At 71.2% G+C, this 57671-nt stretch carries 46 protein-coding genes and 1 tRNA gene (2 of these 47 running past the window's edge); 28 read left to right on the top strand and 19 right to left on the bottom strand.

The window, feature by feature from the left end:
- Positions 1-672, top strand: partial view of an MBL fold metallo-hydrolase gene (locus OEIGOIKO_RS18740; protein ID WP_125055030.1) — the 3' portion only. The gene continues 165 nt to the left of window position 1, outside the view; the window shows 672 of its 837 coding nt (coding positions 166-837); its start codon lies off the left edge, out of view; the stop codon is at positions 670-672.
- Between the two features lie 126 nt (positions 673-798).
- Here OEIGOIKO_RS18740 and OEIGOIKO_RS18735 read toward each other — a convergent pair whose 3' ends face one another.
- Positions 799-1392, bottom strand: a complete 594-nt coding sequence (locus OEIGOIKO_RS18735; protein WP_125055029.1) for a TetR/AcrR family transcriptional regulator — start codon at positions 1390-1392, stop codon at positions 799-801.
- Positions 1393-1553: 161 nt separating this feature from the next.
- Here OEIGOIKO_RS18735 and OEIGOIKO_RS18730 point away from each other — a divergent pair, with 161 nt between their 5' ends.
- Positions 1554-2750: an agmatine deiminase family protein gene (locus tag OEIGOIKO_RS18730; protein WP_125055028.1), complete on the top strand. Its 1197-nt coding sequence runs from the start codon at positions 1554-1556 to the stop codon at positions 2748-2750.
- Positions 2751-2830: 80 nt separating this feature from the next.
- Here the strand turns inward: OEIGOIKO_RS18730 and OEIGOIKO_RS18725 are convergent, their stop codons facing one another.
- Positions 2831-3505 (bottom strand): Crp/Fnr family transcriptional regulator, encoded by a 675-nt coding sequence (locus OEIGOIKO_RS18725; RefSeq protein WP_003981529.1) that lies wholly within the window; start codon positions 3503-3505, stop codon positions 2831-2833.
- Positions 3506-3732: 227 nt separating this feature from the next.
- On the opposite strand from OEIGOIKO_RS18725, the gene nth reads away from it, so the two are divergent.
- From nth to OEIGOIKO_RS18705, 3 genes are all read left to right on the top strand, one after another.
- A complete protein-coding gene (gene nth, locus OEIGOIKO_RS18715; RefSeq protein ID WP_371858938.1) occupies positions 3733-4902 on the top strand; it encodes an endonuclease III in 1170 nt (389 codons plus the stop codon).
- Between the two features lie 182 nt (positions 4903-5084).
- Positions 5085-5816 (top strand): NUDIX hydrolase, encoded by a 732-nt coding sequence (locus OEIGOIKO_RS18710; protein ID WP_125055027.1) that lies wholly within the window; start codon positions 5085-5087, stop codon positions 5814-5816.
- 13 nt (positions 5817-5829) lie between these two features.
- Complete coding sequence (locus OEIGOIKO_RS18705) at positions 5830-7029, top strand: MarP family serine protease (RefSeq protein WP_125055026.1); 1200 nt, start codon at positions 5830-5832, stop codon at positions 7027-7029.
- 67 nt (positions 7030-7096) lie between these two features.
- Here the strand turns inward: OEIGOIKO_RS18705 and OEIGOIKO_RS18700 are convergent, their stop codons facing one another.
- From OEIGOIKO_RS18700 to OEIGOIKO_RS18675, 6 genes are all read right to left on the bottom strand, one after another.
- On the bottom strand, positions 7097-7294 hold the full coding sequence (locus OEIGOIKO_RS18700) for a hypothetical protein (RefSeq protein ID WP_125055025.1): 198 nt from the start codon (positions 7292-7294) through the stop codon (positions 7097-7099).
- Between the two features lie 211 nt (positions 7295-7505).
- Positions 7506-8432 (bottom strand): alpha/beta fold hydrolase, encoded by a 927-nt coding sequence (locus tag OEIGOIKO_RS18695; protein WP_125055024.1) that lies wholly within the window; start codon positions 8430-8432, stop codon positions 7506-7508.
- Positions 8429-8887, bottom strand: a complete 459-nt coding sequence (locus OEIGOIKO_RS18690; protein WP_125055023.1) for a phage holin family protein — start codon at positions 8885-8887, stop codon at positions 8429-8431. The genes OEIGOIKO_RS18695 and OEIGOIKO_RS18690 overlap by 4 nt, the downstream gene beginning before the upstream one ends.
- Positions 8888-8931: 44 nt before the next feature.
- Positions 8932-10284, bottom strand: coding sequence for a Na+/H+ antiporter NhaA (gene nhaA, locus OEIGOIKO_RS18685; protein WP_371859025.1), 1353 nt, complete (start codon positions 10282-10284; stop codon positions 8932-8934).
- Between the two features lie 346 nt (positions 10285-10630).
- Entirely contained in the window at positions 10631-12595 is a 1965-nt protein-coding gene (gene acs, locus OEIGOIKO_RS18680) for an acetate--CoA ligase (RefSeq protein WP_125055021.1), read from the bottom strand.
- A gap of 242 nt (positions 12596-12837) precedes the next feature.
- Positions 12838-15171 carry a SulP family inorganic anion transporter gene (locus OEIGOIKO_RS18675; RefSeq protein WP_125055020.1) on the bottom strand — a complete coding sequence of 778 codons (2334 nt, stop codon included), beginning with the start codon at positions 15169-15171 and terminating at the stop codon, positions 12838-12840.
- Between the two features lie 328 nt (positions 15172-15499).
- On the opposite strand from OEIGOIKO_RS18675, the gene OEIGOIKO_RS18670 reads away from it, so the two are divergent.
- Complete coding sequence (locus tag OEIGOIKO_RS18670; RefSeq protein ID WP_125055019.1) at positions 15500-16780, top strand: polysaccharide deacetylase family protein; 1281 nt, start codon at positions 15500-15502, stop codon at positions 16778-16780.
- Between the two features lie 137 nt (positions 16781-16917).
- On the opposite strand, the gene OEIGOIKO_RS18665 is transcribed toward OEIGOIKO_RS18670, so the two are convergent.
- Positions 16918-17904 carry an ATP-binding protein gene (locus tag OEIGOIKO_RS18665; protein WP_125055018.1) on the bottom strand — a complete coding sequence of 329 codons (987 nt, stop codon included), beginning with the start codon at positions 17902-17904 and terminating at the stop codon, positions 16918-16920.
- 110 nt (positions 17905-18014) lie between these two features.
- Here OEIGOIKO_RS18665 and OEIGOIKO_RS18660 point away from each other — a divergent pair, with 110 nt between their 5' ends.
- Positions 18015-18836 carry a Fic family protein gene (locus OEIGOIKO_RS18660; protein ID WP_125055017.1) on the top strand — a complete coding sequence of 274 codons (822 nt, stop codon included), beginning with the start codon at positions 18015-18017 and terminating at the stop codon, positions 18834-18836.
- Positions 18837-19190: 354 nt separating this feature from the next.
- On the opposite strand, the gene OEIGOIKO_RS18655 is transcribed toward OEIGOIKO_RS18660, so the two are convergent.
- Positions 19191-20075 (bottom strand): HAD family hydrolase, encoded by an 885-nt coding sequence (locus OEIGOIKO_RS18655; RefSeq protein ID WP_125055016.1) that lies wholly within the window; start codon positions 20073-20075, stop codon positions 19191-19193.
- 437 nt (positions 20076-20512) lie between these two features.
- On the opposite strand from OEIGOIKO_RS18655, the gene ssd reads away from it, so the two are divergent.
- From ssd to OEIGOIKO_RS18615, 8 genes are all read left to right on the top strand, one after another.
- Positions 20513-21817 (top strand): septum site-determining protein Ssd, encoded by a 1305-nt coding sequence (gene ssd, locus OEIGOIKO_RS18650; RefSeq protein WP_125055015.1) that lies wholly within the window; start codon positions 20513-20515, stop codon positions 21815-21817.
- A 154-nt stretch (positions 21818-21971) separates the two neighbouring features.
- Positions 21972-23129, top strand: a complete 1158-nt coding sequence (locus tag OEIGOIKO_RS18645; RefSeq protein WP_125058777.1) for a TadA family conjugal transfer-associated ATPase — start codon at positions 21972-21974, stop codon at positions 23127-23129.
- Positions 23126-24139, top strand: a complete 1014-nt coding sequence (locus OEIGOIKO_RS18640) for a type II secretion system F family protein (protein ID WP_246177409.1) — start codon at positions 23126-23128, stop codon at positions 24137-24139. Before OEIGOIKO_RS18645 ends, OEIGOIKO_RS18640 begins: the two co-directional genes overlap by 4 nt.
- Positions 24129-24968 carry a type II secretion system F family protein gene (locus tag OEIGOIKO_RS18635; protein WP_125055014.1) on the top strand — a complete coding sequence of 280 codons (840 nt, stop codon included), beginning with the start codon at positions 24129-24131 and terminating at the stop codon, positions 24966-24968. The genes OEIGOIKO_RS18640 and OEIGOIKO_RS18635 overlap by 11 nt, the downstream gene beginning before the upstream one ends.
- Positions 24969-25033: 65 nt before the next feature.
- The gene (locus tag OEIGOIKO_RS18630; RefSeq protein WP_125055013.1) at positions 25034-25240 is read left to right on the top strand and encodes a DUF4244 domain-containing protein; all 207 of its coding nucleotides are present in this window, start codon (positions 25034-25036) and stop codon (positions 25238-25240) included.
- A gap of 70 nt (positions 25241-25310) precedes the next feature.
- Entirely contained in the window at positions 25311-25634 is a 324-nt protein-coding gene (locus OEIGOIKO_RS18625) for a TadE family type IV pilus minor pilin (RefSeq protein WP_246177408.1), read from the top strand.
- Entirely contained in the window at positions 25609-26004 is a 396-nt protein-coding gene (locus OEIGOIKO_RS18620; RefSeq protein WP_125055011.1) for an Rv3654c family TadE-like protein, read from the top strand. The genes OEIGOIKO_RS18625 and OEIGOIKO_RS18620 overlap by 26 nt, the downstream gene beginning before the upstream one ends.
- A 151-nt stretch (positions 26005-26155) precedes the next feature.
- On the top strand, positions 26156-26452 hold the full coding sequence (locus tag OEIGOIKO_RS18615) for a cupin domain-containing protein (RefSeq protein ID WP_125055010.1): 297 nt from the start codon (positions 26156-26158) through the stop codon (positions 26450-26452).
- Positions 26453-26629: 177 nt separating this feature from the next.
- On the opposite strand, the gene OEIGOIKO_RS18610 is transcribed toward OEIGOIKO_RS18615, so the two are convergent.
- Both OEIGOIKO_RS18610 and OEIGOIKO_RS18605 read right to left on the bottom strand, forming a co-directional pair.
- On the bottom strand, positions 26630-27163 hold the full coding sequence (locus tag OEIGOIKO_RS18610) for a hypothetical protein (RefSeq protein WP_125055009.1): 534 nt from the start codon (positions 27161-27163) through the stop codon (positions 26630-26632).
- A 19-nt stretch (positions 27164-27182) separates the two neighbouring features.
- The gene (locus OEIGOIKO_RS18605) at positions 27183-29630 is read right to left on the bottom strand and encodes a DEAD/DEAH box helicase (RefSeq protein WP_125055008.1); all 2448 of its coding nucleotides are present in this window, start codon (positions 29628-29630) and stop codon (positions 27183-27185) included.
- Between the two features lie 55 nt (positions 29631-29685).
- On the opposite strand from OEIGOIKO_RS18605, the gene bldG reads away from it, so the two are divergent.
- The 7 genes from bldG (at position 29686) to OEIGOIKO_RS18570 (ending at position 37903) form a co-directional block, all read left to right on the top strand.
- The gene (gene bldG, locus OEIGOIKO_RS18600; RefSeq protein WP_004571875.1) at positions 29686-30027 is read left to right on the top strand and encodes an anti-sigma factor antagonist BldG; all 342 of its coding nucleotides are present in this window, start codon (positions 29686-29688) and stop codon (positions 30025-30027) included.
- 108 nt (positions 30028-30135) lie between these two features.
- Entirely contained in the window at positions 30136-30609 is a 474-nt protein-coding gene (locus OEIGOIKO_RS18595; protein ID WP_031012600.1) for an ATP-binding protein, read from the top strand.
- Positions 30610-31590: 981 nt separating this feature from the next.
- The gene (locus OEIGOIKO_RS18590; protein WP_125055007.1) at positions 31591-33987 is read left to right on the top strand and encodes a sodium-translocating pyrophosphatase; all 2397 of its coding nucleotides are present in this window, start codon (positions 31591-31593) and stop codon (positions 33985-33987) included.
- 204 nt (positions 33988-34191) lie between these two features.
- A complete protein-coding gene (locus OEIGOIKO_RS18585; protein ID WP_032928534.1) occupies positions 34192-34773 on the top strand; it encodes a hypothetical protein in 582 nt (193 codons plus the stop codon).
- A gap of 455 nt (positions 34774-35228) precedes the next feature.
- Positions 35229-36779 (top strand): DUF7059 domain-containing protein, encoded by a 1551-nt coding sequence (locus OEIGOIKO_RS18580; protein ID WP_125055006.1) that lies wholly within the window; start codon positions 35229-35231, stop codon positions 36777-36779.
- Positions 36780-37040: 261 nt separating this feature from the next.
- Entirely contained in the window at positions 37041-37232 is a 192-nt protein-coding gene (locus OEIGOIKO_RS18575) for a hypothetical protein (RefSeq protein ID WP_125045784.1), read from the top strand.
- Positions 37233-37501: 269 nt separating this feature from the next.
- The gene (locus OEIGOIKO_RS18570; protein ID WP_125055005.1) at positions 37502-37903 is read left to right on the top strand and encodes a hypothetical protein; all 402 of its coding nucleotides are present in this window, start codon (positions 37502-37504) and stop codon (positions 37901-37903) included.
- Between the two features lie 114 nt (positions 37904-38017).
- Here OEIGOIKO_RS18570 and OEIGOIKO_RS18565 read toward each other — a convergent pair whose 3' ends face one another.
- Positions 38018-38428, bottom strand: coding sequence for a DUF2752 domain-containing protein (locus OEIGOIKO_RS18565; RefSeq protein ID WP_125055004.1), 411 nt, complete (start codon positions 38426-38428; stop codon positions 38018-38020).
- Positions 38429-39017: 589 nt separating this feature from the next.
- Here OEIGOIKO_RS18565 and topA point away from each other — a divergent pair.
- The 6 genes from topA (at position 39018) to OEIGOIKO_RS18535 (ending at position 49037) form a co-directional block, all read left to right on the top strand.
- Positions 39018-41888 (top strand): type I DNA topoisomerase, encoded by a 2871-nt coding sequence (gene topA / locus OEIGOIKO_RS18560; RefSeq protein WP_125055003.1) that lies wholly within the window; start codon positions 39018-39020, stop codon positions 41886-41888.
- A gap of 10 nt (positions 41889-41898) precedes the next feature.
- On the top strand, positions 41899-42159 hold the full coding sequence (locus OEIGOIKO_RS18555; RefSeq protein ID WP_125055002.1) for a hypothetical protein: 261 nt from the start codon (positions 41899-41901) through the stop codon (positions 42157-42159).
- A 63-nt stretch (positions 42160-42222) separates the two neighbouring features.
- Positions 42223-45588 carry a dTMP kinase gene (gene tmk, locus OEIGOIKO_RS18550; RefSeq protein ID WP_125055001.1) on the top strand — a complete coding sequence of 1122 codons (3366 nt, stop codon included), beginning with the start codon at positions 42223-42225 and terminating at the stop codon, positions 45586-45588.
- A 284-nt stretch (positions 45589-45872) separates the two neighbouring features.
- Positions 45873-47111 (top strand): DNA polymerase III subunit delta', encoded by a 1239-nt coding sequence (locus OEIGOIKO_RS18545; RefSeq protein WP_125055000.1) that lies wholly within the window; start codon positions 45873-45875, stop codon positions 47109-47111.
- 201 nt (positions 47112-47312) lie between these two features.
- Entirely contained in the window at positions 47313-48914 is a 1602-nt protein-coding gene (locus OEIGOIKO_RS18540) for an alpha/beta hydrolase (RefSeq protein WP_125054999.1), read from the top strand.
- A gap of 49 nt (positions 48915-48963) precedes the next feature.
- A tRNA-Thr gene (locus OEIGOIKO_RS18535) sits at positions 48964-49037 on the top strand.
- Between the two features lie 816 nt (positions 49038-49853).
- Here the strand turns inward: OEIGOIKO_RS18535 and OEIGOIKO_RS18530 are convergent.
- The 6 genes from OEIGOIKO_RS18530 to OEIGOIKO_RS18505 form a co-directional block, all read right to left on the bottom strand.
- A complete protein-coding gene (locus tag OEIGOIKO_RS18530) occupies positions 49854-51155 on the bottom strand; it encodes a DNA sulfur modification protein DndB (protein WP_125054998.1) in 1302 nt (433 codons plus the stop codon).
- Positions 51156-51182: 27 nt separating this feature from the next.
- Positions 51183-51788: a GIY-YIG nuclease family protein gene (locus OEIGOIKO_RS18525; RefSeq protein ID WP_125054997.1), complete on the bottom strand. Its 606-nt coding sequence runs from the start codon at positions 51786-51788 to the stop codon at positions 51183-51185.
- 143 nt (positions 51789-51931) lie between these two features.
- Positions 51932-52765: a phosphoadenosine phosphosulfate reductase family protein gene (locus OEIGOIKO_RS18520; protein WP_125054996.1), complete on the bottom strand. Its 834-nt coding sequence runs from the start codon at positions 52763-52765 to the stop codon at positions 51932-51934.
- 2 nt (positions 52766-52767) lie between these two features.
- Positions 52768-56337 (bottom strand): ATP-binding protein, encoded by a 3570-nt coding sequence (locus tag OEIGOIKO_RS18515; RefSeq protein ID WP_125054995.1) that lies wholly within the window; start codon positions 56335-56337, stop codon positions 52768-52770.
- Positions 56334-57431: a DUF4007 family protein gene (locus OEIGOIKO_RS18510; RefSeq protein ID WP_125054994.1), complete on the bottom strand. Its 1098-nt coding sequence runs from the start codon at positions 57429-57431 to the stop codon at positions 56334-56336. Before OEIGOIKO_RS18510 ends, OEIGOIKO_RS18515 begins: the two co-directional genes overlap by 4 nt.
- Before the next feature lie 58 nt (positions 57432-57489).
- Positions 57490-57671 carry the end of a cysteine desulfurase family protein gene (locus OEIGOIKO_RS18505; RefSeq protein WP_125054993.1) on the bottom strand. 988 nt of this gene lie beyond the right edge of the window, so 182 of the gene's 1170 nt are visible here — the last part of the coding sequence; its start codon lies beyond the right edge, outside the window; it ends in the stop codon at positions 57490-57492.

Genomic DNA, 57671 nt, shown 5'->3' with positions numbered 1-57671 from the left:
ATCGACCCCGGGCCGCTGGACGAGACCCACCTCAAGGCGGTCGTGGACGCCGCGGAGCAGGCCGGGAAGCGGGTCGCCCTCACCCTGCTGACGCACGGTCACCCGGACCACGCCGAGGGCGCGGAGCGCTTCGCCGAGCTGACCGGCTCCCCGGTGCGGGCCCTGGACCCGGCGCTGCGCCTGGGCGACGAGGGGCTGGCCGCCGGGGACGTGATCACCACCGGTGGCCTGGAGCTGCGGGTCGTACCGACCCCCGGGCACACCGCCGACTCGCTCTGCTTCCACCTCCCGGCCGACGCGGCCGTGCTGACCGGCGACACGATCCTGGGCCGCGGGACCACCGTCGTCGCGCACCCGGACGGCCGGCTGGGCGACTACCTGGACTCGCTGCGGCGGCTGCGGTCCCTGGCCGTCGACGACGGCGTCACGACCGTCCTGCCCGGCCACGGGCCCGTACTGGGCGACGCCCGGGGCGCGATCGAGTTCTACCTCGCGCACCGCGCCAACCGGCTGGCCCAGGTCGAGACGGCGGTCGAGGCGGGGTACCGCACGCCCTCGGAGGTCGTCGCGAGCGTGTACGCGGACGTGGACCGCATGCTGTGGCCCGCGGCCGAGCTGTCCGTACGGGCGCAGCTGGACTATCTCGGGGAGCACGGGCTGATCGAGGGTTGATTCAGGGGAACCCGGTTCAGAGGGGGCACGGGCCAGGGGAGTCCGGCAGAGGGAGTACGGGCCAGGGGAGCCCGAGCCAGGGGGACGGGCCGGGGGCCGGTGCCCTGCCCTCGGGCCGCTGCCGCCTCAGTCCGCTTCCGCCGCCGGGCCCAGTTCGCGTTCGATGCCCCCGCGCAGCAGCTCGCGGGCGCGCTCCAAGGGGACCGAGCCGCTGAGCCAGCGTGTGCTGAGCCCTTCCACCAGCGCGGTCAGCCGCTCGGCGGCGTCGGCCACCGGGGCGTTCCGGTCCGCCGTGCCGGCGGCCTGAGCCTCCCGTACGAGGTCGGCCACGTCGTCCGTCCACTGCCGGGTCGCCTCGCGCAGCTGCTCCCGCAGCCCGGTGTCGAAGACGGCGCTGGACTGGAACTCGCCCCAGGCGGTGCTGTTCTCCACCAGCTCCGGGGTGTCCTGGAGTTCGCGCAGCAGCATCTCCTCCAACTGCGCGCGGGGGCCTGCCGTGCGGACGGTCTCCGGGTCGGGCGCCGTGCAGCGTTCGGCGCGTTCGCCGATGAAGTCCAGGGTGCGGCGGAGCAGCTCGGCCCGGCCGCCGAAGTGGTAGTAGATCAGCCCGGTGGAGACGCCGGCCGCGGCCGCGATCTCCTCCACCCGCAGGCCGCGTACGCCGCTTCGCGCGATGGTGCGGGTCGCGGCTTCCAGGATCTGCAGTCGGCGCTCGGACACAGTCGCCCACCGTACTCGGTACCCGGCCGGCGCTGACCGGTCGCCGTCGGGTTCTCGGCGGTGCTACGTTCGACGGGAGGACTGACTGAAAATTCAGTCAGTACCTGGAGGCGGCTCGCCTCCGGCGTCGGCGGGCGGGCCGGAAGGGAGAACAGCCGGTCATGAACCGACCTCGACGTCTTTTGACGCGCCGCGGGCTGCTCGGGCTCGGCGGTCTGGGAGCGCTCGCCGGTACGGGCTTCGCGTACGCCGCGTGGGGGCCCCGGCCACCCGGGTCCTCCCGGCCCTCCGGCGCATCCGGGCCCTCTGGGCACGCCACACCGGCCACCGCGGCCGTCCCGGCCCGGATGCCCGCCGAGTGGCGGCCCCATGCCGCTACGTACCTCGCCTGGCCGCCGGCCGACTCCCTCTGGAAGGACCAGGCCCCCGCCGCGCAGCGCGACATCGCGCGGCTGGCGCGCACCCTCGCCGAATACGAGCCGGTGGCGTTGCTGGCCGGTCCGGAGGAGGAGGAACGGGCCCGCCGGGCGTGCGGTACGGCGATCGAGATCGTGCCGGTGCCGGTCGACGACCTGTGGATACGCGACACCGGCCCGGTCTTCGTCATCCGGCCGGGTGCGTCACCGGGGCCCGGCCTGGCGGGCGTGGACCTCCACTTCAACGGGTGGGGCGGCAAGCAGCGTCACCCGCGCGACGCCCAGGTGGCCGGCAGGCTGCTGGGCCACGGGGAGACCACCCGTATCGATGCCGGGATCGTCGCCGAGGGCGGTTCCGTGGAGGTCGACGGCGAAGGAACCCTGCTGGCCACCGAGAGCTCGCTGGTCAACACCAACCGCAACCCGGGCAGGACGCGGACCGGCATCGAACGGGAACTGAAGCGGGTGCTGGGCGTGACGCGGGTGATTTGGCTCGCGGGCGTGCGCGGCGCGGACATCACCGACTGCCATGTCGACACCGTCGCGCGCTTCGTGGAGCCGGGCATCGTCGCCCTGAACCGGCCCTGGCACGGGGACGGCCCGGACGTCTGGACGCGGGTGTACGAACAGGCCCGTGGCGTCCTCGCACAGGCCCGCGACGCCCGGGGCAGGCGGCTGGAGATCGTCGAGATCGTGGAGCCCGACCCGTACGCGATCGGCGACCGGGGGGAGGAGTTCCTGTCCTCGTACCTGAACTACTACGTGGCGAACGGTGTGGTGGTCCTGCCCCGCTTCGGCGACCGCCGGGCCGACGACCGGGCCGCCGGGGTGCTGCGCGACCTGCACCCGGGCCGCGACATCCGGCAGATCCCGATCGACGCGGTCGGCGAGGGCGGGGGCGGCATCCACTGCGCCACGCAGCAGCTGCCGAGGGTGCCGTAGGGCCGGGTGGCCGGTTTCACGCGAAAGGGTCCCGCCCCTTCGGGGAGCAGGACCCTATCGGTGCCGTGCGGCGGCGGGCGTCAGCGCGAGCGCTTCGCCAGACGTTCCACGTCCAGCAGGATCACCGCGCGCGCCTCCAGGCGCAGCCAGCCGCGGCCCGCGAAGTCCGCGAGGGCCTTGTTGACCGTCTCGCGCGAGGCGCCGACCAGCTGGGCCAGCTCCTCCTGCGTGAGGTCGTGCACGACGTGGATGCCCTCCTCGGACTGCACGCCGAAGCGGCGCGACAGGTCCAGGAGCGCCCGGGCAACCCGGCCCGGAACGTCGGAGAAGACCAGGTCGGACATCTGGTCGTTGGTCTTGCGCAGGCGGCGCGCGACGGCGCGCAGCAGCGCCGTGGCGACCTCCGGGCGGGCGTTGAGCCAGGGCTGCAGGTCGCCGTGGCCCAGGCCCAGCAGCTTGACCTCGGTCAGTGCGGTGGCGGTGGCGGTACGCGGGCCCGGGTCGAACAGGGAGAGCTCGCCGATCAGCTCACCGGGGCCGAGCACCGCGAGCATGTTCTCCCGTCCGTCCGGGGAGGTGCGGTGCAGCTTCACCTTGCCCTCGGTGACCACGTACAGGCGGTCGCCCGGGTCCCCTTCGTGGAACAGGGCGTCGCCGCGGGCGAGCGTGACCTCTCCCATCGAGGCGCGCAGCTCGGCCGCCTGCTCATCGTCGAGCGCCGCGAAGAGCGGTGCGCGCCGCAGAACGTCGTCCACGAGATCTCTCCTTGTCGACATGCTCAAAGGGACCTTGGTCCCCATCATGCCGGAATGCAAAACAGTGCGATCAATCACAAGGATGCCGGACCCGTGGCGCAAGCCATACGGCAGGGGGCCGATTGGACCCACCGGCACTGGTGATCGGACCGGATGTCGGTGGGTGGCCTTAGTCTGGCCGAGTGTCCAATACGCCGGTGAGAGCACAGGACAAGGGGGCTGAGCGAGTGAGCGCGGGCCGTGATTCCGCTGTGGGCGAACAGGCGCCCGCCGAAGCCGCGAAAGCGGTGAAATCCGGGGAAAAGGTGCACAAGGCAACGACACGGAAGAAGTCCGCCGCCACGGCCGCAACCGGGACCTCTGCCGCGAAGAAGACCACGGGGAAGACGGCCGCCGCGAAGACGGCCGCCGCGAAGACGGCCGCTGCGAAGAAGACCGCCGCGAAGAAGACCGCCGCGGCGAAGTCCGCTGCGAAGAAGACCACGGCCAAGAAGGTCACGGCCGGGGGCACCGCGGCGAAGAAGACCGCCGCGTCGAAGACCCCCGCCAAGAAATCGGCCGCCAAGGTCCCCGCCAAGACGGCCGGAGCCGCTCCCGCCAAGGCAACCGCCGCCCCCACCCGCGCCCTCAAGGACGAGTCCCGCACCGCCATGGTCCGCCGCGCCCGTCGCATGAACCGCGAGCTGGCCGAGGTGTATCCGTACGCCCACCCCGAGCTGGATTTCCGTAACTCCTTCGAGCTGCTCTGCGCCACGGTGCTGTCCGCGCAGACCACCGACCTGCGGGTCAACCAGACCACCCCGGCCCTGTTCGCCGCCTACCCCACCCCGGAGGACATGGCCGCCGCCGATCCGGAGCGGCTGGAGGAGCTGATCCGGCCGACCGGCTTCTTCCGGGCCAAGGCGAAGTCGCTGCTGGGCCTCTCGACGGCGCTGCGGGACCGTTTCGACGGCGAGGTGCCCGGCCGCCTGGAGGACCTGGTGACGCTGCCGGGCGTCGGCCGCAAGACCGCCAACGTCGTCCTGGGCAACGCGTTCGGCGTGCCGGGCATCACGGTCGACACCCACTTCGGCCGGCTGGTCCGGCGCTTCGGCTGGACGGAGCAGACGGACCCGGAGAAGGTCGAGGCGGAGATCGCCGAGATCTTCCCCAAGAGCGAGTGGACGATGCTCTCGCACCGCGTCGTCTTCCACGGCCGCCGCGTCTGCCACTCCCGCAAGCCCGCCTGCGGCGCCTGCCCCATCACGCACGACTGCCCTTCGTACGGTGAGGGCGAGCTGGACCCGGAGAAGGCGAAGAAGCTGCTCAAGTACGAGATGGGCGGTCAGCCGGGCCAGCGGCTGCGGCCCCCGGCCGACTATCCGGGACAGCCCGCGCCGCCGCTGGCGGGCCGTTGAACGCCGCCCGCGTCCGGCGCCCGCGGCCCCGGCGCGCCGGGGCCCGTTCCGCCCCGCGCGGGACGAAAGCGTCACATCCCGGTGGGGAACCGGACCGGCCGCTGCCGGACTCACCCCCAAGAGGACCGGCCACGGCCGCATGACCATCGATCCCACCGATCCAAGGGCCTGAGGGGGCGCGTATGACGAGCGCACGGGAGCAGTACGGCAAGACAGCGGCGTACGGGGCGGACGGCGCGTACGGCGCGTACGCCGCGGATGTCAGCTCCGACGGCCTGCCGGACTGGCTGGCGCCGGTCGCGCGCGCCGCCGCCACGATCGAGCCCCACCAGCTCAGCAGGTTCCTGCCGCCCGAGAGCGGCGGCCGGCAGTCCGCCGTCCTGGTCCTCTTCGGGCACGGCGACCGCGGCCCGGAACTGCTGCTCATGGAGCGCGCGGGCACCCTGCGCTCGCACGCCGGCCAGCCCTCGTTCCCCGGCGGCGCCCTCGACCCGGAGGACGGTGATCCGGAGGGGGAGGGCCCGGTGCGCGCCGCGCTGCGCGAGGCGTGGGAGGAGACCGGGCTGGACCCGTCGGGTGTCCAGGTCTTCGGTGTGCTGCCGCGGCTGTACATCCCCGTGAGCGGCTTCGTCGTCACGCCCGTCCTGGGCTGGTGGCGGGAGCCGAGCCCGGTGGGTCCGGTGGACGCGGCGGAGACCGCCCGGGTCTTCACGGTTCCCGTGGCGGATCTCACGGACCCCGCGCACCGGGTGACGGCCCGCCACCCCAGCGGTCACGTGGGCCCCGCCTTCCTCGTCGAGGACGCGCTGGTCTGGGGTTTCACGGCCGGGGTGATCGACCGGATCCTGCACTACGCGGGGTGGGAGCGGCCGTGGGACCGTACGAAGCAGGTCCCGCTCGACCGGCGCGCGTGAGACGGTGGCGGGCGTGAACGTGCTGGACATCGTGTTGCTGCTCGCGGCCGTGTGGTTCGCCGTGGTCGGCTACCGCCAAGGCTTCGTCGTCGGCATTCTGTCCGTGATCGGCTTCCTCGGAGGCGGCCTGGTCGCGGTCTATCTGCTGCCCGTGATCTGGGACCAGGTCACCGACGACGCCACCCCGGGCACCTTCGCGGTGATCGCCGCGGTGGCCATAGTGGTCGTCTGTGCCTCCGTGGGACAGGCGCTGACCACCCATCTGGGCAACAAGCTGCGGCGCTACATCACCTGGTCACCGGCGCGCGCCCTGGACGCCACCGGGGGCGCGCTGGTCAACGTCCTGGCGATGCTGCTGGTCGCCTGGCTCCTGGGCTCCATGCTGGCCCGGACCTCGATACCGACGGTCGGCAAGGAGGTCCGCAGCTCCAAGGTGCTGCTCGGCGTCACCCAGGTGATGCCGGAAGAGGCGACCAACTGGTTCCAGGACTTCCAGTCGGTGCTCAAGCAGAACGGCTTCCCGCAGGTCTTCACACCCTTCTCGAACGAGCCGATCCGCGCGGTGCCGGCCCCGGACCCCAAGCTGGCCGGCAGCCCGGTGGCTGCCCAGGCGCGCAAGAGCATCGTCAAGGTCGTCGGTACGGCCCCGAGCTGCGGCAAGGTCCTCGAAGGCAGCGGCTTCGTCTTCGCGCCGCACCGGGTCATGACCAACGCGCACGTGGTGGGCGGCGTCAAGGAGCCGACCGTCCAGATAGGCGGCGAGGGCCGTACGTACGACGCGAAGGTCGTCCTGTACGACTGGGAGCGCGACATCGCGGTGCTCGACGTGCCGTCGCTGCCCGCGCCCGCGCTGCGCTTCGCGGCGGACGACGCGAGCACCGGCAAGGGCGCCATCGTCGCCGGCTTCCCGGAGAACGGCGGCTACGACGTCCGCGCGGCCCGTATCCGCAGCCGCATCCAGGCCAACGGCCCGGACATCTACCACCGCGGCACGGTCGACCGTGACGTGTACTCCCTGTACGCCACGGTCCGGCAGGGCAACTCCGGCGGCCCGCTGCTCACGCCGAGCGGCGAGGTGTACGGAGTGGTCTTCGCCAAGTCCCTGGACGACGCCCACACCGGCTACGCGCTGACCGCCGACGAGATCCGCGAGGACATCACCAAGGGGCGTACGGCCGAGCGGGCGGTCGACAGTCAGGGGTGCGCGATGTGACGGGACGCCGGACCGGGCCGGGCCGGGCGGGAGCGGAGGCCGCCCCCGCCCGGGGCCCCGGCGGAGGTCAGGTCCGTGGATGCTTGAGGCGCGCGGTCACCCAGCGCGCCCGGCGGCGCAGGATGTGCGGAATGCCCAGCGGGTGGGCGAGCTCGGGAGACTCACCGGACACAAGGTCCGAGGAACCCCTCTCCTGAGTGCCCACTGCAGCGGCGCTGCTGCGGCGGTTGCGTGCCACGTCACGGTAGTCGTGCGTCCAGCCCATACCCACGACTCTGCCCGGGCCCCGGGCTCCGTAACCGCCCGGCGGCCCGTCAATTGGCCTATGCGGGCGGCAATTGGCTGTTCGTCATACGCACGTTCGGATCCGGTCGGCGTGTCGCCCCGTCCGGCCCCCGCGTGGCACCCCGCCGGCCCCCGCCGAAGCGGCCCGCCGGCCCCTGCCGGTCCGGCCCCTCGGCCCTCGCCGACCCGGTCTACCGGTCCGGCTCCGGGTCCTTCAGCCAGTTGATCAGCTCGGCGGAGAACGCCACCGGGTCCTCCTCGTGCGGGAAGTGCCCGAGCCCGTCGAAGAGCCGCCAGCGGTACGGGGCCTCCACGTACTCGCCGGAACCGGCCGCGCTGCGGGTGCGCATCACGGGGTCGAGCGAGCCGTGCAGATGCAGCGTCGGCACCCGTACGGGCCACTTCATGCGCCGGTTGAACTGGATGCCGTCCGGCCGGGCCATCGACCGGACCATCCAGCGGTACGGCTCGATCGCGCAGTGCGCCGTCGAGGGGATGCTCATCGCCCGCCGGTAGACCTCGACGTCCTCGTCCTCGGGCAGCCGCGGCCCGGACCAGTCCCGGATCAGGCGCCCCACCAGGGCGGCGTCGTCGGCCATCAGCTTGCGCTCGGGCAGCCACGGCCGCTGGAAGTTCCATACGTAGGAGCTCTGCCGGCTCTGCTTGAAGTCGGCCAGCATGGCCGCGCGCCAGCGGCGGGGGTGCGGCATCGAGGACACCGCCAGCCGCCGTACCAGCTTCGGCCGCATCACGGCCGCGGTCCACGCCAGGTAGCCGCCGAGGTCGTGGCCGACGATCGCGGCGTCCGGCTCGCCCAGGGACCGTACGACCCCGGTGATGTCCAGGGCCAGGTTGGCCGGATCGTAGCCGCGGGGCGTGCGGTCGCTGCCGCCCACGCCCCGCAGGTCCATCGCCACCGCACGGAAACCCGCTCCGGCGAGCGCCGGGAGCTGGTGGCGCCAGGTCCACCAGAACTGCGGGAAGCCGTGCAGCAACAGCACCAGCGGGCCGTCACCCATCTCGGTGATGTGGAAACGCGCACCGTTGGCCGCCACGTCCCGGTGGGTCCAGGGACCTTCGGGACGTACGACCGAGTCGGAACTGTCGGTAGCCGTCATACGGAGGAGCGTGTCACAGACTCCAGCACCGGGTGGTCCTCGGGGACCGCCCGCGGATGCGGCTTGACGTTCCCCAGTACGGCCGCCGTCTCCTTGGCCGAACTGATGGTCTTCTCCGGCTTCTTGATCTTCTTGAGCTTGCTGACCGCGATCAGGACCAGCAGCAGGGCGACGATCAGGAAGGCGCCGCCCACGATAAGGAAGGACCAGGCGAGGCCGAGGCCGAGGTTGTGGATGCCGTAGGCGGCGGCGAAGCTCAGGACCGGCAGCGCGAACAGTGCCAGCGCGCCGGCCACCAGGAACGCGGCGCTGCCGATGCCGGCCCGCTTGGCGTCCTGCCGCAGCTCGGCCTTGGCCAGTGCGATTTCGTCGTGCACCAGTGCGGACATCTCGGCGGTGGCCGTGGCCACCAGCTGCCCGAGGCTGCGGTCCGCGCCGTCGTCGGCTGTGCTCATCGACGTCTCCCTCTTGTCTTCTCCCGGATGCAAAGCCTCTCAGATCATGCCGGACCATCGTCCCCGGCGTTCGCGCCGGAGGCCACTTCGGCAAGGCGGCGGTGTTCCGCGGCCTTCGCTTCGAGGAGTTTCGCCATCCGCAGGTGGTACTCCGGGTTGCCCAGTTCGTACACGTCCGGAATGCCGTCCTGGTCCTCGTCGCGGTCCTCGTCCTCGCACAGCTTCTTGTACTTGGCGTTACGTATCTTCAGCAGGATTCCGGACAGCACCGCGGCGATCAGCGAGCCCGTCAGCACGGCGGCCTTGATCTCGTCGGTCAGCAGCGGGTCGTCGGTGAAGGCCAGCTCGCCGATGAGCAGCGAGACCGTGAAGCCGATGCCGGCGAGGGAGGCGACGGCGAAGAGGTCCGGCCATCTCAGGTCGGGGTTCAGCTCCGCTCTGGTGAAGCGGGCCGCGCACCAGGTGCCGCCGAAGATGCCGAGGGCCTTGCCGACGACCAGGCCGAGCACGACGCCGAGCGTCTCCGGCTTGGTGAACACGTCGTGCAGCGCGCTGCCGGAGATCGACACGCCCGCCGAGAAGAGGGCGAACAGCGGCACCGCGAGACCGGCCGAGACGGGCCGCACCAGGTGTTCGATGTGCTCGCCGGGCGACTGCTCCTCGCCGTCGCGGCGGTGGCAGCGCAGCATCAGGCCCATGGCGACGCCCGCGATGGTGGCGTGGATGCCGCTGTTGTACATCAGGCCCCAGATGACCAGGGCGAGCGGTACGTAGATGTACCAGCCGCGGACGCCCTTGCGCAGCAGCAGGTAGAAGACGGCGAGGCCGGCGACGGCGAAGCCGAGCGCCAGGAAGTTGAGCTGCGAGGTGAAGAAGACCGCGATGATCAGGATCGCGAAGAGGTCGTCGACGACGGCGAGGGTGAGCAGGAAGGCGCGCAGCGCGGACGGCAGGGACGTGCCGATGACGGCGAGCACGGCCAGCGCGAAGGCGATGTCGGTGGCGGTGGGCACCGCCCAGCCGTCCATCGAGCCGCCGCCGACGGTGTTGACCACGAAGTAGACGAGGGCGGGCATCGCCATGCCGCACAGCGCGGCGACCACCGGGAGCGCGGCTTTCTTGGGTTCGCGCAGGTCACCCGCGACCAGCTCGCGCTTGAGCTCGATGCCGGCGACGAAGAAGAAGACGGCGAGCAGGCCGTCGGCGGCCCAGTGCTGGAGGGAGAGGTCCAGTCCGATGGAACCGATGCCGAGGTGGAAACCCCGTACCGACTCGTAGCTGTCCCCGAGAATGTTGGCCCAGAGGAGGGCCACGACGGCGGCGACGAGCAGCAGGACGCCGCCCACGGTCTCGGCGCGCAGGGCGTCCGCGATGAAGTTCCGCTCGGGCAGGGACATCCGCCCGAGGAATATGGATCGGCGGTTGTGGGGCGCGCTCACGCGAGGACCTCCGGTGTTTCGGCAGCTGGATACGGCTGTTGCAGTTGCCGACCAGACTTCCCGGCGCACCTTTGGTATTTGTCGCGTTCTTGACGCGATCCCTACTGTACCCGGGCTGCGAGGGGAACATTCCGGCGATCTTCACCTTACGGGCAAATGGTGCGATCGGCCGCCCGGCGAGGGGTACGGGGCGCCCGGAACAGGCGAGGGGCACCCGGCCGGTCTGCGGACGGGTGCCCCTCGGAGTGGCGGTCACTCATCGGCACACGCGTTCGGACGCGCGGTGCCGGGCGCGACCGCCCGGTCAGTCCTCGCTGGCCGCGCCGGGCAGCTTCGCCTGGATCAGGTCCATCACGCCGGAGTCGGTGAGCGTCGAGACGTCGCCCAGGTCGCGGTTCTCGGCGACATCGCGCAGCAGCCGGCGCATGATCTTGCCGGAACGGGTCTTCGGCAGCTCGGCCACCGGCAGGACGCGCTTGGGCTTGGCGATCGGGCCCAGCTGCTTGCCGACGTGTGCCCGCAGCTCCTCCACCAGTCCCTCGTCCTCCGCCGTGGTGCCGCGCAGGATCACGAAGGCGCAGATCGACTGGGTCGTCTGCGGGTCGGTCGCGCCGACGACGGCGGCCTCGGCGACCTTCGGGTGCGAGACCAGCGCGGACTCGACCTCGGTGGTGGAGATGTTGTGGCCGGACACCAGCATCACGTCGTCCACCCGGCCGAGCAGCCAGATGTCGCCGTCCTCGTCCTTCTTCGCGCCGTCACCCGCGAAGTACTTGCCCTCGAAGCGCGACCAGTAGGTGTCCAGGTAGCGCTGGTCGTCGCCCCAGATGGTGCGGAGCATGGACGGCCACGGTTCGGTCAGGACCAGGTAGCCGCCGCCCCCGTCCGGCACCTCGCGGGCCTCGTCGTCCACGACGGTGGCCGCGATGCCGGGCAGCGGGCGCTGCGCCGAGCCGGGCTTGGTCTCCGTGACGCCGGGCAGCGGGCTGAGCATCATGCCGCCGGTCTCCGTCTGCCACCAGGTGTCGACGATGGGGGCCTGGTCGGCGCCGATGTGCTTGCGGTACCACATCCACGCCTCGGGGTTGATGGGCTCGCCCACCGAACCGAGGACCCGCAGCGAGGACAGGTCGTACTTCGCGGGGATGTCGTCGCCCCACTTCATGCAGGCGCGGATCGCGGTCGGCGCGGTGTACAGGACCGTGACGCCGTACTTCTGCACGATCTCCCACCAGCGGCCCTGGTGCGGGGTGTCGGGCGTGCCCTCGTAGAGCACCTCGGTCGCGCCGTTGGCCAGCGGCCCGTAGGTGATGTAGGAGTGGCCGGTCACCCAGCCGACGTCGGCGGTGCACCAGTAGACGTCGGTCTCCGGCTTGAGGTCGAAGACGGCGTGGTGGGTGTAGGCCACCTGGGTGAGGTAGCCGCCGGTGGTGTGCAGGATGCCCTTGGGCTTACCGGTGGTGCCGGAGGTGTAGAGGATGAACAGGGGGTGCTCGGCGTCGAACGCCTCCGGGGTGTGGGTCTCGCTCTGCCGCCCGACGACATCGTGCCACCACACGTCGCGGCCCTCGGTCCAGGCCACGTCCTCCTGGCCCGTACGGCGTACGACCAGCACGCTGCGCACGTTCTCCGTACCGGGCTTGGTCAGTGCCTCGTCGACGGCGGGCTTGAGGGCGGACGGCTTGCCGCGGCGGTAACCGCCGTCGGCGGTGATCACGACGCGGGCGTCGGCGTCGTTGATACGGGTCGCCAGCGCGTCGGCGGAGAAGCCGCCGAAGACGACCGAGTGCGGCGCGCCCAGGCGGGCGCAGGCCAGCATGGCGATGACGGCCTCGGGGATCATCGGCAGGTAGATCGCGACCCGGTCGCCGGCCGTGACGCCCAGCTCGGTCAGCGCGTTGGCGGCCTGGGAGACCTCGCGCTGCAGCTGCGCGTAGGTGATCGAGCGGGTGTCGCCGGGCTCGCCCTCGAAGTGGATGGCGACGCGGTCGCCGAGCCCGTTCTCCACATGCCGGTCCACGCAGTTGTACGCGACGTTGAGCTTGCCGTCGGCGAACCACTTGGCGAACGGGGGATTGGACCAGTCGAGGGTCTCGGTGGGCTCGGTCGCCCAGGTCAGACGCTTGGCCTGGGTGGCCCAGAAGCCCAGCCGGTCCGCCGCGGCCCGTTCGTACGCCTCGGCGGTGACGTTGGCGTTCGCGGCCAGTTCGGCGGGCGGCGCGAACCGCCGCTCCTCCTTGAGAAGATTGGCCAGGCTTTCGTTGCTCACGTCATCTCCCATTCAGGGCGTGCGATGTCTCTCCCGGCCATAGCTCATCAGCCCACCACCCGCCCTGACAAGGGTTGCCGCCAAAAATTGGTGTAGACCTTTATTGATGCGCAGGTCAAGTGGTGTTTACGGGTGGGTTTATGGGGCCCGGGGAAGGGGTGAAGGGCGGACCCTGGGCTGACGGCGGGCATGGCGCGGCGAGGCCGGGTGCAGGCACCCGGCCGGAGCCGCGCCACAGGCTCCTAGGCCCCGGCCACCCGCACACTCCGCCCGCCCGCCGCCGCTTCCGGCCGCACCGCGCGGAACCGGCCCGTGCCGCGGTCGAGGACGTACGCCTGGGCCTCGGCGACGTGGAAGTACATGCCGTGCAGGGTGAGCGCGCCCTCGGCGACGCGGTGGGCGACGCACGGGTACGACATCAGGTGGTCGAGCTGCTGGACGACGTTGACCAGCGCGAGCCGCTCCACGTCGTCGGCGACCGGGCGTTCGGCGAGCGCGACTTCACCGCGTCCCAGCCGGCCGATCCGCTGCATCCGCGCCAGGCTCGGGCGGCCGTGCCGCAGCCAGCGCGCGAGCGGGGTCCGCGCGCCCGGCTCGTGGTCCGCGCCGAGCAGCGCCTGCATCGCGCCGCACCCCGAATGCCCGCAGACGGTCAGCGAACCGACCTTCAGCACCTCGACCGCGTACTCGATGGCCGCGCCCACCGAGTCGCACGCGGCGTCCGTACCGGGCGGCGGCATCAGATTGCCGACATTGCGGACGGTGAACAGGTCACCCGGGCCGCTGGAGGTGATCATGCTGGTGACCAGCCGGGAGTCGGCGCACGTCAGGAAGAGCTGGGTGGGCCGCTGCCCCTCGTGCGCCAGCCGGGCCAGCTCGTCCCGTACCAGCGGGGCCGTGTGGCGCTGGAACGTGCTGACCCCGACGAGCAGTTGGTCGCCGCTGGTCCGCGGGGCGGCCGTGGTCTCTTCGGGCGGGCGGGTGCAGTGGTGGTTGCGCCACGGCGTCCACGGGCGGCAGTGGTGGGCGCTCGCGGGCTCCGCGATCGGGCTCCCGGCGCGGCCGCCGAGGGTCACCCAGCCGCCGCCCGCGCGATGCCCGTCGGACCAGGCCCGCAGGGCCTCGTACGCGGCGTGGTCCATGAACGAGCCTCCCAGTTCGACGACGGTGTCCGCGCCGGCGGGCACCTGGGCGAGCGCCCGGGTCAGCCTCGGTACCGCGAGAAAGGTCAACTGCCCGTTGACCCGGACCCGGTGGCGGCCGCCCTCGGCGCCGACCGTGACCCGGGTGTGGGTCAGCCGCCGCAGCGACAGGAAGACGGCGACCCCGACGCCCAGCACCACCCCCTGGAGGACGCCGAACAGCACCACACCGCCCAGGGTGACCGCGTAGACCGGGAACTCCCGGTGCCGCTGCACATGTTTGATGTGCGCAAAGCTCACCATCCGTACGCCCATGACCATCACCAGCGCGGCGAGGGCGGCCAGCGGGATCAGCTCCAGCGCCGTGGCGAGCAGGCCGGCGCAGAGCACCACCCAGGCGCCGTGCAGCACGGTGGCGCGCCGGCTGACGGCGCCCGCCCGCACGCTCGCCGAGCCGCGCATCGCGCCACCGGCCACCGGGAGCCCGCCCAGCAGTCCGGACACCACGTTGGCGACGCCCTGGCCCGTCAGTTCGCGGTTCAGGTCCGTACCGGACGTGGCGACGCCGCGGTCGGCGGCGAGGCGGTCCACCGCGACCGCCGACAGCAGGGACTCCATGCTGGCGACCAGGGTGACGGTCAGGACGGCGGCGACGATCCCCAGGACCGGCCCGTCCGGGAGGGCGGGCAGGGCCTGCAGCGACCACTCGGGCAGGGCGACGCGCGGCACCGGCACCGGCACGGCCGCGCTCACGGTCGTCGCGGCGGCCACCGCCGCCAGCGGGGCCGGGACCGACCGCAGCGCCCGGCCGGCCCGCCCGGGCAGCCGCGGCCAGCCGGCGAGCACCGCGACCGTGACGGCACCGATGAGCAGGGCGGCGGTGTGCGGGTGCGCCAACTGGCCGGGCAGCGCGGCGACGTTGTCGACGGCCGAGCTGTCGGGGCTGCCGCCGAGCACCACGTGGAGCTGCCCGACGGCGATCGTGACGCCGATGCCCGCGAGCATGGCGTGCACGATCGCGGGGCTGATCGCGAGCGCTCCCCGGGCCACCCGTACGGCGCCGAGCGCGAGTTGGGCCAGCCCGGCGAGGACCGTGATGGCGCAGGTGGCCCGCCAGCCGTACCTCTGCACCAGCTCGGCCGTGACCACGAGCAGGCTCGTCGCCGCTCCGCTGACCTGGAGGGGAGCGCCGCCGAGCAGCCCGGCGGCGATGCCGCCGACGGCCGCGGCGACCAGGCCCGCCTGGAGGGGTGCCCCGGTGGCCAGGGCGAGGCCCAGCGAGAGCGGTACGGCGATCAGGAAGACGACGACCGAGGCGGACAGGTCGCCGCGACGGGCAGCGGCCCGGTCGGCGGGCGGCGGGGGCTGGGTGCGGGGCGTGCTCGGAGCACCGGTCGGTCCTGGCGGCCCTGGCGGCTTCTGTAGCTGCGACATTCCCGTCTCCTCCGGGGCGGCGCGGTCGCGCGGGGCGCGATCGTGGGCGGCGGTGTACTGCGGCGGGACGCGAGCCGGCCGGCTGGTGCCACGGTGTGTGACGGCCCGGTGACTCTCAAGCATCGGTAAATGAAGCGTAATGACGCGTAAAGGCACAGAGAAGCCTTTTCAGGCATTCGGGTCTGTCGTTCCGTCTTTCGAGTGAATGCGACGACGAGTCGCTTGTACCTTACGGCCCATCCCATGGCTTATGCGGGCTTAAAAACGGTTAATCACTTTTTCTGATGTTTCCGTTTCGCAGTTCGCAGCTCAGGGAGTGAGGTGGCTGATGGCAGCCGCATCAAGGGTCACGGCCGGATGGGTCACGACGATGGCGCTGGCGGCGGTCGCCGGCTGTGCCGGGGGAAACGGCGGCGGGCCGGGCGGCGCCCAGGGCGGCCGGGCCGCACCGCAGCGCACCGCCCAGCAGGTCAAGCTCATCGGCGACGGCTCGACCGCCTACACCGGGGCGCAGCCGATGCAGCCGAAGGCCGAGCGCCTGAAACCCGGTGAACGGCCGCCGCAGTTCGTGGTCTTCTCCTGGGACGGCGCCGGCGAGGACAGCCAGAAGCTGTTCTCGCACTTCCGCGCGGTCGGCAAGAAGTACGACGCCCGGATGACGTACTTCCTCAGCGGCGTCTACCTGCTCCCGGGCAACAGGAAGGACGCCTACCACCCGCCCAAGCACAGCCCCGGCGCCTCCGACATCGGCTTCAACGACGTCAAGGGCGTCCGGGCCACCGTGGAACAGGTCCGCGGCGCCTGGATGGACGGCAACGAGATCGGTACGCACTTCAACGGCCACTTCTGCGGCCCGAACGGCGGCGTCGGCACCTGGTCGCCGGAGGAGTGGCAGAGCGAGATCCGGCAGGCCGAGGCGTTCGTCAAGTCCTGGAAGACGCACACCGGGCTGCGGACCGAGAAGCCGCTGCCGTTCGACTACAGCAAGGAACTCGTCGGCGGCCGCGCCCCCTGCCTCGAAGGACAGCGCAACCTCATTCCCGCCGCCAAGGCCATGGGCTTCCGCTACGACTCCAGCTCCGTCGGCGGCCGGCAGCTGTGGCCGAAGCAGATCGACGGCATCTGGGACTTCCCCCTCCAGCAGATCCCCGTCCCCGGCCGGGCCTTCGAGACGCTCTCGATGGACTACAACTTCCTCGCCAACCAGTCCGGTACGACCAGGGGCGACCCGGCGATGCACGCCACCTGGGGCAAGCAGATGCGGGACGGCCTGATCGCCGCGTTCGAGCGGGCGGAGAAGGGTAACCGGGCTCCGCTCATCGTCGGCAACCACTTCGAGTCCTGGAACGGTGGCACGTACATGCGCGCCGTCGAGGACGCCATCAAGACCATCTGCCCCCGCGAGGGCGTGCGCTGCGTGACCTTCAAGCAACTGGCCGACTGGCTGGACGCGCAGGACCCGCAGGTGCTGGAGAAGATGCGCGCGCTGCCGGTGGGCGGCGCCCCGAAGGGCGGGTGGGGGAGGTACCTGGCGTCCTCGTCCGCGAAGCCGGGCGCGCCTGCCGGTTCGGCCGGGCCGGCGGAACCGGCTCGGCGGGAGGCGGAGTAGGGGACGCGGAGCGGCGGGGAGGCGCCTCGGCCGGGGCCCGTGGGGCTCCTGGCCCCGGTGGGGCTGCTGGCTTCGGCGGCGCTCCTGGATGCCGTGCCGCTCCGGAGCGGTCCCCGTGGGGCCCCTGTTCTCAGGTGTCAGGCGGGTTGCGGGGCTCCTGAGGGCTCGGCGAGGACGAAGGCGGGGTCGACCTGGGCCGCCAGGTCGGCGCCCGTCTTCGCGTTCGCCCAACTCTCCGCGTTCTTCAGGTGGAAGTGGACCATCTGGCGGGTGTAGCGCTCCCAGTCGCGCTGCTCGTACGTTTCGTCAGCGGCGGCGTGCAGCTCCTTCAGGGCCTGCCGCTGGTCGGCCTCCAGCAGGTCGAAGCGGCGCGGCCGGCCCTTCTCCATGGCCCGCACCCACGCCGAGTCCCCCACCGTGAGCAGCAGGTCCTCACCCACCTCGTCGGCCAGGAAGGCGGCGTCGTCCGGGCCCTGGACCTTGTTGCCGACGACCTTGAGGGCGATGCCGTAGTCGCGCGCGTAGTCCTTGTACTGGCGGTAGACCGCGACGCCCTTACGGGTGGGCTCGGCGACCAGGAAGGTCAGGTCGAAGCGGGTGAACATCCCGGACGCGAAGGAGTCCGCGCCGGCCGTCATGTCGACGACGACGTACTCCTCGCGGCCGTCCACGAGGTGGTTCAGGCACAGTTCCACCGCGCCGGTCTTGGAGTGGTAGCAGGCCACCCCCAGGTCGGACTCGGCGAACGGGCCGGTCGCCATCAGGCGTACCGGTTCGCCCTCCAGGAGGACCGGCCGGGCGCACGCCGCGTACACCGGGTTGTCCTCGACGACCCGCAGCAGCCGGGAGCCCTCACCGGGCGGTGTCGTCTTGATCATCGTCTCGGCGGACGCGATACGCGGGTTGGTGCCGCGCAGGTAGTCCTTGACCAGCGGCAGCCGGGCGCCGAGCGCCGGCAGCGCGGCGGCCTCCGCCTCGTCCATGCCGAGGGCGGCGGCCAGATGCTGGTTGATGTCGGCGTCCACCGCGATCACGGGGACGCGGGCGGCGGCGAGGTGGCGGATGAACAGGGAGGACAGCGTGGTCTTCCCACTGCCGCCCTTGCCCACGAACGCGATCTTCATGGTCACGAAGCGTAAGCGTCGAGTTGCCCCGGGTGAGAGGTTCGGGTGAAGAAGACCACTCCTTCGAGCGGTTCGGCCTTGCGGCCTCCGGGGTGCGTAGGGTCGTACCCATGAGTACGACAGCCGATCCGCTCGCGACCCTGGCCTCGCTCCCGGGGGTCGCCGACTCCGTGGACTCCGTGCGCACGAGCGTGGACCGGGTCTACGGGCACCGGATCATGCGGCGGCGCAGCAACGAGATCACCTCCGAGGCGGCGCTGCGCGGAGCGCGGGCCTCCGCCGCGCTGGCCGGGGCCGACTGGGCGCTGGAGGAGGTGCGGCGGCGGTCCGACTTCGGCGTCGAGGGCGAGCCCCGCACGGTCGGCGCTGCGCTGCGGCTGACCGCCGAGGCCGGGCAACTGCTCAGTGTGTGGCGGCAGTCGCCGCTGCGGGTGCTGGCGCGGCTGCACCTGGTGGCGGCGAGCGGCGACGCGCGGCAGGAGTCGGTGGGGCGGCCGCGACTGGCGGGCGAGCCGGTCGACGAGCCCCTGGTGGAGCTGACGCTGCCGGACGCCGACGAGGTAGCCGGGCGCCTGGACGGACTGGCACGGCTGCTGCTGGCGGGCAGCGAGGCGCCGGCTCTGGTGGTGGCGGCCGTGGTGCACGGCGAACTGCTGGCACTGCGCCCCTTCGGTTCGTACAACGGGCTGGTCGCGCGGGCCGCCGAGCGCATCGTGCTGGTCGGCAGCGGGCTGGACCCGAAGTCGGTCTGCCCGGCGGAGGTCGGGCACGCGGAACAGGACCGGGCCGCGTACGTGGCGGCGCTGGAGGGCTATGTGTCCGGCACCCCGGAGGGTGTGGCGGCGTGGATCGCGCACTGCGGCCGGGCGATGGAGCTGGGGGCACGGGAGAGCACGGCGGTGTGCGAGGCGATGCAGCGCGGGGCGGCCTGACGGGCCCCGTCACGGGGCTGCGGGGGAAGCTGCCGGCTCCCGGCCGGGCCCCTGGCAAAGGGTTGCGGCGGTACCCAGTCGTTCCGGTACCGCCGCTGGCACGTCCACCGGGTTACCAAGCGCGCTCCGGATGTGCCGATCAGGTCGGAGACTTGGTCCGTCACCTGGTACGGCTGGCCCGTAATCGACGGGTCGGCGTCGCGTGGGTGCCCGGTTTCCGTGCTTCGGTCCGTGGGGCCTTGCTGCGTAGAAGGTCTTCCTCTCGGATGTCCTCGGTCTCGCGGGCCGTTACGTCCTTTGTACTCCTGCCGCGGGGGAAGCGGAACCCCTCGCCACAGTTCTTTACTTTTCCCTTCAAACTCGGGTGATACGGGCAAAAACCGGGCGCCGCCGGCTCGCGTACCAGACGAGGCCCGCGGTCGCGGCGGCCGCGCCCACGGCGGCCGCCGCGGCGAGCACCGGACGCGACGGCATGCCCAGGGAGGGCAGCCGCTGCTTCAGCTGGACCGGCCGGGTGAACGACAGAACCGGCCATCCCCGGCTCGCGGCCTCGCGGCGCAGCGCGCGGTCCGGATTGACGGCGTACGGGTGGCCGACCGCCTCCAGCATCGGCACATCGGTCGCCGAATCGCTGTACGCGTAGCAGCGCGCCAGGTCGTAGCCCTCGGACGCGGCGAGGTCCCGTACCGCTTGGGCCTTGGTCGGGCCGTAGGCGTAGTACTCCACCTCGCCCGTGAAGCGGCCGTCCGCGCCGACGACCATCCGGGTGGCCACCACGCGGTCGGCGCCGAGCAGGGCGCCGATCGGCTCGACCACCTCGGCGCCCGAGGTGGAGACGATCACGACGTCGCGGCCCGCCGTGTGGTGCTCCTCGATGAGCGAGGCGGCCTCGTCGTAGATGAGCGGGTCGATCAGCTCGTGGAGGGTCTCCGCGATGATCTCCCGGACCTGGGCCACGTCCCAGCCCCGGCAGAGCGCCGACAGGTAGGCGCGCATCCGTTCCATCTGGTCGTGGTCGGCGCCGCCCGCGAGGAAGACGAACTGGGCGTATGCGGTGCGCAGTACGGCCCGGCGATTGATCAGGCCGCCTTGGTAGAACGACTTGCTGAAGGTCAGCGTGCTCGACTTAGCAATGACTGTCTTGTCCAGGTCGAAGAACGCGGCTGTCCGGGGTGTCGAGTGAGTCGCCGAGTGGGGCACGGAGTGGTTTTCCACGGGGTGAGCATAGGCGCCCACCATTCGGCGTAAGGTGTGGCGCGTGGGTTTGCCTGAGAAGGCTCTCGGGTACACCATGGAAGTCACGGATCGTTCGCGACCGTGCTAACCCGGTCCGACTCCTCCCCCCCCGAGTCGGCCGTGGGGACGACCCCCGCTCTCCCCCCCGGCGGGGGTCGTCGCATGTCCGGACGCGTTTTTGCCCGTCCGAGGCGGATCGGCCGCTTCCTCTTCATCGCCCGGCCCCACGCTCGCCGACGCCCGCCGGCCGTCACCCACAGTAATCGTAGCGCTGCTCTAAGGGAGCCCTCAAGGTCGCTGGTATAGGTGACTGGGATATTCACAGCCTTTGAGTTGTCCACAGTTTTGGACCAAGATCCACGGGATTTTCCGGATCGCCGCACAGTGAAACTCCGCGAGTTCGCGGATGTGTGAGTTGTGTAGCGATAGGGGAACGGAACGTGGCCGGACGTATGACTCCCGATCATTCACCCGGGCCCGCCGGAGGGCGCGGCGGACCGCTGGTCGTCACCGAGGACGAGGGTCTTCTCGACGACGTCCTGAGACTCTGCGCGGCAGCCGGCGCGACACCGGAAGTGGCCCACGGTGTCGCCCGTGGCCGCAGTCCGGGCTGGGCCTCGGCGCCCCTGGTGATCGTCGGCGCCGACTGCGCGCCCCGCCTGTGCGGTGCGGGCCGCCGGGACGGGGTGGTGCTCGTCGCCCGCGGCGCGGACGACCGGCAGCTGTGGCGGCTGGCCGTCGCCCTCGGGGCGGAACGGGTGCTGGTGCTCCCCGGCGGCGAGAGCTGGCTCGTGGACCGGATCGCCGACGCGGTGGAGGGCGTCGGGCCGGCGGCCGTGACGGTGGGGGTGATCGGCGGCAGCGGCGGCGCCGGCGCGAGCACCCTCGCCTGCGCCCTGGCCCTGACGGCGGCCCGCGCGGGCCGCCGGACCGTCCTGGTCGACGCGGACCCGCTGGGCGGCGGACTCGACGTACTGCTGGGCGGCGAGAAGGAGGAAGGGCTGCGCTGGCCCGCCTTCGCCGAGTCGCGCGGACGGGTGGGCGGGGGCGCCCTGGAGGAAGCGCTGCCGCGGCTGCACTCCTTACGCGTACTGAGCTGGGACCGGGGCGACGCGGTGGTGATCCCGCCGCAGGCGATGCGCGCGGTCATGGCGGCGGCGCGCAGACGGGGCGGCGCCGTGGTGGTGGACCTGCCCCGCAGGCTGGACGAAGCGGTCGTGGAAGCGCTCGCCCAGGTCGACGTCGGACTGCTGGTCGTCCCCACCGAACTGCGGGCGCTGGCGGCGGCCCGGCGCGTGGCGGCTCTGATCCGTACGGTCCTGCCGGACGTGCGGGTGGTGACACGCGCCGGCCCCGGTCCGGACAGCGGCCGCGCCGCGGAGCTGGCGCCGGAGGAGGCCGCCCGGCTGCTCGGCCTTCCACTGGCCGGAGAGCTGGGCTGGGAGACCGGCCTCCCGGCAGAGCTGGCCCGGGGCGCGCCGCCGGGGGCGAACGCCCGGGGGCCGTTGCGGCACTTCGGTACGGCCTTCTGGGGGCGGGTGTTGCCGGGGGCTGCGGGATCGGGGGCCGGGAGGCCGGGGAACGCGGGAGCGGTGGCTGCGGGGTCGGGGGCCGCGGGATCGGGGGCCGCGGAGTCGAGAGCCGGTGGACCGGTGCCCGGTGGGTCGGCGGCCGGTGGGTCGGCGGCCGGAGGATGGCGGGGGTGGCTCGGTGAGGGCGTAGGGGGTGGTCCGGGTGAGGGCTGAGATTCCCTGGACGGACGGGTTACGGGCAGGTGGTCCGCAGGGGTCAGGTCCGCAGGGGCCCGGGCTGTGGGCGTCCGGCGGGCAGCCCGGCGCCGACGTCCAGGCCGAAGCCCACTCCGACGCTTACGGCGCACCCCGGGCGGGCTGTACGGGCATCGGAGCCGGGCTCCTGGAGGCGGTGCGCGGACGGCTGGCCCAGGCGGGTGCCGAGCCGACGCCCGCGCGGGTGGCGATGGCGCTGCGCGCCGAGGGCCGCCTGCTCGGCGACGCGGAGGTGCTGGGGGTCGTCTCGGCGCTCCGGTCGGAACTGGTCGGCTGCGGCCCCCTCGAACCGCTCGTCGCCGCACCGGAGGTGACCGACGTGCTGGTCAGCGCGCCGGACGAGGTGTGGGTGGACCGAGGCGGCGGGCTGGAGCGCACCTCGGTGCGCTTCGCCGACGAGGCCGCGGTACGGCGGCTCGCCCAGCGGCTGGCCTCGGTGGCCGGACGACGGCTGGACGACGCCCACCCCTGGGTGGACGCCCGGCTGCCCGACGGCACCCGCCTGCACGCCGTACTGCCCCCGGTGGCGGTCGCGGGTACCTGCCTGTCGCTGCGCGTCCTGCGCCCCCGCGCCTTCACCCTCGCGGAACTGGTCGCGGCGGGCACGGTCCCACCGGACGGCGACCGCCTGCTCCGGGCCGTGCTGGACGCCCGGCTCTCCTTCCTCATCAGCGGCGGTACCGGCTCCGGGAAGACCACCCTGCTCAGCTCGCTGCTGAGCCTGGCAGGCCCGGCCGAACGGCTCGTCCTGGCCGAGGACTCCGCGGAACTGAGGCCGGATCACCCCCACGTCGTACGGCTGGAGACCCGGCCCGCGAACCAGGAGGGCATCGGCCGCGTCACCCTGCGGGACCTGGTGCGGCAGGCGCTGCGGATGCGGCCGGACCGGCTGGTGGTCGGCGAGGTGCGCGGCGCCGAGGTCACGGACCTGCTGGCGGCACTGAACACGGGCCACGAAGGCGGCTGCGGCACGGTCCACGCGAACGCCCCCGGCGACGTCCCGGCGCGCTTGGAGGCCCTCGGCTCGACGGCCGGGCTCGACCGGGCGGCACTGCACAGCCAGGTGGCCGCCGCACTGTCGGTGCTGCTGCACCTCGTACGGGACCGGGACGGCCGACGGCGGCTCGCCCGGGTGGATGTCCTGGAGCGGCACCGGGACGGCTTCGTGGTGACCGTACCGGCGGCGGTGTGGGCACCGGAGGGCTTCCAAGAGGCGCCGGGTTGGCCGAGGTTGACGGGTCTGTGCGATCGGGGAAGGGATGCGCGATGAGTGATGTCGGTGTCGGTGTGGCGGCGGTGCCGGTATGCGCGGCCGTGCTGTGCGCGGGGGTGGCGGCCTGGCTGTCCGGCGGACGGAGCGGTGACGTACGGCGGGCGCGACTGCTGTTGGTGGGCGCGGAAGGAGCGGGCCCGGAGGGGTGGGCGCGAGAACCGGCCCCGGACGAAGGTGAGTTCACGCCCCGGCGGGTGTTGCGGCAGGTGGTGCATTGGGTCACGTGGGCCGCGTACCGGGCCTCCAGACGGGGCGGCGGCAGGTGGATCAGCTGCCGGGGTCCTCGGCGGAGCGGAGAAAGCCGGCACGGGATCACCGGCTTCCCACGAGAGCTGTGGTGCCTGCCGGCCGGTGTCGTCCTCGGTGTCATGGCCGGTTCGGTGCTGCCCGTGATCGCCGCCGTGGTGGCATCGGTCCTGGTGCGGCGATGGCTCCGGGCCCGTGAACGGGTGCGGGAGCGGGAGCGCCGGGGCGCGGCGGTGATCGAGCTGTGCGAGGCGGTGGCGGGCGAGTTGCGGGCCGGGCGGCAGCCGGGGCAGGCCCTGACGGCGGCCGGTGCCGCGGGTTTCGGCGAGGCGGGCGCGGCGGTCACGGCGGCGGCCCGGTTCGGCGGGGACGTACCGGCGGCCCTGCGGGCGGCGGGGCGGCTGCCGGGCGCGGAAGGGCTGGCCGGTGTGGCGGCGTGCTGGCAGGTAGCCGTCGACGGCGGCGCCGGGCTGGCCGCCGGGTTGGAACGGATCGCGACGGCGCTCCGGGCGGAACGTGACCAGCGTGACGACCTGCGCGCCCAGTTGGCGGGCCCGAGAGCGACCGCCTTGATGCTCGCGCTCCTCCCGGCCGGAGGGCTGGCGATGGGCAGCGCCCTCGGTGCCGACCCGCTCGGGGTGTTGCTGCACACCCCCGCCGGTTGGGCGTGCCTGCTGGCCGGCGGCCTGCTGGAGGGGTGCGGCATCGTCTGGACGGCGCGGATCATCGCGACCGCCGAAGGGGGCGGTCATGTCCGCTGATGCCGTGTCAGGCGCCGCGCGAGAAGTTGTCCACACCCTGGGGACAGTTTTCCTGGCTCTGGCCACCGTGGTCAGCGCGTTCACCACGGCCGGGGACGCGCGCGGCGTACGGAAGGTACGGCGGCGGGCGGGGACGGTCCTGGGCAAGGCCGTACGGCACCACGAGGGCACCGGTCGGCGCCTGGGACCGGAGCTGAAGCGCGGCCGAGGACGTCGGTGGCCCGGAGCCGTCCGGGAGCGGGCCGGGCCTGCCGTGATCGCGGGCGCCGTGGCCATTCTCGTCGGCGGAGTGACCGGTGGCGTACTGGGACTCGCCGTGGCGTACGGAGCCGGGCGGTGGCGACGCCGTACGCAGGCACAGGCCGTGCGGCAGACGGCCGAGAACACCTTACGGGCGGCGCTGGCACCGGCCGCTGACCTGCTCGCGGCCTGCCTGGCGGCGGGCGCCGGGCCACGGGAGTCCGCCGAGGCGGTGGGGCGGTCGCTCGGCGGAACCGTCGGCGAGCAGCTGTGGCGGGTGGCCGCGGAACTGCGGCTCGGCAGCGACCCCGCGACGGCATGGCATCGATTCGGCGCGCTCCCCGGCGCCCGGGGACTGGCCCGGTGCATGGAACGGGCGGGCGTATCGGGGGTCCCCGCCGTGGAAGGCGTCTCCCGGATAGCGGCGGAGCTGCGGGCGCAGGAGTCCCGCTCGGCGGCCGAACGGGCCCGCCGGGCGGGGGTGCTGGTCACGATGCCGCTGGCGGCGTGCTTCCTGCCCGCCTTCCTGGCACTCGGCGTCGTACCGGTCCTGGTCGGCCTGGCCACGGCGCTCACACAGAACTCATGACGGCACGACACCGACCCGAACCACACCGGTTCACAGACGACAGAAGCGACTTCAAGGGGGAAGAGATGTCCGTACGAAGGTGGCTGGAGCGACGCGTTGCGGTCGTACGGGAAAGGGCCTGCGCAGACCGGGGCATGACCACGGCCGAGTACGCCTTGGGAACCCTGGCGGCATGTGCGGCCGCGGCCGTGCTCTACAAGGTGCTGTCGGGCGGCGCGGTGGAGGCTGCGCTGCGCGCGGTGATCGGGAAGGCCCTCGGTGTCCAGGTCTGACGACGGCTGTGGCCGCGGCCGTGACCGCAGCCGCGGACGTAATCGCAGCCGCGACCGTGACCGGGGCTATGTGACGGCGGAAACGGCTCTGGTCATCCCGGCGTTGGTGTTGTTCACGGGGCTGCTCCTGTGGGGGCTGGCGGCCGCCTGCGCGCAGATCCAGTGCGTGGACGCGGCCCGCGCCGGGGCCCGGGCGGCAGCCCGGTCGGAACCGCCGGCGGCCGTCGGCGCGGTGGCCCGCGACGCGGCCCCGAAGGGCGCGCGGGTGGCGCTGGAGAGGCGAGGCGATCTGGTGCGCGTACGGGTCGAGGCGGCGTCGCCCGGCGTCGGCCCGCTGACGCTGACGCTCCGAGGGGAGGCGACGGCTCTTGCGGAGGAGACGGTGGGGCGATGAGGGCGCGGCCACGGTGTGGGCGGTGTTCGCGGCGATGGCGCTGTGCACGGTGTTCGCGGTGGTGATCGTCCTGGCCCAGGTGGTCGTGACACGTCATCGCGCGGGCGCCGCCGCGGATCTGGCGGCCCTGGCGGCGGCGGACACCGCACTCCGGGGTGGCCCGGCCGCCTGCCGGGCCGCCCGGGAGGTGGCGGCCGCGCAAGACGCTCACCTGGTGCGCTGCACCGTTCGGGGCGACATCGCGGACGTCACGGCCCGGGCGCGTAGCGGACCGTTCGCCCCGGACATCCGCGCCCGGGCGGGACCGGCAGCGACAGCGGGCCGGGCCGCCGAGCCGATACCCGAACGGGCCGACCGCGCACGGCAGTAGCGCCCGGCAGCAATGGCCGACGTCGCCCCGGGAGGTTTTGCCGAACGGTCGACCACCTCCCGACCCGGCTCGGACAGCGTCCGGATCATCCATCGATCTTGATGCGCGGGCTCTTCGGGTGTGACCGGGGCGGTCCGCCGGGAGGCGTGCCATGAAGGCGATCGACGTACGGGAAACGGTGGCCGCGCTGCCGGAAGCGTGGAGTTCCCGGGTCTTGGGAGAGGTGGGCACGGCCCGCGTGAAGGTGCTGCGCATGGACGAGTTGCCGGGGGAGGAGGAAGCGCACGGGACGCCAGAGGCACTGTTCGTGCTCGACGGGCGGCTGGAACTGTCGGTGGGCGGCGCGATCGTCTCGGTGGGGCCGGGTGAGCTGTACCTGGTCCCGGCGGGCGTGAAGCACGCGGTCCGCGCGGGAAGCCGCGGCACGTTGGTGATCCTCGACGCGTAGACGGGGCGGGGCGCGGCGCGGGCGCGGACAGAGACGATTACGGCGACAGAGGGGGCCGCGGAGAAGGACGTGTTGACGGACGCAGAGGCGGTGGCGGTGGAGGTGGTGGCGGGGGGTGGGGGAGGGGGGAGGGGAAAAGCAAGCCCCGAGCAACGACCTCTCCAACCCCCGCCCGCCCTACCCCTCAACCCCCTCCCCGTCACAGCCGTACACGCGCAGCGGATCGAGATGCAGTTCATACGGGCCCATGCAGTCGGCCGCCAGAGTGGCGACGCGGGTCCCGCAGGCGCACGCCATGTTGCGGCCGCCCGTGCCCAACGGGCCGCAGCAGCCGTGGTGGCCGGCGGGGACGGCGGTCCGGCGGAGGCCGGGCGTGTCGTCCGGGTGCACGATCACCGTGTTCCGTGGACCGGCGGAGACGAAGTCGTCCATGCCCGGCGGCATGAGCAGGGCACGGTCGTCCATGACGTGACCACCGCCGCCACGGCCGCCACCACCCGCACCGCCCCCACCCCCGCCCCCGGAGGGCTCGAACGGGGCGCCCCAGGGCTCGGGATCGATCGCGTAGTGGCCCGGCGGCACGGTGGAGGGGGCGAGCCCCGTCTCCCGGTCGCGGTCCTTGTCGTGCGTCGACACGTCGGGGACGGCGGGAAGCCGCCGCAGGTCCGGGGTGAGCGTGGCGCCGCACTTGGCGCAGGAGAAAACGGTCATGAGTCGATTCTGCGGGCGCTCAGGAAGCCGGTTCCGGCGCGTTCTTGAGGAGTTCGGTCAGGAGCCGTACGGCGCCTCGTTTGTGGAGCGGGTCGTTGCCGTTGCCGCACTTGGGCGACTGGATGCAGGACGGGCAGCCGGCCTCGCACTCGCAGGAGGCGATGGCCTTGCGGGTGGCCGCGAGCCACTCCGGGGCGGTGTGGAAGGCGCGTTCGGCGAAGCCCGCGCCGCCCGGGTGGCCGTCGTAGACGAAGACGGTGGGAAGGAGGGTGTCGGGGTGCAGGGGGAGGGACACGCCGCCGATGTCCCAGCGGTCGCAGGTGGCGAACAGCGGCAGCAGGCCGATGGAGGCGTGTTCGGCGGCGTGCAGGGCGCCGCCGAGCTGCTTGGGATCGACCCGGGCCGCATCGAGCTGGTCCTCGGTGACGGTCCACCACACGGCCCGGGTGCGCAGCGTACGGGGCGGCAGGTCCAGCTTGGTCTCGCCCAGCACCTCGCCCGTGATCAGCCGGCGGCGCAGGTAGGAGACGACCTGGTTGGTGACCTCCACCGAGCCGAAGCACAGGCGCGCGTCGCCCCACGGGACCTCCGTCTCGGTCTCCAGTACGGCGATGGCGGTGGTGTCGCGCGCGGTCGTCGAATACGGCGGGTTCGCCTCCTGGACGAGCGCCACGTCGTCCTCCAGGTCCAGGTGCTCGACCAGGTACGTACGGCCCTGGTGGAGGTGTACGGCGCCGGTGTGGACGGTGGTGTGCGCGGCGGCCGCGTCCACCGTGCCCAGCAGACGGCCGGTGCCCGACTCCACGACCTGTACGGGCGAGCCGCCCTGCCCGCGGATGTCGGCGAGGTCGGCGGCCCGCTCGCGACGGGTCCAGTGCCACGCCTTGGCGCGGCGGCGCAGCAGCTTGCGGGCTTCCAGGGAGGGGAGGAGGCCCGGGGCGGCGGGGCCGAACAGGGGGAAGTCGTCCTCGGTGAGGGGGAGTTCCGCGGCGGCCGCACACAGGTGCGGGGCGAGTACGTACGGATTGTCCGGGTCCAGCACGGTGGACTCGACGGGCTGGTCGAAGAGCGCCTCCGGGTGGTGCACGAGGTAGGTGTCCAGCGGGTCGTCCCGGGCGACGAGGACGGCGAGCGCGCCCTGCCCGGCCCGCCCCGCGCGCCCGGCCTGCTGCCACAGGGAGGCGCGGGTGCCCGGGTATCCGGCGATCAGTACGGCGTCCAGCCCGGAGACGTCCACGCCCAGCTCCAGGGCCGTGGTGGCGGCCAGGCCGAGCAGGTCGCCGGTGTGCAGCGCGCGCTCCAGCGCCCGCCGTTCCTCGGGCAGATAGCCACCCCGGTAGGCGGCCACCCGCTGGGCCAGGGCCCGCGCGACCGTTCCCAGCCGCTCCTGCGCGATGAGGGCGATCAGTTCGGCGCCACGCCGCGACCGCACGAAGGCGACGGTGCGGACTTCCTGGAGGGCGAGGTCGGTCAGCAGGTCGGCGGTCTCGGCGGTGGCGGTACGGCGTACGGGGGCGCCCTGCTCGCCGTGCAGCTCCGTCAGCGGTGGCTCCCACAGCGCGAAGACCACCTCGCCGCGCGGCGAGGCGTCCTCCGTGACTTCCGCCACAGGCAGGCCCGTCAGCCGCTCGGCCGCCCGCGCCGGTTCGGCGGCGGTGGCCGAGGCGAGCAGGAAGACCGGTTCGGAGCCGTACCGGCCACAGACACGCCGGAGGCGGCGGAGGACCTGGGCCACGTGCGAGCCGAAGACGCCGCGGTAGCTGTGGCACTCGTCGATGACGACGTAGCGCAGGGCGCGCAGGAAGGAGGACCAGCGGGGGTGGGCCGGGAGGATGCCCAGGTGGAGCATGTCGGGGTTGGTCAGGACGTAGTTGCCGTACTGGCGCACCCATTCGCGTTCCTCGACCGGCGTGTCGCCGTCATACACGGCCGGCCGTACCGCGGTACCGAGCGGCGCGGCGAGTTCGCCGACGGCGCGCCGCTGATCGGCGGCGAGCGCCTTGGTGGGCGCGAGGTACAGGGCCGTGGCGCCGCGCCCGTTCGGCGCCTCGGAACCGTCCAGGAGCCCGGACAGCACCGGGACCAGGTAGGCGAGCGACTTCCCGGACGCCGTGCCGGTGGCGATGACCACCGATTCGCCCCGCAGCGCGTGCTCGGCGGTGCGCGCCTGATGGGTCCACGGGTGGGCGATCCCGGCGGCGCGGACGGCCTCCACCACCTCCGGGCGGATCCGTGCGGGCCATTCCGCATGGCTGCCGATGCGCGGGGGCAAGTGCTCCGTATGAGTGATGCGCGTAGCGCGGGACGCCCCCTGGGTGAGACGGTCCAGGACCGTGCGCGGGGAGGGGCTGGTGCCCCCGTCCGGGGGCAGCTGATTGGAGGCCATCGGCACCGAGTGTGTCACCGGTGTGACGGACAATGCGCACAAGGCGTCGTGCACGCCTGCTGGTAAGTGATTGAATGCCATCGCGGCTGCCGATCCATGGGGGGCGACCGCTCGATAGCAAGGTGCTGGAGGATCCGTGGACCTGTCCCTGTCGACCCGGACCGTTGGCGACCGTACGGTCGTCGAGGTCGGTGGCGAGATTGATGTATACACCGCGCCCAAGCTGCGGGAGCAGCTGGTCGAGCTCGTGAACGACGGAAGCTACCACCTCGTGGTGGACATGGAGCGTGTCGACTTCCTGGACTCCACGGGGCTCGGCGTTCTGGTCGGCGGGCTCAAGCGGGTGCGTGCCCATGAGGGCTCGCTGCGCCTGGTCTGCAACCAGGAGCGCATTTTGAAGATCTTCCGTATCACCGGACTGACCAAGGTGTTCCCGATTCACACCTCGGTCGACGAAGCCGTCGCAGCCACCGACTGACGGCCTGCCGGTCCCCGCGCCGCGGCGCGGGGGTTGGAAGCAGTGGGGGGAACCGGGCTTGGCGGTCCGGCCCCCTGCGTTGCACGCCCGCATACCGAGGGGGATGGCATGGCCACCGTCGAACTCCGCTTCAGCGCCCTTCCCGAGCACGTCCGCACCGCGCGACTGGTCGCGGCTGCCGTGGCGAGGCGGGCCGGCGTGGACGAGGCCGTGCTGGACGAGGTCCGGCTCGCCGTCGGTGAGGCGTGCACCCGTGCGGTGGGGCTGCACCGCACCAACAACATCACGGCCCCGGTACGGGTCGCCCTGGTCGAGGACGAGAAGAAGTTCTCCATCGAGGTGGGCGACGAGGTCCCGGGGAGTCCGGCGGGTGCCGGTGCGGTGCCCGGCGTCCGCGGTCTGGACGGGGAGCCGCTGCCCGGCGGTCCCGTCTCGGACAACGGTGACGCGGCCGAGAGCGACGACGAGATGGGGCTCGCGGTCATCAGCGGGCTGGTCGACGACGTCGAGGTGACCTCCGGCGAGACCGGCGGCGTCATCCGCATGAGCTGGCCCACGACACCGGCGCCGGTGCTTCCGTAAGGGCCGGACCGCCTTGAAGGCCGGCCTGCCGCAGGGGCTGTCCTGCCGTCGGGTCCGGCGTTCCCTCCCAGTGCTGCCCACGTAGCGAGCGGCGCTCGCCGTGGTCGCCTGCGGGCCGGCGCGGCGCACTACGGGCTCACGCGCGGCGGCCCCGCGATCTCACCCGCCCCACAGAAAACGGCTCCGCGCCCCCTTCGCGCTCTCTCTCCACCCCCGCGCCCCATTCAGCCGTACGTGCCCCAACTCTTTCGTGCGGCATGCCGTGACCGGGGCTCACCATCCGGCCACTCGGGGGCCGGTCACCCTCACCCCTCTCTTCAGGCCACATCCGCCCGCTCGTGCCCAGCGGGCCCGCCGCACCCACCGGTCCCGTGCGCCCGGCTCCTCCGCCTCCCCACCCGGCCGTACCGGGCGTACGGCCCGCCGTCGTCCCGGGGCCGCGCGACCCCTACCGGAGTGCGTACTTCCGTGGCGGTACGCAGGTATCGGCGCCGCCCGGCGCCCACCGCCCCCGTACCGCCGCCGGACCCTGCCCGCGGCACCACCGGAACCCCGCAGGGCGGCCGGGCGCAGCGCCGCCTCCCCGCAGGCCCCCGGGCCGCCTTGCGCCCGCCGTCCCGACGCCGTCCCGGCGACGGTCCGGACGGGCCGCGCGGCGCTCGTTCCCGGCGCCGTGAGCAGCGGCGTTAGGTAGGACCCTGAGATCATCATTCGGTTGTCAGCGAATTATTCACATTCATTCGTCCAGGCGAATTGCGACGACCCGGCTACGGCCCCGTAATTTTCGATCTTCGCTGCTTCTTCGCCTGATCTCTGTCCGGTCTCCGCCCGTTCTTCGAACGATCTCGGCCGCCACCGGCGAATTCCCTTTGAGGCGCCCTGTTTTGATCTGGTGCCGCTACCTACAATCCGTCCACAACTTTGCTCAGGACGCCTGAGCGTGCATCCGCGCGCCCATGTGCCAAACGTCAAGGAGGACGAATGGCGGGGCCTTACACCCCTCAGTTGCTGGAACACCCCTCTTACCTGGCCGAGCCATCGCTGACGTCGGGCAACCGCGGCATGGTGCTGGTGATCGCCGTCGTGGCGCTCGCGGCACTGGCCGTCGCGGCGGTGCTGGTGCGGCAAGTGCTCGCCGCCGGTGAGGGCACCGACAGCATGAAGAAGATCGCCGCTGCCGTGCAGGAAGGCGCGAATGCCTATCTCGCCCGGCAGTTGCGCACCCTCGGCGTATTCGCCGTGGTGGTGTTCTTCCTGCTCATGCTGCTTCCCGCGGACAACTGGACGCAGCGCGCCGGGCGCAGCGTCTTCTTCTTGATCGGCGCCGGTTTCTCGGCCGCCACCGGCTATATCGGGATGTGGCTGGCGGTGCGCAGCAATGTGCGTGTCGCCGCTGCCGCCCGGGAAGCCACGCCGGGCGAGGGCGAGGCGAAAAAGGATCTCACCGCCGTCTCGCACAAGGCCATGAAGATCGCTTTCCGTACGGGTGGCGTCGTCGGCATGTTCACCGTGGGGCTCGGCCTGCTCGGCGCGTCCTGTGTGGTGCTCGTCTACGCGGTCGACGCGCCCAAGGTCCTGGAGGGCTTCGGTCTCGGCGCCGCGCTGATCGCGATGTTCATGCGGGTCGGCGGCGGCATCTTCACCAAGGCCGCGGACGTCGGCGCCGACCTCGTCGGCAAGGTCGAGCAGGGCATCCCCGAGGACGACCCGCGCAACGCCGCGACCATCGCGGACAACGTGGGCGACAACGTCGGCGACTGCGCCGGCATGGCCGCCGACCTCTTCGAGTCGTACGCCGTGACGCTGGTCGCCGCCCTCATCCTGGGCATGGCCGCCTTCGGCGACTCGGGCCTGGCCTTCCCGCTGCTGGTCCCGGCCATCGGTGTGGTCACCGCCATGATCGGCATCTTCGTCGTGGCGCCCCGGCGCTCCGACCGCAGCGGCATGACCGCCATCAACCGTGGCTTCTTCATCTCCGCGGCCATCTCGCTGGTCCTGGTGGCGGTCGCGGTCTTCACGTACCTGCCGTCCTCCTACGCCGACCTGTCCGGCGTCACGGACCCCGCCATCCTGGCCCGCAGCGGCGACCCGCGGCTGCTGGCCCTGGTGGCGGTCGCCATCGGCATCGTGCTGGCCGCGCTCATCCAGCAGCTCACCGGCTACTTCACGGAGACCAGCCGGCGGCCCGTACGGGACATCGGCAAGACCTCCCTGACCGGCCCGGCGACGGTGGTGCTCTCCGGGATCTCCATCGGTCTGGAGTCCGCGGTCTACTCCGCGGTCCTGATCGGCCTGTCCGTGTACGGCGCGTTCCTGCTGGGCGGCGCCTCCATCATGCTGGCCCTGTTCGCGGTGGCGCTGGCCGGCACCGGCCTGCTGACCACCGTCGGCGTGATCGTCGCGATGGACACCTTCGGCCCCGTCTCCGACAACGCCCAGGGCATCGCCGAGATGTCCGGCGACGTCACCGGCGACGGCGCGCAGGTCCTCACCGACCTGGACGCCGTCGGCAACACCACCAAGGCCATCACCAAGGGCATCGCCATCGCCACGGCCGTCCTGGCCGCGGCCGCGCTGTTCGGCTCGTACCGCGACGCGATCGCCACGGCCGTACGGGACGTCGGCGACGCCGCCCGGGGCATGGGCCTGAGCCTGGACATCTCGCAGCCGAACAACCTGGTCGGCCTGGTGCTGGGCGCCTCCGTCGTCTTCCTCTTCTCGGGGCTGGCGATCAACGCGGTGTCCCGGTCGGCCGGCGCGGTCGTCTTCGAGGTGCGGCGGCAGTTCCGTGAGAAGCCCGGGATCATGGACTACACGGAGCAGCCGGAGTACGGGCGTGTCGTGGACATCTGCACCAAGGACGCGCTGCGCGAGCTGGCCACCCCCGGCCTGCTGGCGGTGCTCACGCCGATCGCCGTGGGCTTCTCGCTCGGCGTCGGCGCGCTCGGCTCGTTCCTCGCGGGCGCCATCGGCACCGGCACCCTGATGGCGGTCTTCCTCGCCAACTCGGGCGGCGCCTGGGACAACGCGAAGAAGCTGGTCGAGGACGGCCATCACGGCGGCAAGGGCAGCGAGGCGCACGCCGCGACCGTCATCGGCGACACGGTCGGCGACCCGTTCAAGGACACCGCGGGCCCCGCGATCAACCCGCTGCTGAAGGTCATGAACCTGGTGGCGCTGCTGATCGCGCCGGCCGTCGTGAAGTTCAGCTACGGCGCGGACAAGAGCATCGGCGTACGGATCGTGGTCGCCGCGCTGGCCATCGCGGTCATCGTCGGCGCGGTGTACGTCTCCAAGCGCCGCGGCATCGCGGTGGGTGACGAAGACAACAACTCGGGGAAGGTGGCACAGACCGCCGACCCGGCGGTGGTCTCCTAGCGGGCGGGGCGTTCGCGCCGCTCAACGGGCGGGCGGAGGGCGTGCTTTGAGCGCGCGCTCCGCCCGCACTGCTGTGCGCCCGGCCGCGTCACAGGGCTTGGTGCAAATGGCTGCAATGAGGGGCGTACGGACCGACCGGCTCATGGCCGGGGGCCCTCGGACGTGTATGTTCCGGGGCCGAGAGCCATGGAAGGGACCAATCCGGTGAAGAAGAAGCTTGTGGCCGCGCTGTCCGGCGGCGCGGCACTGATGCTCGCGCTGACCGGCTGCAGCGACGACGGTGACAATAAGCTCGACGCCTGGGCCAAGAAGTTCTGCGACCCCGCCCAGGCCCAGTTCAAGAAGATCCAGGACGCCAACACGTCCATGCAGACGGCCGACAGCGGCGGCACCGACTCCAAGAAGGTCCAGGAGGCCGACTCCAAGGCGTTCCAGCAGATCTCCGACGCCTACGCGTCGCTGGCGAAGTCGCTCGACCAGGCCGGCGCGCCGCCCGCCGACGGCGGCGAGGAGTCCCAGAAGAACGCGGTCAAGGAGCTCAACGACCTCTCCAAGGGCTACGCCGACCTCAAGAAGCAGGTCGACGGCCTGGACACCGGGGACAAGGGCAAGTTCGCCGACGGCCTGCGGTCGCTGTCCGACGGCATCAACAAACTCAACAAGAAGAGCGAACAGGCGTTCAGCAAGCTGGAGTCCGGCGACGTCAAGAAGGCGATGGCCGGGCAGTCGGGCTGCCAGAACCAGAAGGCCACCGAGGGCGGCGGGTCGGCCGCGCCGAAGAAGTAGCCGAGGGGCGCGACGGCCGTCGGGCGCCGCGGAGGGCCGGCGGCCGTGACGTAGGGCCGGCGGGTGTCCCGCAGGTCCGGCGGGCGTGGCCGCCGCGTGCGCCTACGAGCTTCCCGGGCGGGGCCGACACGCCGTCAGGCGCGGCCGGGCCGCGGGCGACACGCCGTGGGACCCGGCAGGACCCGCAGCGGGGCACGTGGCCGACACGCCGTCGGGCCCCGTCTGCCGCGGCCGCTCCGCTGTCGTGGCCGCTTGGCCCGCCGTCTGCCGCCCGCTCCGCTGTCGTGCCCGCTCCGCTGTCGCGGCCGCTCGCCTGCCGCCCGCTCCGCCGTCGGGGCCGCTTGCCCCGCCGCCTGCCGCCCGCCCCGCGCCCGCCGGGCCGCCCGCCGTGACCCGTTGGCCGCGGTGCGGCCGGGCCGTGGCCGTTTGTCAGTGGTTGGCCCGACAATGGGAGCGTGAGTACGCACCTCCCCACCGCAGACCTTCGAGACCCCGATTCCGCCGCCCGCACGGCCCGGATGCGTGACGCGCTGCGCGCCGCCGCGTTCACCGCCGACGGCCTGCTGGAGCTGCTCGGCGCGCCCGCCTACGCCGCGCTGGCCCGCAGCGAGACCGTCCCGGCGCTCCGCGCGACCCGGGGCGACGGGCCCCTGGCCACCCTGGTGCGGCTGTTCCTGCTCCAGCGCCCGGTGCCGTACGGCCGGGCCGCCGCCGCGCTGCCGGTGGACGACTGCCTCGCCGACGGCTGGTTGGTGCGCGACGGTGACGAGGTCCGGGCGAGCGTCGACGTGCGTCCGTACGGCGGCCCCGACGGCCAGGACTGGTGGATCGTCTCCGACCTCGGGTGCGCGGTCGGCGGCGCGGGCGGCATCCGGGCCGCCGAGGAGGCCGCCGGCGTGGACCGCGCGCAGCTGGTGCTCGGGGTCGGCGGCGCGTCCACGACCCTGGCCGGTCTCACCGTCCGCACCCCCGTCGCCAAGGTCCTCGACCTCGGCACCGGCTCCGGCATCCAGGCGCTGCACGCCTCCCCGTACGCGACCGAGGTCACGGCCACGGACCTGAACCCGCGGGCGCTGCGGATCGCCGGGCTGACGCTGGCGCTGTCCGGCGCGCCCGCCGCCGACCTGCGGGAGGGCTCGCTGTTCGACCCGGTGGGCGAGGAGACGTACGACCTGATCGTCTCCAACCCGCCCTTCGTGATCTCGCCGGGCGCCCGGCTGACCTACCGGGACGGCGGCATGGGCGGCGACGACCTGTGCCGCACCATCGTCCAGCAGGCCGCGGCCCACCTGAACGACGGCGGGTACTGCCAGCTCCTCGCCAACTGGCAGCATGTCGAGGGCGAGGACTGGCGCGACCGGCTGCGCTCCTGGGTGCCGCGCGGCTGCGACGCGTGGATCGTGCAGCGCGAGGTCCAGGACGTGACGCAGTACGCGGAGCTGTGGCTGCGGGACGCCGGCGACCACCGTACGGGCCCCGAGGAGTACGCGGCGCGCTACGACGCCTGGCTGGAGGAGTTCGAGGCCCGGCGGACCAAGGCCGTCGGCTTCGGGTGGATCACTCTGCGCAAGTCCGGCGCTGCGGACCCGTCGATCACGGTCGAGGAGTGGCCGCACCCGGTCGAGCAGCCGCTGGGCGGCGCGGTCGTCCAGCATTTCGAACGTCAGGACTACCTGCGCGCGACGGACGACGCGGCCCTGCTGGCCGGCCATTTCCGGCTCGCCGACGAGGTCGTGCAGGAGCAGGTCGGGCTGCCCGGCGCCGAGGACCCGGAGCATGTGGTCCTGCGGCAGAACCGCGGCATGCGGCGCGCCACGAAGGTGGACACGGTCGGCGCGGGCTTCGCCGGGGTCTGCGACGGCTCGCTGCCCGCCGGACGCATCCTCGACGCGATCGCGCAACTGGTCGGCGAGGACCCGGTGTTGCTGCGCGACCGTACACCGGACGCGATCCGGACCCTGGTCGAGCAGGGCTTCCTGGAGCCGGTGGAGGCCGGGAAGGACTGAGGACACGGGCCGAAGGGATGACGGCGGCACCGGGCCGAAGGGATGACGGCGGCACCGGGCCGAAGGGACGACGGCAAGGGCCGGGCCGAGGGGCGACGGCAGGGGCCGGGCCGGTGGGCGACAGAAAGGGCCCTCGACGCGCCCCGCCCCGACGTGCCCCGCCCCGACACGCCCCGCCCCGAGAGAGCGGCGGCGATGCCGTACGGGCGGCATTCACCCGGGGTTCGCCGCCGCGCCGCCCGGGAGTGCGACGCTGCCCGCATGGAGAGTGGTCCCGAGGCGTTCGCCGGGGTGGCCTTCGCGCTGTTCGGCGCCGGCCTGCTGGTGTGGACGGGCGTGTGCGTACGGGCCGGGGAGCCGGTCGCCGACGGGGTGAGCCGGTCGGCGGGTACGACGCTGGCGCTGCTCTTCGGCGTGCTGTTCCTGGGGACAGGGTGCTGGCTGCTGCTGTAGAGGCGGACGGGACCGGCTTCCCCGGGCGCGTCCGTGAGCTCCCGAGGGAACGCACCGGCCTCCCCCGCCGTCTTCACCACAAGCGCCCGCCACCCGCCCCGCCCCCCTTTTCGTTGCGCGATCAACTGCATTGCGCCCACGGGCCGTTCACTCCCGCACCACCAGAAAAAACACGCGCAAAACCACTCGCCCGTGAAGCAACCGGAACGGCCATCTGCCCGTGTTCCTGAGTGAAGGCCATCAACCGGCCCAACAGGGAGGAACACGTCATGAACCGTGCATACCGCCTCGCCGCCGCAGGTGTTCTCAGCGCCGCGCTCGTCGCCGGAACCGCGGCCGCCGCCTCCGCGGCCCCCGCGTCCCCGGCCGCCCACTCCGCCACCGCCAAGGCCCCGCAGAAGGCCGCGCTCACCGCCAAGGCCAGCACCAACTCGGTCAAGGCGTGGCAGGAGTTCCGTATCTCCGGCACCTCCACCGGCATCAAGGCCGGCACCAAGGTCACCGTCCAGCAGAAGCAGGGCGCCAAGTGGGTCGCGCTGCCCGCGAGCGTCACCACCAACAAGACCGGCGCCTACTCGCTCCGCGTCAAGCTGGGCATCAAGGGCGTCAACCAGCTGCGGATCGCCGGCGGCGGCGCGGTCTCCCCGGTGATCACGGTCACGGTGCGCTGAAGCGGGCCGTAGCGCACCACCAGGACGCACGGTACGCCGGGCGCGCCGCTTCCCCCGCGGCGCGCCCGGCGGCCGTTCGCTTACGGGCGGTGCCGGCCGGGGCGCAACGTCCGGTCAGCCCGTGAGATTGCGCACCAGCATCCAGACGGCGGCGATGCCGAGGACGACGGCGTTGCCGCGCGCCCCGAGGCGGGCCCGGAACCGGCGCCCGCGCAGCCCCGCGTACAGCCACCGGCCGGTCATGTACGCGGCGGCCGGCACGCCCAGGACCAGCAGGACGGCGTTGTCGTGGAAGGCCGTCACGAGGTCGCCGTGCATCAGGTCGTACGCCATCCGGGTCCCGCCGCACGCCGGGCAGAGCAGCCCCGTCGCCCAGCGGAACGGACACGGAAGCAGTAGCTGCCCCGGTTCGTGGGGATCGGTGTGCCAGAGATAGACCGCGCCGAGGACGCCGACCCCGACGGCGACCGCCGCGCGGCGCAGCGTCGCGTTCCGTACGGCCGTGGGGGAAGAGGGAACGTTCACGGCGTGCTCACCGCACCGGAGCCCGGCTCGGCCTGCTCACCGCACCGAAGCCCGGCTCGACGACCTGGCGTAGTTGCCCTGATTCAGGACAAACGCGCTCTGCCCGGGCGACGGCTCCCGCCCCACGAAGACCCACCGGCCACTCCAGACATCCCAGCTACCGTCCCAGCTGCTCAAGCCGCTCCCGTCACCTCATGCACACCGGCGACTTCACGCCCCGCTCCGGCCAGGACGGCGGCACCGGGTGAGAGGGCACGGTCGAGAGGGGACAGTACGGGGTGAGAACGGATACGGCCACCGGCCGCCCCGGCGACGCCCGCCGCCCGGCCAGCTAAGGCCCGGCCCCGGCACCGCCCCGGGGTCGGCTTCGGCACCGCCCCGGCTCGTGCTCCGGCACCGGCCCGTGTCCGGTCCGGGCGGCATGAAGGCATGTAGTCGGGTTACCGTTCGAGTGGCGTTGCGGGGTTTTTCCGTTTGACACGAGGGCGGGATGTACCGTCACACTCCGCAGCGTCAAGCGTCACCGCAGTGTCCCCCAGAGCTCCGGCCCGGGGGTTACCCCCAGCGTCGACCGGAGAGAAGAGCGAAGTTGTCCCCGACCAGCGAGACCGCACAGGGCGGCGGCCGCCGACTCGTCATCGTCGAGTCGCCTGCCAAGGCGAAGACGATCAAGGGCTACCTCGGCCCCGGCTACGTGGTCGAGGCCAGCGTCGGGCACATCCGCGACCTCCCGAACGGCGCGGCGGAGGTCCCGGCGAAGTACAAGGGCGAGCCCTGGGCCCGCCTCGGTGTGAACGTCGACGCCGACTTCCAGCCGATCTACGTCGTCAACAGTGACAAGAAGGACCAGGTCAAGAAGCTCAAGGAGCTGCTGGCCGAGTCCGACGAACTCTTCCTCGCCACCGATGAGGACCGCGAGGGCGAGGCTATCGCCTGGCACCTCCAGGAGATCCTCAAGCCGAAGGTCCCGGTCCACCGGATGGTCTTCCACGAGATCACCAAGGACGCGATCCGGGCCGCCGTCGCCAATCCGCGCGAGCTGAACCAGAAGCTGGTCGACGCCCAGGAGACCCGCCGCATCCTCGACCGCCTCTACGGCTACGAGGTCTCGCCGGTCCTGTGGAAGAAGGTCATGCCGCGCCTGTCGGCCGGCCGTGTGCAGTCGGTGGCCACCCGCCTCGTCGTCGAGCGGGAGCGCGAGCGCATCGCCTTCCGCTCCGCCGAGTACTGGGACCTGACCGGCACGTTCTCCACCGGCCGCGCGGGCGACACCAGCGACCCGTCCACCCTGGCCGCGCGCCTGTCGTCGGTCGACGGCCGCCGCGTCGCCCAGGGCCGTGACTTCGGCCCCAACGGGCAGCTCAAGAACAGCGACGTCCTGCACCTGGACGAGGCCAACGCCCGCGCGCTGGCCGCCGCCCTGGAGAACACCGACTTCGCGGTCCGCTCGGTCGAGTCCAAGCCGTACCGCCGCTCCCCGTACGCCCCGTTCCGTACGACCACGCTCCAGCAGGAGGCCAGCCGCAAGCTGGGCTTCGGCGCGAAGTCCACCATGCAGGTGGCGCAGAAGCTGTACGAGAACGGCTTCATCACCTATATGCGTACGGACTCCACGACGCTCTCGGACACCGCGATCTCCGCGGCCCGCGCCCAGGTCACGCAGCTGTACGGCGCCGCGTACCTGCCGGACAAGCCGCGCTCGTACGCGGGCAAGGTCAAGAACGCGCAGGAGGCGCACGAGGCGATCCGGCCTTCGGGTGATCGTTTCCGCACCCCGGCGGAGACCGGTCTGAGCGGTGACCAGTTCAAGCTGTACGAGCTGATCTGGAAGCGCACCGTCGCCTCCCAGATGAAGGACGCCACCGGCAACTCCGTCACGGTCAAGATCGGTGGCCGGTCGGCCGACGGCCGGGACGCCGAGTTCAGCGCCTCCGGCAAGACCATCACCTTCCACGGCTTCCTCAAGGCGTACGTGGAAGGCGCCGACGACCCGAACGCCGAGCTGGACGACCGCGAGCGCCGCCTGCCGCAGGTCGCCGAGGGCGACCCGCTGACCGCGCGGGAGATCACCGCGGACGGCCACGCCACCAAGCCCCCGGCCCGCTACACCGAGGCCACGCTGGTCAAGGAGCTGGAAGAGCGCGAGATCGGCCGTCCGTCGACCTACGCGTCGATCATCGGCACCATCCTGGACCGCGGCTACGTCTTCAAGAAGGGCACCGCCCTGGTGCCGTCCTTCCTGAGCTTCGCCGTGGTCAACCTCCTGGAGAAGCACTTCGGGCGGCTCGTCGACTACGACTTCACCGCCAAGATGGAGGACGACCTCGACCGCATCGCGCGCGGCGAGGCCCAGTCCGTGCCGTGGCTGCGCCGCTTCTACTTCGGCGAGGGCGAGGCGGCCGGCGCCGCCTCCGAGGCGGGCAACGGCGACGGCGACCACCTCGGCGGCCTGAAGGAGCTGGTCACCGACCTCGGCGCGATCGACGCCCGGGAGATCTCCTCCTTCCCGGTCGGCGACGGCATCATGCTCCGGGTCGGCCGCTACGGCCCGTACGTGGAGCGCGGCGAGAAGGACGCCGAGGGCCACCAGCGCGCCGACGTGCCGGAGGACCTGGCGCCCGACGAGCTGACCGTCGAGTACGCGGAGGAGCTGCTCGCCAAGCCGAGCGGCGACTTCGAGCTGGGCATGGACCCGGACAGCGGCAACCAGATCGTCGCCAAGGACGGCCGCTACGGCCCGTACGTCACCGAGATCCTGCCCGAGGGCACCCCGAAGACCGGCAAGAACGCGGTCAAGCCGCGCACCGCCTCGCTCTTCAAGTCGATGTCCCTGGACACCGTCACCCTCGCCGACGCGCTCAAGCTGATGTCGCTGCCGCGCGTCGTCGGCAAGGACCCCGAGGGCGTCGAGATCACCGCGCAGAACGGCCGCTACGGCCCGTACCTGAAGAAGGGCACCGACTCGCGCTCCCTGGAGACCGAGGACCAGATCTTCAACATCACGCTGGAGCAGGCCCTCGCCATCTACGCGCAGCCCAAGCAGCGCGGCCGCGCCGCCGCCAAGCCGCCGCTGAAGGAGCTGGGCACCGACCCGGTCAGCGAGCGTCCGGTGGTCGTCAAGGACGGCCGCTTCGGCCCGTACGTCACCGACGGTGAGACCAACGCGACGCTGCGGCGGGACGACGACGTCGAGACGATCACGCCGGAGCGCGGCTACGAGCTGCTCGCCGAGAAGCGCGCCAAGGGCCCGGCGAAGAAGACCGCCAAGAAGGCCCCGGCCAAGAAGACCGCGGCGAAGAAGACGACCGCCGCGAAGAAGGCCCCGGCGAAGAAGGCGGCCGCGAAGAAGACGACGGCTGCGAAGAAGACCACGACGGCGAAGAAGACGACCGCCGCGAAGAAGACCACGGCTGCGGCCACCGCCGCGAAGAAGGCGGCGGCCGAGAGCGTGGAGAGCTGAGGGGAGCACGATGGCGTACCGCGTCACCTACACCGTCGAGGCGAAGGTGACGGCGGACGCCATGGCGCCGGAGCGGCGGGACGTGCTCGAACGCGGGCTGGCCAAGCTCGCTCTCGACCCGTACCACAAGGCCACGGCGCACATCGGTACGCACGAGGACGACCGCAAAGCCCAGGTGGCGCCGGGACTCCTCATCGAGTACGTCGTCGCGCACGGTCTGCTCGTCGTCGTGGTGATCGAGATCTTCGACGCCGTGCTGCTGGAGGACTGAACCACCCGCCCGTGTGTTCGGGCGGAAGCTGGACCTGTCATATCCGGCCGATAGGCTGGCGGGATGACGCGTGCCGAGCTCCCTACGGTCGTGACCCCCACATCCGGCGCCCTCGTCGCGGACTCCCGCGAGCGCGCCGTGCGAGCCCTGCTCCGCTTCCCCCCACTGAAGCGGCTCTGGAGCGCACAGTTCGTCGGGGCGATCGGCGATGCCCTAGCCCTGTTGGTGCTCGTACTGCTGACGCTGCAAGCGGCGGTGTACGTACCCTTCGGCGGCCAGGCGGCCTTCGGCGGCGGCTACCGCGGCGCGGCCCTGGCCGTCGCCGCCGTCTTCGCGGCCCGGATGCTGGCCACCCTGCTCTCCGGGGCGGTGCTGCTGGGCCCGCTGTCCGCGCTGACCGCGCCGTCCGGTCCGCTGGACCGCCGCTGGACCATGATCGGCGCGGACGGGGTGCGGCTGGCGCTGCTGGTCATGGCCCCGCTGTGGATCGACTGGACCCCTGACACCGCGCTGGTCTGGCTGCTGGTGACGGTCTTCGTCGGCGGCGTGGCCGAGCGGTTCTGGACCGTAGCGCGGGAGAGCGCGGCGCCCGGACTGCTCCCCGCGCCGCCTCCGGCCCCGGCCCCGTTCTCGCCCTCGTCCTCGTCCGACCGGGAGGACCGGGGGGACCGTGCCGAGGGCCCGTCCGTCCGCCCGCTGCCCGACAACCTGGACGCGCTGCGCCGCCTGTCGCTGCGCACCGCCTTCGTCTCGCTGCCGCTGGCCGCCGCTGGCCTGATCGTCGTCGCACTGGTCAGCAGGCTGCTGGCCAACGGCATCGGCTGGTTCGCAGACCACCAGGCCGCGCTCGCCTCGTACGTGGCCTCCGGCCTCTTCGCCGCCTCCGTCTCGATCCTGTACTTCCTCGAACTTCCCGGTACGCAGACTCCGCGCCCGCGCTCTCCCCTGGAGGGCCTGCGCCGCCCCAAGGGCGACGGCGGTGTTGACCGCGGCCGTACGAACGCCGTACCGCTGTTGGTCCTGGCCTGCGCGGCGGTGGCCGGCGCGATCGCCGCGGCCGTCTCCGTCGCCGTGCTGCACGCCGGTGACCTCGGCGGCGGACCGGTCGCCTTCGGCCTGCTGGTCCTCGGCCTGAGCGGCGGCCCGGTCGCGGGCATCCGCGGCGCGCGCAAGGTGCTGCCCGCGCTGTCCCGGCGTCGCCTGCTGGCCCTCGCCGTGGCGGTCACGGGCCTGGCCCTGCTGGCGGCCGGGCTGGTCCCGGACACCACGACGGTCGTCCTGCTGATGCTGCTCGCCGGAGTGGCGGCGGGCGTCGCGGCCAACACCGGCCACACGCTCCTGGACCAGGAGACCGAAGCGTCCCGCTCGGCCCGTACGACCGATCACCTGCACGCGGTCGTCCGGCTCGTGGTCGCGCTGGCCGTCATCGTCGCGCCGCTGCTCGCCGGGGCCATCGGCCCGCACCACCTGGCAGGCGACAAGAACGTCTTCTCGCACGGCGGCGCGGCCTTCACCCTGATGCTGGTCGGCGCGCTGCTGCTGCCGGTCGCCGCATGGGTGCTCGGCAAGGTCGACGACCGGCAGGGCGTCCCCCTCGGACGCGACCTGCGCGAGGCGCTGCGCGGCGGCGACCCGGACCAGGCCCCGGCCCCCACCGGCTTCTTCATCGCCCTGGAGGGCGGCGACGGCGCCGGGAAGTCGACCCAGGTCGAGGCGCTCGCCGCATGGATCCGCGGCAAGGGCCACGAGGTCGTGGTGACCCGCGAGCCGGGTGCCACCGCCATCGGCAAACGGCTGCGCTCGATCATCCTGGACGTGTCCACCTCGGGCCTCTCCGACCGCGCCGAGGCGCTGATGTTCGCCGCCGACCGCGCCGAACACGTCAACAGCGTGATCCGCCCCGCCCTCGAACGGGGCGCGGTCGTCATCACCGACCGGTACATCGACTCCTCCGTCGCCTACCAGGGCGCGGGCCGCAACCTCGCCCCCACCGAGATCGCCCGCATCTCCCGCTGGGCCACCGACGGCCTCGTACCGCACCTGACCGTGCTCCTCGACGTCTCCCCGGAGACCGCCCGCGAGCGCTTCACCGAGGCACCGGACCGGATGGAGTCCGAGCCGGCCGAGTTCCACCAGCGCGTCCGCTCCGGCTTCCTGACCCTGGCCGCCGCCGACCCGGCGCGCTACCTGGTCGTGGACGCCGGCCAGGAGCCGGAGGACGTCACCACCGTCGTACGCCACCGCCTCGACCAGGTGCTGCCGCTGTCCGAGGCCGAGGTCAAGGCCCAGGAAGAGGCCCGCAAGGCCGCCGAGGAGGAAGCCCGGCGCAAGGCCGAGGAAGAGGCCGCGCGCAAGGCCGAGGAGGAGCGCAAGGAGCGCGAACGGCAGGAGCAGCTCGCCAAGCTCCGCGCCGAGGAGGAAGAGCGCAAGCGTCGCGAGATCGAGGAGGCCAAGGCCCGCGAAGCCGCCCGCCAGGCCGAAGAAGCACGCAAGCGCGCCGAGGAGGCCCGTCAGGCCGCCGAGGAGGAGCGCCGGCGCCGCGAGGCCGAAGAGAGCGCGCGCCAGGCCGAACAGGAACGCCTGCGCAAGCGGGCCGAAGAAGAGGCCCGGCTGCGCGCGGAGGCCGAGGAACGCCGCCGGGAGAAGCAGCGCAAGGCCGAAGAAGCACTGCTGCGCGCCGAGCAGGCTCGCCTGGCAGCCGCGGCCGAGGCAGAAGCCAAGGCCAAGGCCGAGGCGGAAGCCCGGGCCGAGGAGGAGGCCGAGGCCGCGCGCAAGGCCCGGGAAGAGGCGGCCAGGGCGGCGGAGGCCGCGGAGGCGCCGACGACGGAGACGCCGATGGCGGGACTGGGGCAGCACGGGCGTACGGAGCGGGAGCAGTACGGCCGTACGGAGCGGGACCCGTCGCCCCGCTCGTCCTCGTCCTCGTCCTCCTCCTCGTCCTTCTCCTCGTCCTCGGACGCCGAGGAGACCGCCGTCCTGCCGCAGCACCGGGACGACGCCCCGGGTGCCGCCGACGAGACCGCGGTGCTGCCGCCCGTACGCCCCGAGGCGGACCACGGCTGGCAGGAGCGGGAGGAGGCGCGGCGCGGGGACGACCCGGCGGACCGGGTGCCCGAGTGGATGTTCCGCAAGGAGCACGACGGCCGTACGGGGGAGCGGGGCACGTCCGGCCGCCCAGGAGGCCACGGTGCTTCCAACGCCTCCAACGCCTCGAACGCCTCCGGCGTCTCCGGTGTGGAACGTACGAGGGAACTCCCGCAGATCGACCCGGCGACCGGCGAACCGGCCCAGCCCGCGCCGCGCCGCCGCCCGGCCTGGGCCGAGGAGACCCCGCTGGACGACCTGCCGACACTGGCCGACGAACTCCTCGGCCCGCGCGAGGACGAGGACGAGCAGCAGGGACGCGGCCGACGGGGACGCCGGGGCTGAGGCCGGCGGGCGGGCGACGCCCCACAAACAGTTGAGCCCCTGGCGGCAGCCACCTCCCAGCTGCCGCCAGGGGCTCCCCCCTTCCCTCACCACCAACCCCGCCCCTTTCTTCCCCTCCCCTCCTCTCCCCTCCCCTCCCCTCCCCTCCCCTCTCCGTCAGCGCTGTCAGTGGGAGGCCCCACAATGGAACGAGCGCGGGGCGCGGCGCGACGGCGCGGAAGATGGGGCGTCGTCGGGGCAGCGCGACGGCACGGGCAGGACGGACAGGAACGGCGGGCAGCAACATGGCTGTGTGGGACGACGTGGTCGGGCAGGAACGCCTGACGGAGCAGCTTGCCGCTGCCGCACGCGACGCGGACGCGCTGGTCACCGCCGAGGGCGCGGCCGCGAGCGGCGCGGACCCCATAGCGGAGTCCGGCGCGTCCGGCGCGTCCAAGATGACGCACGCCTGGCTGTTCACCGGCCCGCCCGGCTCCGGCCGGGCCACCGCCGCCCGCGCCTTCGCCGCCGCCCTCCAGTGCGTCAGCCCGGACCGCGCGCTGGGCGGCGCACCCGGCTGTGGCTTCTGCGACGGCTGCCACACGAGCCTGGTGGGCACCCACGCCGACGTCGAGGTCGTCCGTACGGACCTGCTCTCGATCGGCGTCAAGGAGACGCGCGACCTGGTCCGCCGCTCCTCCATGTCCCCGTCCGGCGGCCGCTGGCAGGTCATCGTCCTGGAGGACGCCGACCGCCTCACCGAAGGCGCGGGCAACGTACTCCTCAAGGCCGTCGAGGAGCCCGCCCCCCGTACGGTCTGGCTGCTGTGCGCGCCCTCCATCGAGGACGTCCTGCCCACGATCCGCTCCCGCTGCCGGCACGTCACCCTGCGCACGCCGCCGGTGGCCGCCGTCGCCGACGTCCTGATCCGCCGGGACGGCATCGACCCCGACGCCGCGGCAGCCGCCGCCCGCGCCACCCAGGGACACATCGGCCGGGCCCGCCGTCTGGCCACCGACGAGCGCGCCCGCGCCCGCCGTGCCGCCGTCCTCAAGCTCCCCCTGCGCGTCGACGACATCGGCGGCTGCCTCAAGGGCGCCCAGGAACTGATCGACGCCGCGACGGAGGACGCCAAGCAGGTCGCGGAGGACGTCGACGCCAAGGAGACGGAGGAGCTGCGCGCCGCCCTGGGAGCCGCCGCCGGCACGGGCGGCCGGTTGCCGCGCGGTACGGCGGGCGCCATGAAGGAGCTCCAGGACAAGCAGAAGCGCCGTTCCACCCGTACCCAGCGCGACAGCCTCGACCTCGCCCTGACCGACCTCACCGGCTTCTACCGCGACGTCCTGGCCGTCCAGCTGAACGCCACGGTCCCGCTGGCCAACGACGAGGTCCGCGACAGCGTCCGGCGGATCGCCGCCTCCTCGACCCCGGAGCGCACCCTGCGCCGGATAGAGGCGGTCATCGCCTGCCGCCAGGCCCTCGACCGCAACGTGGCGCCCCTCCTGGCCGTCGAGGCGATGACAGCGGCCCTCCGCAAGGGCTGAAACCCACCAGCCTCTCCCCGGCCACGCCCCTCACCCGTACGAGCGTACCCACTCACCCCCACGGAACGTCCCGACCCGGATACGCTCCGTCCACCACCCCGACCAGCAAGCCATCCCCCACCCCACCCTCCCACCCCCTCCCGCTCTTCCCCCCTTCCATCCCCTTCCATCCCTTCCTCTCCTCGGGACCGAGGGACCGCCATGGCCACCAACCGCCTGCTCCGCACCGCCGGTACCGTCCTGACAGCCACCGCGCTACTCCTCTCCGGTTGCTCCTCGGGGGATTCCTCACCCGGCGCCGCTGCCTCCGGACAGCCGACGAACGGCCGCACGGGTTCCGCCGACACCATGCCCGAGGCGGCGACGGCCACCATCAAACCCCTCCCCACCGCCGTCCCGGCCGCCCTCCGCCCCTACTACGGCCAGAAACTCACCTGGCGCGAGTGCGGCATCGTCGGCTTCGAGTGCACGACGATGAAGGCTCCCCTCGACTACGCGAAGCCCAGCACCGCCACCGACCTGAAGCTGGCCGTCTCCCGGAAGAAGGCCACCGGCCCGGGCAGCCGCATCGGCTCCCTCATGGTCAACCCGGGCGGTCCGGGCGGCTCGGCGATCGACTACCTCCAGCAGTACGCGCCGCAGCCCGACGCCGTCCGGGCCCGTTACGACATGGTCGCCATGGACCCGCGCGGCGTGGCCCGCAGCGAGCCGGTCACCTGCCTGTCCAGTGCCCAGATGGACGGGTACACCCGCGTCGACCAGACCCCCGACTCGGACGCCGAGGTCGACCGCCTCACCAGTGCCCTGCGCGACTTCACCAGGGGGTGCCGCGCCCGCACCGGTGCCCGCCTCGGCCACGTCTCGACCGCCGAGTCGGCCCGCGACATGGACGTCCTGCGCGCCGTCCTCGGTGACGACAAACTCACCTACGTCGGCGCGTCCTACGGGACCTTCCTCGGCGCGACCTACGCCGGCCTCTTCCCCTCCCGCGTCGGCCGCCTCGTACTCGACGGCGCGACGGACCCCTCCCTGCCCGCCCGGACGATGAACCGCGACCAGACCGCCGGCTTCAACACCGCCTTCACCGCGTTCGCCAAGGACTGCGCCAAGCAACGCGACTGCCCCCTGGGCACCGGCAGCCCCGAAGAGGCCGGCCGCCGCCTGACCGCCCTCTTCAAGCAGCTCGACGCCCGCCCCGCTCCCACCGGCAGCGACCGCACCCTCACCGAGTCCCTCGCCACCAGCGGCGTGACGGCCGCGATGTACGACGAGGGCGCGTGGCCGGTGCTGCGCGAATACCTCGCCAAGGCCCAGAAAGGTGACGGCAGCGGCCTGCTCGCCCTCTCCGACTCCTACTACGAACGCGACCCCGACGGCACCTACGCCAACCAGATGTTCGCCAACCCCGCCGTGAACTGCCTCGACCTCCCGGGCGCCTTCTCCGGCCCCGACGAGGTACGGGCCGCCCTGCCCGCCTTCCGCAAGGCCTCCCCGGTCTTCGGCGAAAGCTTCGCCTGGGCCGCCCTGAACTGCGCGTACTGGCCGGTCAAACCCACCGGCGAACCCCACCGCATCACCGCCGAGGGCGCCGCCCCGATTCTGGTCGTCGGCACCACCCGCGACCCGGCCACCCCCTACCCCTGGGCCCGCGCCCTGGCCTCCCAGCTCTCCTCCGCCACCCTCCTCACCTACGAGGGCGACGGCCACACCGCCTACGGCCGCGGCAGCGACTGCATCGACACCACCATCAACACCTACCTCCTCGAAGGCACACCCCCACCCCCCGACAAACACTGCACCTGACCCGGTTCGGACCACCCCCATCCGATGTGTAGACTGGGCTCCGCACCACGCCGCCTTAGCTCAGTCGGCCAGAGCGACGCACTCGTAATGCGTAGGTCTCGGGTTCGAATCCCGAAGGCGGCTCAGAAAGAGCCCAGGACAGATAGCCTCTGACCTGGGCTCTTGTGGTTCTCGTGATCGATTCACAGGAGTGGTGCTACCCACCCGGGGCGCCGTGGTCGCCCCCGGTGGACAACCGGTGGACAGGCGTGCAGCGAGCGTGCAGACCGGTGGACAAGCGGGTGGCCGCCGACGAGGGATGCGGGAGCAAGTCCCAGAGTGCATCTGTGCATCACGGGCAGCGCTTCGTTTGGAGCGCTCTTGGGAGGTCTCTACAAATAGGTGGTGTCGTGGCTCCACCTGGCGGCAAGTCGGCTGGCCGGAAGATCGCAAGAGGGTTCGGTCGTGTACGTGATGCTTTCAACGCGGAGGCCGACGAGTTTTCCCTCGGCGTCCGTGAGGACAGCGTGTAGCCCCTGGAGGGCGAGGGCGCGATCTGCCTTCGAATGGGCTGGAGGTGAAGGCGCCCACCGAGACGAATACCGGCAGGGTCCTGGCGTTGCAGGCCGGCCCGTACGGGTTTGAAAACCTATGCCAGCGGACGCTCATCGGACGGTACAAAAATGCGCTCCTTCACGTCTGAGGAGGGAGCCGAGCGCCCGGACCCTGCGTTCCTCCACGCCTCGGGCTAGCTCCACGCCAGCAATGAGGATTCCGGTCGGCAATCTGCTCAGGACCGAGCGCAACCTGCAAATCGCGTCACTCGTCCAAGGTACTCCCGGAGTCTCGCGCGGGAGCTCGGTGCTGATGTGTTACGGAGCCCCCGCCGGAGCATCTGATGCCCTGACGGCGGGACCTATTGCGACCGTTCACTGAAGCCCACTCGAGATGGTGACTAGTTCAGTCAGAATCGACCGGAAGAAGGGTGGAGAGCGACTCCATCGGGACGGGATACTTAGTCTTCATGATGTCGGAGTAGGAACGAAGTGCCCGGCTGATCTGCACCTTTGTGCGCGGGGCGAGGTGGACTAGAAGCAGGTCATAGAGAAGTTGGGTGTGGTCCTTGCCACTGGCCATCTTTCCCTTCGCCTTGCCGTCAGGGGTCTCGATCCACATCGACGAGAACGGAGCCGAAGTCATCTTCCAGTCGAGATCCGAGAGGCGCTTCATCAGGCCTTCCCACTCCAGCGTCTCCTGCTCCAAGACGTGGCGTACTGCTCGTGCCACCGCCACTTGGACGGCTGGGCGCATGAAGGGATGGCCGGCACCGTCTCGGCCCTTCGGCGCGCGCACGTCTTTGGGAGCTTGAGCGGTGAGGTAGCGCTGACGCAGATTTCCACAGGAGTCGAGGAGCTCCTGGACGCGTGTAGCCAGGATTTCGTAGCTCTGATCGAGGACCTCATCCGTGGCCCGCTGGTTCGACTCGTTCAGAGTGCACGGGAGATCGAAGCCGATCTCCTTGACGATGTCGTAGAGAACACCGATGGCGCTCCAGGCGGGGCTCGCAGGGGAAATCGAGCGGGACGCGAGCACAAGTTCGCCCTCCTGACCGACCTTGCTGAACACGTTGACAACCTTGTCCCGGCTCAGGAACTCGTGCTCATCAAGGAGCTGGCGGGTAAGGATTGCGAAGCTGTCGTCCTCGTCGAGAGCGATGTTTTCTTGGGCGTTGGTGCTCTTGGCGTTGCGGTTGATGTTCGTGAACAACCGCCGCGTGCGGCGACGCCCGTCGGGAGTGTTGAAGTGCGGCACGACGATGACGTTGATGTCTTCGCCGCCCAGGTCAGGGTCGCGCTTGACCGCATCCTTGATCGCCTTGAGCCGGTGCTGGCCGTCAAGGGCGAAGAACTGCTGGGTCCCGTCGAATGTGAGTACACCGAAGTTGCGGTCGAGGCCATCAAGTACAGCCTGGTTCTCCGCGTCTGCATCCATGGTCAGTTCGAGATAGTTGGGATCCCCGCCCCAGACGGCGATGATGATGGCCCCGAGGAAGCGGTTCTCGTTGGTCAGCAGGTAGTCGGTGATCTGAGCGGTGCGGGTGCCGACACCACGTTGGATCATGGTGCCAAGGTCCTGGTTCCCTCCGAGTTCATGCGCGAAGTTGATCTCTCGCGCTACCTGCGCGTAGCTCATCAGGCAGGAGTAGTAGGTCCAGTTGCCCACCTGGGCCTTGAAGGCGGGGACGAAGGTCTTGGATGCCATGTCTTCCTCGATGTCGGGATGCTGAAGTCAGCTATCGCGCAGGGCTGGTTGGGGGACGCGGCTGAGCCGAGCACGCAGCTTCGGCCGGTTCTGGTTGTTGAGAGGTGGGTTGTACAAGGTGATCAGACGGGCCTCAAGATTTTTGATCTTGGCGCGGTCCTCAACCGTCGCGAACCAGAACTCCAGCGGGCGCAGGGCAAGGTAGTGCGTGAGGCGCCCGACACGGGTGGTTGGAGGCTCCTCGGTCCAGAGATGCTCGGGATTGCCTCGAAGGTGCTTCTTGTAATCCTTGTACCGATTCCGCAACGTGTTGCCGCGCTGGCCTGACCCACCTGCCTGGCCTATGTAGAGCACCTGGTGAAAGCTGCTCCGTGTGTCGTCAGCCATCGCCAGGCTGATCGACGGACGCCAGACGAACATGTAGAGCCCGGCCTCATCAGGAAGTGCGTCGCCGAGGCTCTCGACTGCGAGGGCATGCTCCCAGAGAGAGGCATGCTCCTCCAGGTCGTCCTGCAGAACTCGATGGGCTGGGACATCGAGCATGGGAGCGATGCCCAGTTGGATGTCCAGCGAAGGGCCGGCTTCAGCGCGGTGGCGGATGACGGAGCGCACGTGGGTGTTTGGTGTCGCCATTCCTCAAGGCACTCCGGCTGCATGGGTGGTAGACGGAGGAACATCCTTACACGCGGCACTGACAGTCGGTGCGATGAGACGAAAGTAGGCCCCGATAGTGATCGACCGTCACTATCGGGGCTCACTGGGCACCTTGGGGCCAATCAGAGGTGGCAGACCGAGCAGCCGGCCTCGTCGTCGTCCGCGTCCAGGGCGTCGGACAGGACCTCCAACAGTGGTCGGTTCGGCTTGACTCGCTTGGCCGCGCGCTCCAAAGCGGCCTCGTGCTTCGCCTGGATCTCCTCGCGGCGCTCTATCAGCTCGGGAAGAGATTCCCCTTGAGACCAGGTGTAGTCCCGCCCCTGCATCGCCGTGTGCCGGTACCGGACCTTGTCCTCGTAGGCGACGGCCTTGTCGTACAGCTCAGGGTGCCGGTCCTTGAGGCCGACCCACTCGTGCTTGCGCTGGAAGAAGCAGAAGTAGCAGCCCGAGCGGGTGCGCCACTCGTAGTAGCCGGGCAGACCGATGCCGGCCTCGTCGAGGATGCGCATGACGCCGTCCTTGTCGATGCCGTCCTCGCGGAAGGGGAACACGGCTTCGATGTTGGGCTTGGTGCTCACGTAGCCCAGTCGGTTCTCATCCGCACGGATGGCGACGTAGGAGATCACCTCGTCATCACCGACCCACTCCTCCAGCGGCTTGATCTTCAGATTCTTGGTGCACCAGCGCATCTGAGGACTCGGCAGAGTGCCCTGGTACACCTCCATCCAGTGATCGAAGTCGCGATCGGCGTTGAGCCGCACGATGGGCTTGCCGAGTGCCGCCTCAAGACGGTTGAGGTATTCGTAAGTCTCCGGAAGCTCGGCTCCCGTGTCGCAGAAGAAGTACTCCATCTCCGGAACCCGGTCACGCATGTGGATCGCAAGGGCAGAGGAGTCCTTGCCTCCCGAAATACCCAAGACGTGCCGGACCTTCTTGGGAGTTGCGTCGTCAGCCATGGTCACTCAGTCCTCTCTGCGTCGGTTGTTGCCGCGGGCTCGGTGACGCGCTGGGCGAGGGCGGCGAGCAGGATGCGGGCGCCGTCAGGACCGAGCATCTTCCTAGCTTGCTCTACGACACTGACAGCGAGGTGCTCGGCCTCCTGCCGGGACTGTTCCGGAACATAGATCAGAGTGCGTTGCTCGGCTCCGTCCGTGTCGGTGAGGGTAAGGAGCCTTGCTTCAAGCACCTCGTCCCGGACGTCTGCGTGTGAGCGGCTCTGGTACAGGTGGCTCACTCGGTCGAGAGCCGAGGCCATCTCCTTGACCCGGCGGGGGAAGACGGTCGCGTCGGTGTCGGACCAGTCACCGAGAGCGGAGTTCGACAGCCGTACGATCAACGGGTCGAGCCAGTCCTCGTCAGTCAGTACCTCGTTGAGGGCAATGGCGACGAACCCCTTGAGCTCCAGGCTCAGAGAAACACCGACGAAGCCTTCCAACCGAGTGGCCAGCGCTCGGCGCAGTTCCGACAGCGAGGCCGGCAGGCGGAACTCCCTGCTGATGACCTCGATGACTTCATCTCGCAGCGCCTGTTCTGCACCAGAGATCTCGGCGATCGCGGCAGCGAGCCGGTCTGCATAGCCCTTGTTCCCTGGAGTGGACCGGCGCGCTTCGGGGGCGATGGAGTCCATGCCAAGTGCCTTGGGCAGGGCGACGAAGAGCAGTTCGTCTGGGTCCTGTGCCACGAGCAGCGCATCGCGGACCTCGATTGCGTCTGCGCTGATACGGCGGGTACGCCGAGCGTACGGAGTAAGCACCATCACGCGCTCCAACAACGCGCGCGTGACTGCGAGGAGGGCTGGATTGCGCAGGGCCTGGGAGCGAGGCGAATCAACCTTTAGAGCGGCGGACAGGCTCTTCACGACGCTCTGCCGTAGGCCGTCACCGAGTGGCGTGGACTTCACCGCGAATCGCTGAGGCGCCTTGACCATGCGTTCAACGATGTCGGGCGTCAGCCGTGGCAGGTAAGTACCGTCTTCGAACAGGGCGACATCGTCGCTGCGCACGATGAGCGCCGTGACGATCAGCAGGGGTACCACGCCTGCCTTGACCCCGTAGGGCGGCGCCATGACGACACGGATGATCTCATCGAGGCCGGTGCGCTTGTGTGCCTCCGTGAGCGCAGTCTCCAGGGCATTCCAGACCGGGAGGGTGTGAGGGTGCGCCTCGCTGGGACGGGAGAAGCCGTAGGGGAGGAAGAACGTCGATGGGTCGTCGTCTGGCGTACCGCGGTTTTCCCTGTGCAGGCCCATGTATTCCAGGGCGCCGCTGTACATGGCGCGTTCGGCCGGGTACTTCTTGATCCCGAGGTATTGCTCTCCGGACTTGAGCAGCATCGCGGTGAGCAACTCGCGTCGAGACTTTGCACCCTGGCTCGTGAGCTCGTGGCGACCTAGCATTTCGTTGCGGATGTGCGGAGCGGCGGAGAACACCTCGTCGCATGCAATCGAGACGAGACCACTGAGACTTCGGCCTTGGATTTCCTCGCCCTTTGAGGAATCGGCGGGCATTCCCGAACGCCACAGTCGCCAGGTAGCGCTCTTGGATAGCGGGAAGAAAGCCGCGTCAAGCAGTTGTACCAGCTCGTTCTGGGCGGCTGCTGCGCGATCCTTGACCTCGCGTACCGCGACTGAGTCCAAAGACGTGTCCAGTAGCAGATCTTGCAGGGCAACGAGATTGCTCGCAGCCTTAAGGACGAGTTCTGGTTTTTCTGTGACGCCGAGTACCACTGGGAGGGCCGAGTCGACGACGGGTCGGTCGTTCACAGCTCCCAGATGGAAGAGAAGCAACCCATCTGCCTGGACGTTGAGCTCGTCCGGGCCTTGGACACGCTTGGTCTCGGAGCTGGTGACATGGACGAAGAACGTGCGCAGCATGCCAGTGACCTGATTGTGGCGGCCGGCGGCAACGGCAAGTGGGAGGTAGTCGGCCAACTTGCGAACGACCGAGGGCGTGTCGAGATGGTTGAGGATCTCCTTGACGCGGCCATCGATATCGAAATCTGTGCCACGCCACACGCGATACTCGCTGCTGAATTGCCGGTACACGAGGAAACCTCGCGTAACCAAACTCTGAAGCTGGCTCTCCAGGTCCGTAAACTTCTCGGAATCGATACCCTCAGTAGGACCGTGTAGCGCAAAGAAGATCATTGCTGCACTGGCGCGAAGCGCGCCATCAGAGTCGAGCAGGTTGAGCATGCCGATGGTGCGCAGAAGATCCTGATCTGCCGGTGACAGACCTGTGGCTTCATTGATACGCGATTCGATCTCGACCCAACGGCTAGCTTTGCTGGATGCAAGCAGCGAGGTGCGTCCAGAATTGAGGAAGAATTCGAAAAGCTGCGGCAGCCGAATGGTGTCAGCCTGACGGGACTTCTCGCTGGAGAATCGCTCCAGAGACCGTCGAACCGTGTTGGGTTCGTCGCTGTTCAGGAAGCTCGACAGGCTGCGATCGTGCTGGCCGATTTGCGCAGCCAGGAGCGGGGCTGTTACGGCGGTTAGAGGGTGCAGGGGGTACAGGTCCTCGAAGTCCTGCGCCTTGAGGTCGACGAAGACGTTGAGTCCGTGCTTGATCCATGCGGCTTCGGCGGCTTCGGCTTGCGTCTGGATAAGCCTGCGACCAGAGTCGGATACACCCGACTGATCGATCCGACGACGCATCAGCTGGACCGCGTCACCTAGGTGAGGCGAGAACGTGATGTCCTCAAACCGCCCTTGGATCTTGGCCCACTCGCGAGTCTGGAGTTGGCTTGAATGGGCCGCATAGTCCATAAAGGACAAGTGCTGCAGCGTCATCATAAACAGGGGAAGGCCCTGTGGTCCCGCGCCCTTCTCGGCCAGTTCCTGCAGCAGAAACAGGTCATCCTTAGCGCTGGCGAGATCGCTGTTGCCGGCCAGATGCTCCAGCGTCTTGCCGAACTCATCAACGATCAGCAGCAGTGGCTGGTGATCGCAGAGCGTGACCACAGCATCCAGAATGTTCTGCGACGTGACGGCGGCAGGATCTGCGCAAGCAGCGAGGGCAGCACTGACAGCCTTGGGCGCGCGGCTCTTCCAGCGGCGCCGAGCCGCAGTGTGCAGAGCTCGGGAAAGAGTGACAGCAAGGGGTTCCCGGCGCGCGGTGGCAACGGCACCGAGGAAGCCTGCTGGTGCGAATTCCGCCCGATTGGCAGTGAGGCGCTGCTTCAGACCGACGCTGGTGGCACCGAGTACCTCTTCCGCCTCGGCACGGCGGTCACCATCAGGGCCCAGCAGAGCCTCAATGAAATTCGCCAAGGTGGACTTGCCGGATCCGTAAGGCCCCGTGAATGACCAAGATCGAGTGCGGCGGAGATCACTAAGGGCGTTGGTGACCCGGTCGACGACGTCTACAGCCCGCGCTCCGACGTAGGGAGAGTGCAACCCCTCCTCGACATCGCGCTCCAGATTGGTGGAGCGCATCTGCGAGCCAACAAGGCTGATGCCACCCGGAAACTTCGGTGCGGCAGGGGCCTGTCGGACATAGCTAGGCCGCGTGGGAGTTGCGGTGGTCACACGGTCTCCTCGATCAGAGCGAGCTGCGGGTCGATGAAGTCTTGCTGCTTGAGCTCGCGCTTTTCAGCTTCGGCGAGCTTCGGATACTTGCGCGCCCATTCCTCGCGAGTGGGGAAGTCGGGCCTGTCACGAACCTTGTCGTACTGCTCGTCGAGCACGTCCCAGGCAAGGTCAAATGGGTTGGACGCAAAGGTCAGGCTGCGCTGGCCTACTGCTTCTACGAGCTGCAGTTCAGAGTGCTCCGCGGCGACCTTCCCCAGGGCCGCGGCGATGTCGGTCTCGCGGATGCGGAAGGCGCGTCCGGGAGCACCGGGCTCGTTCGCCAAGCGCGCCAAGGAGATCGAGCCTGCGCTGCGCGCTGTGCGGGCTGCGTAGTCCAGGCACGCATAGGCGATGATGCGGGGCGGCAGTGAGGTGCGGGAACCGCTGGTGAATTCCCATTCGCTGCTGCCACGCTGGCCTACTTGCTCCAGCAACCCGAGCTCACGGAATGGGCAGGAGAGAAGGTCCTCGAATGCCCCCGGCGCCCCGCCCTTCAGCCGCTGAGCCGGGACGTACATCTTGGTGATGCAGTCGACGTCTTTCGTGATGGAGGCTTCGACCGGTCCTTCAGGGAAGGAGAGGTTTACGTATCGCACGATGACCTGGGTCAGATCCGCCAACGTGAACCGGGAGAAGGGAGCTAGGTGGAATGCTACGTACCACGAGGGCGCCCAACTCTTTGCCCCAGGCCGAGAGGACAGAAGCCACCAGTGAAGAAGCCACAGACTGCCGAGCTCTTCCAGGTAGGGGTCGGCTCCGTCCTCGTCTAGCAGCCATCGCGCCTCCCACGTTGGGTAAGACAGCATGGCCCTGGAGTTGGCGTCATCGCCGTAGTGCTCCCGGGTGAGCTTGAAGGCGCGGGACCAGTAACGCATGGCGTAGACCATGTTCTTGCCAACGCCGAGCTGAACGGGGGCATCATCCGCGAGGAACGCCTCGGGGTTGTTTTTCACCTGCATGTACGCCTTGTGGAGCCACCCGAAGCGCGGAGCGAACGTCTCGTGGCGCGCGAAGGAGGAATGGGCGGCTTCGGCGAGCCGACTGTCTGACATGCGATGAATCTCCGTGTACGTTCGGATTTTGGTGGGCGTCAGGGCTAGGTGACTCAGTTCAGATCGGGATCGCCATGGTGGCGCGCACCTGCCGGACGGCCCGAATCGTGGAGGCGATGGCCTGATCAACGTCCGCCCGGGTTGACGCGTACCCAAGAGAGAACCGGACAGTGGAGTCGGCCTCTTCCCGGCTACGCCCCATAGCCAGAAGCACGTGGCTCGGACTCGGTGCACCGGAGG

The organism is Streptomyces paromomycinus (assembly GCF_003865155.1).
Lineage (GTDB): Bacteria > Actinomycetota > Actinomycetes > Streptomycetales > Streptomycetaceae > Streptomyces > Streptomyces chrestomyceticus.
The sequence above is the reverse complement of the archived record's forward strand: the minus strand, read 5'-3'. Positions and strand labels throughout refer to the sequence as shown.

What these genes read in the sequence shown, in the direction of transcription:
- OEIGOIKO_RS18665 (WP_125055018.1), bottom strand. Translation starts at nt 17,904, where the DNA reads ATGAAGATCGCGTTCGTGGGCAAGGGCGGCAGTGGGAAGACCACGCTG.
- OEIGOIKO_RS18525 (WP_125054997.1), bottom strand. Translation starts at nt 51,788, where the DNA reads ATGGCGACACCAAACACCCACGTGCGCTCCGTCATCCGCCACCGCGCT.
- OEIGOIKO_RS18635 (WP_125055014.1), top strand. Translation starts at nt 24,129, where the DNA reads ATGTCCGCTGATGCCGTGTCAGGCGCCGCGCGAGAAGTTGTCCACACC.
- OEIGOIKO_RS18630 (WP_125055013.1), top strand. Translation starts at nt 25,034, where the DNA reads ATGTCCGTACGAAGGTGGCTGGAGCGACGCGTTGCGGTCGTACGGGAA.
- tmk (WP_125055001.1), top strand. Translation starts at nt 42,223, where the DNA reads ATGACGCGTGCCGAGCTCCCTACGGTCGTGACCCCCACATCCGGCGCC.
- OEIGOIKO_RS18555 (WP_125055002.1), top strand. Translation starts at nt 41,899, where the DNA reads ATGGCGTACCGCGTCACCTACACCGTCGAGGCGAAGGTGACGGCGGAC.
- OEIGOIKO_RS18615 (WP_125055010.1), top strand. Translation starts at nt 26,156, where the DNA reads ATGAAGGCGATCGACGTACGGGAAACGGTGGCCGCGCTGCCGGAAGCG.
- OEIGOIKO_RS18590 (WP_125055007.1), top strand. Translation starts at nt 31,591, where the DNA reads ATGGCGGGGCCTTACACCCCTCAGTTGCTGGAACACCCCTCTTACCTG.
- OEIGOIKO_RS18675 (WP_125055020.1), bottom strand. Translation starts at nt 15,171, where the DNA reads ATGTCGCAGCTACAGAAGCCGCCAGGGCCGCCAGGACCGACCGGTGCT.
- OEIGOIKO_RS18540 (WP_125054999.1), top strand. Translation starts at nt 47,313, where the DNA reads ATGGCCACCAACCGCCTGCTCCGCACCGCCGGTACCGTCCTGACAGCC.
- nhaA (WP_371859025.1), bottom strand. Translation starts at nt 10,284, where the DNA reads ATGTCCCTGCCCGAGCGGAACTTCATCGCGGACGCCCTGCGCGCCGAG.
- OEIGOIKO_RS18700 (WP_125055025.1), bottom strand. Translation starts at nt 7,294, where the DNA reads ATGGGCTGGACGCACGACTACCGTGACGTGGCACGCAACCGCCGCAGC.
- OEIGOIKO_RS18670 (WP_125055019.1), top strand. Translation starts at nt 15,500, where the DNA reads ATGGCAGCCGCATCAAGGGTCACGGCCGGATGGGTCACGACGATGGCG.
- OEIGOIKO_RS18545 (WP_125055000.1), top strand. Translation starts at nt 45,873, where the DNA reads ATGGCTGTGTGGGACGACGTGGTCGGGCAGGAACGCCTGACGGAGCAG.
- OEIGOIKO_RS18690 (WP_125055023.1), bottom strand. Translation starts at nt 8,887, where the DNA reads ATGAGCACAGCCGACGACGGCGCGGACCGCAGCCTCGGGCAGCTGGTG.
- OEIGOIKO_RS18610 (WP_125055009.1), bottom strand. Translation starts at nt 27,163, where the DNA reads ATGACCGTTTTCTCCTGCGCCAAGTGCGGCGCCACGCTCACCCCGGAC.
- OEIGOIKO_RS18710 (WP_125055027.1), top strand. Translation starts at nt 5,085, where the DNA reads ATGACGAGCGCACGGGAGCAGTACGGCAAGACAGCGGCGTACGGGGCG.
- OEIGOIKO_RS18730 (WP_125055028.1), top strand. Translation starts at nt 1,554, where the DNA reads ATGAACCGACCTCGACGTCTTTTGACGCGCCGCGGGCTGCTCGGGCTC.
- OEIGOIKO_RS18575 (WP_125045784.1), top strand. Translation starts at nt 37,041, where the DNA reads ATGGAGAGTGGTCCCGAGGCGTTCGCCGGGGTGGCCTTCGCGCTGTTC.
- OEIGOIKO_RS18660 (WP_125055017.1), top strand. Translation starts at nt 18,015, where the DNA reads ATGAGTACGACAGCCGATCCGCTCGCGACCCTGGCCTCGCTCCCGGGG.
- OEIGOIKO_RS18570 (WP_125055005.1), top strand. Translation starts at nt 37,502, where the DNA reads ATGAACCGTGCATACCGCCTCGCCGCCGCAGGTGTTCTCAGCGCCGCG.
- OEIGOIKO_RS18695 (WP_125055024.1), bottom strand. Translation starts at nt 8,432, where the DNA reads ATGACGGCTACCGACAGTTCCGACTCGGTCGTACGTCCCGAAGGTCCC.
- OEIGOIKO_RS18655 (WP_125055016.1), bottom strand. Translation starts at nt 20,075, where the DNA reads ATGGTGGGCGCCTATGCTCACCCCGTGGAAAACCACTCCGTGCCCCAC.
- OEIGOIKO_RS18510 (WP_125054994.1), bottom strand. Translation starts at nt 57,431, where the DNA reads ATGTCAGACAGTCGGCTCGCCGAAGCCGCCCATTCCTCCTTCGCGCGC.
- OEIGOIKO_RS18605 (WP_125055008.1), bottom strand. Translation starts at nt 29,630, where the DNA reads ATGGCATTCAATCACTTACCAGCAGGCGTGCACGACGCCTTGTGCGCA.
- OEIGOIKO_RS18640 (WP_246177409.1), top strand. Translation starts at nt 23,126, where the DNA reads ATGAGTGATGTCGGTGTCGGTGTGGCGGCGGTGCCGGTATGCGCGGCC.
- OEIGOIKO_RS18595 (WP_031012600.1), top strand. Translation starts at nt 30,136, where the DNA reads ATGGCCACCGTCGAACTCCGCTTCAGCGCCCTTCCCGAGCACGTCCGC.
- OEIGOIKO_RS18520 (WP_125054996.1), bottom strand. Translation starts at nt 52,765, where the DNA reads ATGGCTGACGACGCAACTCCCAAGAAGGTCCGGCACGTCTTGGGTATT.
- OEIGOIKO_RS18530 (WP_125054998.1), bottom strand. Translation starts at nt 51,155, where the DNA reads ATGGCATCCAAGACCTTCGTCCCCGCCTTCAAGGCCCAGGTGGGCAAC.